The organism is Dermacoccus sp. PE3 (assembly GCF_001021715.1).
In the GTDB taxonomy this organism is placed as follows: Bacteria; Actinomycetota; Actinomycetes; order Actinomycetales; family Dermatophilaceae; genus Dermacoccus; species Dermacoccus abyssi.
In genome coordinates, this window is record NZ_LDCM01000002.1 from 287,961 (window position 1) to 345,631 (window position 57,671).

Here is a 57,671-nt window from a genome sequence, read left to right on the forward strand (position 1 = left end):
TGCGCATCATCGACAAGATCGACCCCGAGCGTGAGCCGGGCCGTCTGACGTTCATCACGCGCATGGGTGCGGGCACGATCCGCGAGGTTCTGCCGCCCATCGTCGAGCGTCTCAAGGCCGAGGGCGCCACGCCGTTGTGGATCACCGACCCGATGCACGGCAACACGTTCGAATCCTCCAGCGGCTACAAGACGCGTCGTCTCGACGACGTCGTCGACGAGGTCCGTGGCTTCTTCGAGGTGCACGAAGCGGCCGGCACGGTGCCGGGCGGCCTGCACGTCGAGCTCACGGGCAACGACGTCACGGAGTGCCTCGGCGGCAGCGTCGAGGTGCGTGACGAAGACCTCGAGAGCCGTTACGAGTCGGCGTGCGACCCGCGCCTCAACCACCAGCAGAGCCTTGAGCTCGCCTACCTGGTGGCCGAGATGCTGGGTGCACGCAACGCCTGAGCAACGACCGCTTCACGCCGAACGGCGCTCGCCCCGACGAGGGGCGAGCGCCGTTCGGCGTTTGTCGAGGAGCCGCCTCAGAAGTTCAGCGTGACAGTGGAGCCCTTGGGCGCCTGCTTGCCGGAGCCGCCCTCGGGCGACTGGCTGGAGACGGTGCCGTCGAGGAGATCGTCGAGCCACGAGCCGCCGTCGACGTCGAATCCGGCGTCCTCGAGCGTGCGGCGGGCATCGGCTGCGCTCATGCCGACGACATTCGGGACGTCAACCATCTCGGGTCCCTTGGACACGGTGAGCGTGACGGTGCTTCCTGCCCGCGCGGTCGTGCCGCTGCTCGGGTCGGTGGAGACGACCTTGCCCGACTCGATGTCCGGGTCGTAGTCCTCCGTTGTCGTCACGGAGAAGCCGAGCGCCTCCAACTGACGCTTCGCATCGTCCTCGGACGATCCGGAGACATCGGGGACGTCGACCTCGGCCGGTCCGTCGCTCACGTTGAGGGTGATCGGGGTGTCGTGACGCACGCGGCTGCCACCTGCGGGGTTGGTGCCGACGACCTTGTCCTTCTCGATGTCGGAGTGTTGCTTCTCGACGCGAGCGACCTTGAACCCCTTGCTCTCCAAGGTCTTGCGCGCGTCGTCCTGCGTGGCGTTCGCGGTATCTGGGACGTCGACCATGCGGGGGCCGGTGCTGACCCAGAGCGTCACATCGCTCGTCGGACGGCGCGACGCTCCGCTTTCGGGTGTCGTGCGCACAGCCCGCCCCGTGGGCACAGTGTCGGACTCGGTGGTGCGGACCTTGACGTCGAAGCCTGCGTTCCGCAGGGTCGAAACGGCCTGACCTTGAGCTTGACCCTGAACCTTGGGGACGGTGCGCGGGCCGAGGGGGCCGACGGTGAACGCGATGGCCGCCACGACGGCGACGACGAGTGCGGCGACGGTGAGCACCCAGGGCCACCAACGGCGCGGGCGCTCGTTCTCGACGACGGTGGCGCGGCTCGGGAGGGCCGTCGTCGACTGGGGGCCGTATTGGCGGGTGACGAGCGGGGAGTCGGGAGCCTCGGCTGCAGAGGAGGCTCGGGCGACCGGCGCGGTCGTACCGTCGGCGGCCGCGGAGACGCGGGTGTGCTGGGTGTCGGCGTTCGTCGTCAGTGACGACGGCGGGGCCGGCGGCACCGGGACGTCGAGAACGTCGTCGGGGAGTTCGGCGCGAAGCCTGGTGACTTCGGTCTTGAACTCCTCGGCGTCGGCGGGACGCTCCTGAGGCTCCTTGGAACAGGCCCGGGCGAGGAGTGGGTCGAAGGCGGCAGTGAGCTCCGGCAGGATCTCGGAGGGCTTCACCATCGTGCCGTGCACGTGCTGGTAGGCCACCTGGACGGGAAGGTCGCCGTCGAAGGCGCGGTGACCCGTGAGCATCTCGAAGAGCACGAGTCCCGCGGAGTAGACGTCGGAACGGGTGCCGGAGGGGCTGAAGCTCGACGGCTCGACCTGTTCGGGCGACAGGTACGACGCCGTGCCGATGAGGACTTCGCTGTCCACGCTCACACCGCTTCCGGTGACCGCGCGGGCCAGGCCGAAGTCGGCGACCTTGACCCGGTCGGCAGCGTCGATGAGAACGTTCTCCGGCTTGATGTCGCGATGCACGAAGCCGGCCCGGTGGGCGGCGGCGAGCCCGTCGAGCAGCTGCTCGAAGAGCGTGAGCTGCTCACCCACGCTCCTGTCGCCGTCGCGAATGACGTCGCGCAACGTGCGACCGCGCACGAGTTCCATGGCGAGATAGACGACATCGGCGTCCTGCCCCTGGTCGTGCACTGCGACGACGTGGGGGTGGGCAAGTCGCGCCGCAGCGCGGGCTTCACGCTGGAAGCGCTCGACGAAGACGGGGTCACGCGCAAGGTCGGCCCGCAAGACCTTGAGGGCGACCTCCCGATCGAGGCGGAGGTCTCGAGCGACGTACACACTGCCCATGCCACCGTCCGCAAGATGCTCGAGGACGCGATAGCGCCCTTCGACGGTGCGGCCGATGAGGGGATCGGCGTGCGAGGTGGTCACGGTGGCGAGTCTAGGTGGCGGGGCAGGAAGAACGCTGAACGCTGCGGGTCATCAGGTGAGGACACGGAGCGTGCCTGGCGCCCGGGCTGCGTCAGCCGCCGAAGCGCTTCATGTGCGCCTTGACGCTGCTGACGTATTGGCGTGTGTCGGGGTAGAAGCCGTGTTTCCGGACAGCGCCGAGGCCCTGGTAGTAGGAGCCGATCACCTCGTCGCGGTTGTTGGCGTGCTGGGTGAGGAAGCGCAGAGTGACAACGCCTGCCGTGATGTTGTCCTGTGGGTCCATGAGGTTGAGCTTGCGGCCCGCGAGGTCGCCCGCCCAACGGCCGGTGGCCGGCATGACCTGCATCGTGCCGAGCGCGTCGCAGACGGAGACGGCGCTCTGGCGGTGCCCCGATTCCTGCCAGCCGATGGCGAGGGCGAGCGTCGGGTCGACCCCGTAGCGCTTGGCGGTGGCGACGATCATCGAACGGATCTGGGCCTGGTTCGGCAGGTTCGCCTGGGCGAGTTGCTGACGGTGACGATCACCCGAGGCGACAGCGGAGGCCGGGTAGCGCCGTGCCGCAGAGGTGCCGGCGTACTTGACGACGTGCGTCGGCTTGGGTGCGTAGCCACCGGCAGGGGCCTTCGAGGTGGGCTTGCGAGCAGGCTTCGTGGTGGGCTTCTTTGCCGGCTTCGCGGCGGAGGTGACACCGGCAACGGGGATCTTGACCTGAGACCCGACGTGGAGACGACGCGCGTCGAGCCCCGGATTCGCCTTGATGACGCTTGCCAGGCTCGCGTGATGACGCTGGGCCAGCGTGTAGAGCGAGTCGCCGGGGCGCACGGTGACGCTCTTCGTGTGACGAACGGCCTTCTTCGTGGGCTTCTTCGCCGGCGCCTTCGCCGGCTTTGCTGCGGGCTTCTTGACCGGCTTCGCGCTCGTGGCCTTCGACGGCTTCTTGACGGGCTGCTTCTTGACGGGCTTCGTCGCCTTCGGGGCCGAGGCGGGGACCGGCACCTTGAGGACGGTGCCCGGCACGAGACGACGGAACTCGATCTTCGGGTTCGCCTTGACGATGGCCGCGACGCTCGAGGAGTGGGTTCGCGCGATGGCGTTAACCGAGTCCCCGGGGCGGATCGTGACGTTCTTGACCTTGCGGGTCGGCTTCTTCTTCGCAGCAGGGCTGCTCTTCGCGGCTCCCTTGACGAACTGCGCGTGAGTTCGGCCCGGCTGAACGTGCGCAGGCGGCACCGCGTGCAGTGCGACGGGGACGTCGTAGGTAAGAGGCATGGCTCACACGCTAGGTGGTGACGTGGCTCGTCCTGCGAAGGCGCGCCCGAAGGGGTGAAGCTCGCCCCGGTGCGGTGCCGACATGCGGTAGTGCGTTCCCGTCTGGCAATCTTGGGGTCGTGGATGACGCAACGCACACGGAACTCGAAGCACTTGTCGGTGACTGGCTCACCGTGCCCGACCTCGCTGAGGAGCTGGGCATGTCGCTGCGCCAGGTGCGTCAGATGATCGCCGATCGCGAGATCATCGCCGCGCGCGTGGGGGAGCGCAATGTCGTTGCGGTGCCGGCGTCCTTCGTTCAGGACGGTGCGGTCGTCACGCCTCTCATGGGCACGGTGACGGTGCTCTCCGACGCGGGGTTCAGCGATGAGGAAGCGATTCGCTGGCTGTGCACGCCCGACGAGACGTTGCCGATCGACGGCGCCCCCATCGACATGCTGCGTGCGGGCCGCAAGGCCGAGGTGCGCAAGCGCGCCATGGAAGAGGCGTTCTGACGCTGCGCTGACGCGGGGCTGCTCAGCTGGAGCGAGCGGTGGTCGTCTCGATGAAGTCGTGCAGAGCGGTGAACGCTTCGGTCGGCATCGACTCGCGGAGCGACTCGAGCGCGGCGCGCGCTTCGTCGGCTCCCTGAGTGATGCGCTGCTCCACGGCGTCGACGGCGCCGGTGCTCATCGCGAGCGCGCGGAAGCGCTCGATCTCGTCGGTGTCGAGGTCGTCGTGGCCGAATCGGGTGTCGAAAAACGCGCGGTCGTCGGCGCAGAGGTCGTCGAGCAGGTGAGCGACGATGACGGTGCGCTTGCCTTCGCGCAGGTCGTCGCCGGCCGGCTTGCCCGTCTGTGCCGGGTCGCCGAAGACGCCGAGCAGATCGTCGCGTAGCTGGTATGCCTCGCCGAGGGCGAGACCGTAGCGCGAGAGGGCTTCGAGAGTGGCGTCGTCGCCGCCGGCGCAGGTGGCACCGATGAGCAGGGGGTGCTCCATCGTGTACTTCGCGCTCTTGTACCGGATGACGCGCAGAGCGCGGGTGATGCGCTCGTCGGTGGCGAGCCCTTCCCAGTTCTGCACGGCCTCGAGGACGTCGAGGAACTGCCCGCCCATGAGCTGGGTGCGCATGAGGTCGAAGACCCGGCGTCCGCGAAGAACCTCGTCGGCGGGTAGACCGCTCGTCGCGTACATCTCGTCGGCCCAGGTGAGGCACAGGTCGCCCGCGAGGATGGCGCCGGCCTCACCGAAGCGGTCGGCGTCGCCGGTGAGGCCGCGCTCGCGGTGGGCGCTCGCCATGGCCCGGTGTGCAGCCGGCATGCCGCGGCGGGTGTCGCTCGCGTCCATGACGTCGTCGTGCAGCAGCGCGGCGGCCTGGAAGAGCTCCATCGACGCGCTGGCGCGCACGAGGGCGTCACTGTCGGCGCCGCCGGCGGCGCGGTAGCCCCAGTAGAGGAACGACGCACGCACGCGCTTGCCGCCGGAGAGCAGGGAAGCGATGGCGTCGACCATGAGATCGGTTTCGTCGCCGAGGGGGGCGAGAACCTCGCGCTGGTGGGCGACTTCGGCGTCGACGGTGCGCTGGATGCGTTCGAGCAACTGCGATGCGTCCGCGGAGTTGGGCACGTCTCGATCCTTCCGGCAAGCGACTTCCACCGAGCCTACGCGGTCGCTCCGATTCCGCGGAATCTGGGGGTTGTCGCCGGGGCGTTCTAGTGTCACCATATCGAACATGAGTTCGAAAAAACGGGCTTGTGCTGTGCCGTTGTTCCGACGTTCGTTGCGTCGTCGCTCACCGTCACAGTCACAGCGAACCATCCGGCGGTGACGACGCGGTCGTCACCCGAGTGAAGTGAGGTGGCGAGATGCGCGGATACGCCGAGAGCGTCGAGGTGACCACAGTGGACACGGGAGAGGCGAGCGCGCCCGAGGCCTTCGTCTGGCGCGGGCGCCGGTATCGGGTCGCGGGGGTGCTCGAGAGCTGGCGTGAGGCAACGCCGTGGTGGCGCCTGCCGATGGGGGAGCAGGGCGTGTACGACGCCGAACGTCGGGTGTGGCGGGTCGAAGCGAGTGCGGGGGCGAGCCCGAGCCTCGGGGTGTTCGACCTGGCGCACGCGCGCTCCGGGTGGTCGCTCGAGCGGCTCAGTGACTGACGTGCAGGTTCGACGAAGTGTGCAGCGAGAGGGAGATGTCATGACGACGACGGCAATGGGTCCGGGTGCGCCCGCGGAAGCACTCACCGGTGATCTGTTCGACCTTCTGGGCCGTTCGCGCGCTGCCCTGATCGAGGCCTGCTCGGCCACGACGACGTCCGAGCGCTACGCGAGGGCCCAACTGGCTGCACTGCGGGCGGCTGCCGCCCTTCTGGCTCAGGTGGCGCCGCGTTCGCTCGGTTCACGCCCGCGCAGTGCGTGGGAGGCGCTGGCTCGCCAGCGCCCGGAGTTCGGGGAGTGGGCGAGCTTCTTCACTGAGTGCGGCAAGCGCAGCGCCGTCGCCCAGGGTGGCGGTGCCGGGGTGAGTGTGCGGGAGGCCGACGACCTCGTCCGGCAGGCCCAGCTCTTCCTCGACACCGTGCTCGTCCATGTCGGTCTGCCTGCCGCCGACGCTTCGGCGCTGCGGCTCACCCCCGTCGCGGTGGGGTGAGGTCGGTGCAGTTCACCCACCTGCACGTCGCGTCGTCCTTCTCGCTGCGCTACGGCACCACACCGCCGAAGCGTCTCGTCGAGCGCGCACACGAGTTGGGCTACGAGCGTCTGGCGCTCACCGACCGTGACGGTCTCTACGGCGTGGTGAAGTTCGTCGAGGCCTGCCGTGATCACGACATCGACCCCGTCGTCGGCGTCGACCTGGCGCTCGAGCCACCGACGCCGGCCAACTCGTCCCGCCCGCGGCGCACCCCGGCGAAGGGCGGGGCAGCCGTCGACGACCGGGGGCCTCGTGTCACCGTTCTCGCCCGCGGCGCCGCGAGCGGGCTCGACAAGGGCGTCGGATGGGGGCAGCTGTGCCGTCTCGTCACGGACGCTCACCTCGTCGGGGAGCGCAGTGCCGCGCGCACGTCGCGTGAACGGATCGCGCGGTTCGTCACTGTCGAGGAGGTGGGCAGGGGTAACAGCGCCCCGGCGCTCACCGTGCTGCTCGGCCCGGCCTCCGACGTCGGGCAGGCGCTGCTCGCCGAACGTCCTGCCGCGGCGGAGCAGCTGCTCAAGCAGTGGCGTGCTGCGCTGCCGCACGGGGCGCTCGCAGTCGAGGTGGCCTGTCACGACGGGGCGCCGGGCACGCCGGCCAGCAGGCGGCACGCGCTCGACCTGTGGGCGCTGGCGCGTGCGTGCGGTGTGCCCGCGGTACTCACCGGCTGGGTGAGGCACGCGGACGCCGACGAGGCCGTCACCGCCGATCTGCTCGACGCGGCGCGGCGCATGGTGGCGCTCGACCTGCGGCACCTCGACCGCACGAGCACGCGAGGGCATCTGCTCCCCGAGAGCGAGATGCTCGAGATCGCACGTGAACTCGCGCAGGCTGCGGGCGACGAGAGTGCGGCCCTCGAACTCGTCGGCGCGACGTCACGGTTGGCCGAGCTCTGCGTGCAGCATCCGTTCCACGACATCGGTATCGGTGCAGTTCATCTTCCGGAACCGGAGGTCCTCGACCTGGACGGCGTCGACCCCCAGCGCGCTCTGGCCGAGCGCTGCCGCGCCGCGCTGCCCGCTCGCTACGGCCACCTCTCGGCAACCGAGTACGCCGCCGTCGAAGAGCGACTCGACGACGAACTCGAGGTCGTGCGCCACCTCGGCTACCCGACCTACTTCCTCACGGTGGCCATCGTGTGCGATCTCATCCGTGACGCCGGTGTGCGCGTCGCTGCTCGCGGTTCGGGCGCGGGCAGCCTCATCAACTACCTGCTGGGCATCAGCGGGGTCGACCCGATCCGGCACCGCCTGCTCATGGAACGCTTCTGCACGCCGCTTCGCGCGTCGCTGCCCGACATCGACATCGACGTGGAATCGGCGCGGCGCACCGAGATGTACGAACGCATCATGGAGCGCTTCGGCGGCGAGCGGGTCACGTGTGTGTCGATGGCGGAGACCTACCGGGTGCGTCACGCCATCCGTGACGCCGGCGCTGCGCTCGGTATGCCGCCGGCCGACGTCGACGTCATCGCGAAGGCCTTTCCGCACATCGCCGCGCGCAATGCGCGCCAGGCCATCGAGGAGTTGCCGGAGTTGCGTGCGCGCGGCCTCGCCTCGAGCGAGTTGGAGCGACTGTTCGACCTCGTCGAGCGACTCGACGGTCTGCCGCGGCACGTCGCGCTGCACCCGTGCGGCGTCGTGTTGTCGAACGCGCAGCTCGCCCATCGCACGCCGATGGAGGCGAGCTGGCTCGGTTTCCCGATGAGCCAGTTCGACAAGGACGACGTCGAGACCCTCGGCCTGCTCAAGCTCGACGTGCTCGGCATCCGAATGCAGTCGGCGATGGCGCATGCCGTGGCCGAGATCGAGCGGGTCGAAGGCGTCGTCGTCGACCTCGACGACGAGACGTGTGTCCCGTTCGACGACGAGGCGACGTTCGATCTCATCCGCTCGACGCGCACGCTGGGGTGCTTCCAGATCGAGTCGCCCGGGCAGCGTGAACTCATCGGCAAGTTCGCTCCCGAGGCCTTCGAAGACCTCATCATCGACATCTCGCTGTTCCGCCCCGGCCCGGTCAAGAGCGACATGATCAACCCGTTCCTGCGGGTGCGTCAGGGTTGGGGTGAGCCGGAGTACCTCCACGAGAGCCTGCGGCCGGCGCTGGAGGAGACGGTCGGCGTCGTGGTCTTCCACGAGCAGGTGTTGCGCATCGTCGCCGAGACGACGGGGGTGACGCTCGCCCAAGCCGACGAGGTGCGTCGGGCGATGGGCTCGCCCACAGGGCAGGAGAAGATCGGGGAGTGGTGGCGTGCTGCCGCCAAGGCCCGCGGGTACACGCGCGGCGAGCGGGAACGCATCTGGGCGGTGCTCGCGGCTTTCGCGTCCTTCGGTTTCTGCAAGGCTCACGCGGCAGCGTTCGCGCTGCCCACCTACCAGTCGGCGTGGTTGAAGACCCATCACCTCGCGGCGTTCGTCGCGGGTGTGCTCACGCACGACCCGGGCATGTACCCCAAGCGGCTCATCCTCGCCGACGCTCGCACGTTCGGTGTGCCCGTGCTCGGTGTTGACATCAACGCCTCGCGGGGCGAGTACCGGGTGGAGCGGGTGAGCGGCAGCGCCGAGGAGGGCAGTCACAACGATGCTGGTGCTTCGGTCGGTCTCCCTGGTGGCCCGAGCTCCGACGAATCGGACCCGAGCGCAGGGGCTTCCGAAAAACTCGGTCTGCGCATCGGATTCGCCGACGTCAAAGGCATGAGCGAGAGGGAGATCGAAACTCTCGTCGCGGCGCAGCCCTACTCGAGCTTGAGCGACGTGTGGAACCGGGCCGGCCTGACGCGAACGAGCGTCGAACGTCTCGTTCTCGTCGGCGCCTTCGACAGCCTGTACGGCTTCGGTGCTCGCACAGGGCGAGGCGCTCTCACCCGACGCGACCTCCTGCTCGAACTGGAAGATCTCGAGCGCTGGCACCTGCGCGGTACATCGCGGGGGCGTCCGCGCGGGCAGAAGGTGCTCGTGACCAAGCCGTCGTCGAGCAACGTAGACGAGAGGAGTGCGTCGAGCCCAGGTGCCGGCGAAGCGCCAGGGGAGGCGGGGCTCTTCACGTTCGACCCGGTGGAAGCCGCCCGTGCGCAGGCGCAGGGGCGCCGCCCCGGGGCGAAGGATCCGGTGGGTGCTCAACTCGTCCTCGACCTCGTCGATGGAGCCGTCGACGGTGAGGGTTCGGGCCTGCCCGAGTTCACGCCGGCGGAGAAGGTGCGTGCCGAGCTCGACATCCTCGGTCTCGACGTCAGCGGTCACGTCATGGAGTTCTACGCGCCGATGCTGCGTCACCTGGGCCTCAGCGCTGCGTCCGATCTCGTGAACCTGCGGGGTGGGCAGGAGGTGTGGTGCGCGGGCATCAAGGTGGCCACGCAGACCCCGCCGGTGCGTTCGGGGCGCCGCGTCATCTTCCTCACGCTCGACGACGGCACCGGCCCCGCCGACGCCACGTTCTTCGAAGACGTCCAGGGCCCGTACGCCGACACCGTCTTCCACTCGTGGATGCTCCTCGTGCGCGGTGTCGTGCGGCGTACCGGCCCACACGGTGTCTCCATCCGGGCCACCGGCGCGTGGGATCTCACGGCGGTGTGGCAGGCGTGGAGCGAGGCGGGCGCTGACGGCGTGAGCAGCCTCGTCAGCGTCGCCCCACCGGAGGCAGAAGGTGTCGGCGGCGCTCGCGGACGTCGGATGCTCGTGCACTCCTCAGGGTTCAAACAGTCGCCGTACGCCGACATCAAACCGGCCGGCGAGACGGTCTCGGGAGGTCGCGCGCACCTTCCCGGTCAGGGTGAGGCTCCGCGGTCGCTGTGGCACGCGAGCCCCGGAAGTTCAGGAGGGTGGGGCAGATGATCCTGCACATCGACATGGACGCCTTCTACGCGTCGGCGTCCCTCATCGAGCGCCCCGATCTGCTCGGTCAGCCCGTCATCGTCGGCGGCGCCGGGCGGGGCGTGGTGCTCTCGGCCACCTACGAGGCCAGGCGCAGCGGGGTGAGTTCGGGTATGCCGATGGGGCGTGCGCGCAGGCTGTGCCCCGACGCCGTCGTCCTCGCGCCCGACTACGACCTCTACACGCAGATCTCGGGCTCGATCATGCACCTGTTCTCGCAGGTCACGCCGCTCGTGGAGCCGATCTCGCTCGACGAGGCGTTCCTCGACGTTGGCGGCGTCTGCAACGGGCCGGAGTCTGCGGCGGCGCTCGGGCACGAGTTGCGTGACGCCGTCGCCGACGAGCAGGGCATCACGTGTTCGGTCGGGGTGGCGCCGATGAAGTTCGTCGCGAAGTTGGCCTCGACGAGTGCGAAGCCGGACGGGCTGCGTCTCGTGCGTCAGGATGAGGTGCTCGACTTCCTCCACCCGCTGCCGGTGGAGGCGCTGTGGGGCGTGGGTGCCTCGACGCAGGAGAAGCTGCACACGTTGGGGTTGCGCACCGTCGGCGACATCGCGCACCTGCCGCAGCGAACGCTCGTGCGTTCCCTCGGGCAGGCGAGCGGCATGACGCTGCACCGCCTCGCGTGGGGTCACGACGAACGTCGGGTCGTGCCGCACGAGCCGGAGCGCAGCATCGGTTCGGACGAGACGTTCGGTGAGGATCTCGACGATCCTGTGCTCATCAAGCGGCACCTGCTCAAGCTGAGCGACCGCGTCGCGGCGCGTATGCGTTCGGCCGAGGTGGCCGGACGCACGGTGGTGCTCAAGGTGCGCTTCTCCGATTTCACGACGATCACGCGGTCGCGCACGTTGAGCGAGCACACCGACGTCAGCCGGGAGGTTTACGCCGTGGCCGCCCAGCTCTTCGACGCCCTCGGGCTGCAGCGGGCCCGCATCCGCCTCGTCGGGGTGCGGGTGCAGGGGCTCACCGACCGACGGCTGACCTCCCGGCAGGGAAAGCTGGGGGAGCGCGAGTTCGGTTGGCAGGAGGCCGATCGCGCCGTCGACCGCGCCAGCGCGCGGTTCGGCGCGGGCATCGTGAGACCGGCGAGTCTCGTGGGATGAGCGGTCGGTTCTTCGCCCCCTCGCGGGTGGCCACGCGTAACGTCCCGAAGTGCTACAAATGAACGAGACAATGCCAGCACACCATGCGTGGCGCACCATGCGCCGCGAGTGTCGAACCGGAGGCTCCCATGCCGTTGTCAGAACAGGAACGGCGCGCTCTCGAAGAGTTGGAGGCGCAGCTTTCCGCCGAGGACCCGAAGTTCGCGTCGACCATGGTTTCCGACCCGAACCGCGCACGACGTCGCCGTCGTGTCCTGCTCGGTGTGCTTGCCCTCGCGGCGGGTCTCGCGCTCGTCGTTCTCGCCGTCACCACCCGTCAGACCTGGCTGGGCGCCATCGGTTTCCTCGGCATGGTCTTCGGCGTCACCTACGCGGTGGGTACGGATGCCGACCAGCGTCCTGACCTGCACGTCGTCGGTTCCTCGTCGGCGCAGCGCGCCGGCGGCTCGGGCGGTGCCGGACGCAGCTTCCCGAGCGTCCAGGGTGGATTCCCGGGCTCGGCCAAGTCCAAGGCGAAGCCCGCTCGCGGCGCGAGCAACAGCGGCTTCATGCAGCGTCTCGAAGAGCGCTGGGATCGTCGCCGCCGCGAGAACCAGGGCTGGTAGGGACGCCTCGTCACAGGCCAGTCACAGAGCCATCGGAATGGCCACGCAGGCCCATCCGACGGCAATGATCAGCGCCGCGAGCAGTTCGATTCCCACCGACATGAGGGCAGCCTTGACGGCCACCTTCGTCGAGCGCCACGCCTCGTCCGTGCGGCGCTGACGGGCCATCTCGGCCACGAAAACGCCGAGCACGAAGCCGACGAGCAGGCCGATCACCGGAATGATGAAGAAGCCGATGACGCCGAAGATCACTCCGACGAGGCTGCTGCGCTTCGGGATGCCGGCCCGGCCGAGGTGGCGGCCCGGCACGACGTACTGGACGACGTAGCCGATCGCAGCGAGGACGCACGCGATGCCGAACACCGTCCACGCGGTGGGGCCGGAGTTGCCGAGCGCCCAGATGAGCACCCCGCCCAGCACGAGCAGAAGGCCGGGCAGCGCGGGCACGATGAGACCGGCGATGCCGACCGCCATGACGAGTGCGGCGATGATCGTCGTCGTCAGTTCCATGGGGCCATCATCCCTCAGCTGGGCCACGAGCCGGACCAGGAAGAGAGCCCGCCGCGTGCAGGCACGCGAACGGCCCCGGCACCCTTGGCGGGTGACCGGGGCCGTTCGGCGTCAGCGGGAGTGTGCTGCTCAGACCTCTTCGCTCAGGCGGGGCGTCTCGTCGATGACCTCGACGGCGACCTCCTTGAGCTTGTCGAGGTGCTCGCGGCCGTGGTGGCCGCAGAAGCGCAGTTCGAGTCCACCCGACATGACCGCCTTGATGAAGGCCTGGGCTCCGCAGCGATCGCAGCGGTCAGCGGCCGTCATCGTGTGTTCCATCGTCGTGGTCATATCGATCCTCTCGTCGGGATGCCCTCAAAGGGCACCAGCGGCGTCCTACGAACGATGCCCGAAACATCGTTTCTCGGAATCGACAACAGTCTGTCACGGGCGGACATTCCCGAGAAGCCCAATTCCGACTCCTGAGCCACATCGTTGTGATTCGGTCGACGCCGCAGGTGCGCAGTGAGTGAGCGTCGGATCACCGCGTGGCGGCCCGGAAACCCGCGGATTTTCGGGTACGGTGACGGGTGCGCCGTCTGCGGCGTCCCCCGCGAACTTCAAGGAGATTCCCAGGTGTCGCAAGGAGAGAACCAGACCTACACCGCTCGTCACCTCCAGGTGCTCGAGGGGCTCGAGGCCGTACGCAAGCGCCCGGGCATGTACATCGGTTCCACCGACGGGCGCGGTCTCATGCACTGCCTGTGGGAGATCATCGACAACTCGGTCGACGAGGCGCTCGGCGGCTACTGCGACCGCATCGAGGTCATCCTCATGCCCGACGGCTCCGTCGAGGTGCGCGACAACGGCCGCGGTATCCCCGTGGACGTCGAGCCGCGCACGGGCCTTTCGGGTGTCGAGGTCGTCTTCACGAAGCTGCACGCGGGCGGCAAGTTCGGCGGCGGTTCGTACACCGCGTCGGGTGGTCTGCACGGTGTCGGCGCGTCGGTCGTCAACGCGCTGAGCGCCCGTCTCGACGTCGAGGTCGACCGTGCGAGCAAGACGTTCGGCATGAGTTTCCGCCGCGGCGAGCCCGGCGTCTTCGACGACGCCGACGGCAAGAGCCCGCTCAACCCGTTCAGCCCGTTCGAGTCGGGCAGCGAGCTCAAGGTCGTCGGCAAGGCCAAGCGCGGCGTCACCGGTTCGCGCGTGCGCTACTGGGCCGACACGAGCATCTTCCTCAAGAGCGCCCAGTTCGACTACGAGCAGCTCATCGGGCGTGCGCGTCAGACGAGCTTCCTCGTGCCGGGCCTCACCCTCGTCATCCGTGACGAGCGCGGCCTGCCCGAGACGCCGGGCGCCGACGGACCCCACGAGGAGGTCTTCTTCCACGACGGCGGCATCAGCGAGTTCACCGACTACCTCGCCGCCGACGCGGCCGTCACCGACGTGTGGCGTCTGCAGGGCAGCGGTCACTTCACCGAGACGGTGCCCGTGCTCGACGAGAAGAGCGGGCACATGACGAGCCAGGACGTCGAGCGTGAGTGCGGCGTCGACATCGCGCTGCGCTGGGGCACGGGGTACGAGACGAAGGTGCGTTCCTTCGTCAACATCATCGCGACGCCGAAGGGCGGCACGCACAACACCGGCTTCGAGCAGGCCCTCATGAAGGTCTTCAAGAAGCAGCTCGAGGTCAACGCGCGCAAGCTCAAGGTCGGTAACGACAAGGTCGAGAAGGACGACGTTCTCGCCGGCCTCACGGCCGTCGTCACGGTGCGTCTGGCGGAGCCGCAGTTCGAGGGCCAGACGAAGGAGGTGCTCGGCACGAACGCCGTGCGTGCCATCGTCGCGAAGGTCGTCGAGAAGGAGCTCACGGCGCACCTGACGTCGACGAAGCGCGACGAGAAGGCGCAGTCGGCGCTCCTGCTGGAGAAGGTCGTCGCCGAGATGAAGTCGCGCATCAGCGCGCGTCAGCACAAGGAGACGCAGCGGCGCAAGACGGCGCTGGAGAGCTCGAGCCTGCCGGGCAAGCTCAAGGACTGCCGCTCCACCGACGGCGAGAAGTCGGAGCTGTTCATCGTCGAGGGTGACTCGGCGCTCGGCACCGGCATGGCCGCGCGCAACTCGGAGTACCAGGCGCTGCTGCCGATCCGCGGCAAGATCCTCAACGTCCAGAAGGCGTCGGTCGGCGACATGCTGAAGAACGCCGAGTGCGCCTCGATCATCCAGGTCATCGGTGGCGGCTCGGGGCGCAGTTTCGATCTCGACATGGTGCGCTACGGCAAGATCATCCTCATGACGGACGCCGACGTCGACGGCGCCCACATCCGCACGCTGCTGCTCACGCTGTTCTTCCGCTACATGCGCCCGCTCGTCGCGGCCGGTCGGGTGTACGCGGCCATGCCGCCGCTGCACCGTCTCGAGCTCAACGCGAGCGGCCGCGCCAAGGGCGAGGTCATCTACACCTACTCCGAGGCCGAGATGCGTTCGGTCGTCAGCGCGTGGGAGAAGAAGGGCCGCACGTTCAAGCAGCCGCAGCGTTACAAGGGTCTCGGTGAGATGGACGCCGACCAGCTCGCGGAGACGACGATGGATCCGCGTCACCGCACGCTGCGTCGCGTGACGCTCGCCGACGCCGAGGCGGCGGAGCAGGTGTTCGACCTGCTCATGGGCAGCGACGTGGCGCCCCGCAAGGACTTCATCATTTCGTCGGCTCACCAGCTCGACATGGAGCGCATCGACGCATGACCGCGAGCAGGCTCGCGCGTGCCCGCAGCGTTCTCGCGGACACGCGCCCGCTCAAGGTTCTCGCCTTCCGGCGGTTGTGGCTGGCCGACATCGTCACGGTCATCGGTGCGCAGCTGACGATCGTGTCGGTGCCCGCGCAGATCTACGCGCAGACGCGTGACTCGAGTTATGTCGGGCTGACGGGCCTGTTCGGTCTCGTGCCGCTCATCGTCTTCGGCCTGTACGGAGGCTCGCTCGCCGACGCGCACGACCGGCGTCGCATCCTGATGTTCACGACGACCGGGCTCATCGTGACGAGCGCGCTGTTCTGGGCGCAGGCCGCCGTCGGCGGCATCAACGTGTGGCTGCTGCTCAGCCTGTTCGCGGTGCAGCAGATCTTCTTCGCGCTCCACCAGCCGGCGCTGCAGAGTTCTCTGCCGAGGCTGTTGCCACCCGAGCTCCTGCCCGCGGCCAACTCACTCCTCATGACGGTGGCGATGGCGGGAGGCATCGCGGGGCCGCTCGTCGCGGGAACGCTCATTCCGGTGCTCGGGTTCTCGTGGATGTACGCCGCCGACACGCTGTGCCTGCTCGCGACGATGTGGGCCGTCATCAACCTGCCGGCGATGCGTCCGCTCGGCGAGGTGACGGTGGCCGGCTTCAAGTCCGTGGTCGACGGGCTGCGGTACCTCTCGCGCCATCCCGTGCTCATGGCGAGTTTCGTCGTCGACCTCGCAGCGATGATCTTCGGCATGCCGCGCGCGGAGTTCCCGCAGATCGCGCACGAGTCGTTCGGCGGGCCGAGCGAGGGCGGGTTCGCGTTCGCGTGGTTGTTCGCGGCCATTCCGGTCGGCGCCGTCCTCGGCGGCGTGTTCTCCGGGTGGGCGTCGCGCGTTCAACGTCACGGCGTGGCGGTGCTCGCCGCTGTCGCCGTGTGGGGCGGGGCGGTCGTCGTCTTCGGTGGAGCGGTGGTGTTCGCGAACGGACGGCTCGACATCCTGTTCTGGATCGCGTTCGGCGCCCTCGTCGTCGGTGGCGCGGCGGACATGGTCTCGGCGGCGTTCCGCACGTCGATGCTGCAAACGGCGGCCACCGACGCGGTGCGCGGTCGCCTGCAGGGCGTCTTCCTCGTCGTCGTCGCGGGTGGGCCGCGCATCGCCGATGTCGTCCACGGGGCGGGCGCCGAGGCGTTCGGGGCCGGTCGGGCAGCGTGGATCGGTGGTGTCCTCGTGCTCGTCTCCGTGGTGGCGATCGCCGTGCTCGTGCCATCGTTCCGTCGGTACAGGCTGTCGACTGAAGCCGCAAAGAGTTAGGCCAGAGGCTTAATCGCTGCTACTTTAGGCGTATGACTAAATCGAGCGGTGGGGCGATGATCGTCGTCACGGCAGACCAGATCCGCAGCAGTTCTCGGGGCGACCGTGTTCCGGCCATGCTCACAGCCCTCGAATCCCTGACGCTCGGCGGTAGGTCCCGTGCCTTCGCGCGCACGGCGGGTGACGAAGTCCAGGCACTCATCGCCGACCCGGCCGATGCCGTGAGCGCCGTGCGTCTCTTCGTCCGCGAGGGCGGGTGGCGGGTCGGTCTTGGCATCGGGGCCGTCGACACCCCGGTGCCGGACGACGTTCGCGCCGCGAACGGGCCCGCGTTCGTCGCGGCCCGGGCCGCCGTCAACGAATCACGGGGCGGCGCGCAGGATCTCGCCGTCGTGACGCGTGTCGGGGGAGCCGAGGCCAGCGCCGCTGCCGACGACGTACGCGCCGCCCTCGACCTGCTGGCCTTCGTCTGGCGACGCCGCACCGCGGCCGGGTGGGAGGTCGCCGACCTCGTCGCCGAGGGCCTGTCGCGTCAGGAGGTCGCGGCTCGCCTCGGCGTGACGGCGTCCGCCGTCAGCCAGCGAGTGAGCACCGCGGCCGTCGTCGAAGCCGACGCGGGAGAGGCGCTCGCGGTGCGCGCGCTGACGGCTGCTTTGGGCTGATCTCGCCCGGTTGTCGGTACCGGGCGTTAGCGTTCAGGTCATGAACGAACGGGCGGTGTTGGTGGTCGCGCTCTTCGGTGTGCTCGCTGTCGTGGCGGGCGGATTCGTCACGCAGCTGGTCTTCCGCTTCGTCGACGGCCGGCGCGATCACGAACAGCTACCGGCGCCTTCCGAGCCGAACGCCGAGACACCGAAACCTGGGTCGGGCAAGGCGACGGGTGGCGTCGAGCAGGCCGGGAGCATCCTGCGGGGCGGCGCATGGATCGGGGCGCTCGAACGGTTGGCGATCTTCGCGGGTCTGGTCGCGAACTGGCCGGAGGCCATCGCCATCGTCCTGGCCGTGAAGGGTCTCGGGCGCTACCCGGAGCTGCGCAGCGGTGAGAAGTCGGCGGTGGCGGAACGCTTCATCATTGGCACGTTCGTCAGCGTGCTCTGGGCGTGCGGATGCGCCGGGTTGGCCGTGTGGTTGCGCGGCTGACGGATTCGCCACGCCTGTTTCGTTACCGGATTGCTCCGGCGGCAACTCTTCCTCGAATCGTGTGACGCCGTTACGTTGAAGTGATTCGGCTGTCCGCCGGACACCGTGCGGCCTGCCGCCAGGAAGAACGAGATCTCATGGCGACCCTCCGCTCATTTCGCGTTACTGCAACGGTGACGAACGCGCTCGTGGCCGCGCTGCTTTCGGGCTGCTCGATGGACGAGTGGGCGCGCGATCAGGACCACCCGGAGTACACGACGCCCAAGCCGGTCGTGCTCGGCGACGACGCTCAGGCGAAGCCGGCGGCCGGGGCGTCGGGGCTGCGGGAGAACGTGTTGGGCCACCCGCAGGGCTTCCGCACGATCGAGAAGGGCACAGCGTCGGAGGGGAAGAGCCTCGACTTCCCCGACGTGGCGGGTGGACCCATGGAAGTGGTGGTTGCGTGCACCGGCGGTGGGCTGGTGGCGACCGCGTCGTACTCGGAGGCGATCGAGGGCGCCATGATCGAGCAGACGTTCTCGCGCACGTACGAGTGTGACGGTGCCCCCGGAACCCTGGACACCCTCACGACGGCCGCGCCCGGGTTGAAGGTGACCCTGACCCCGGTGAAGGGCGCGACGGTGCAGTTCGCCGTCGGTGTGCGCAAGTCGGGGACGCCGTCTGCGTGACGTGTGCGCTGTCCTCGTCCGATGAATATGGGCGGGCCCGTCAGGCGGGAACGTTCTGCGGATTCGGCTGCGGCATGCCGCGGCCAGCAGCGCACAACGTAGCCAGTAGGGCGGTCAGTCCTTCTTCGCGGCGGCCTTCTTGGCGGCCTTGATCTCGCGCTTGGTCTCGCGGACCTTGAGCAACGAGTCGGGGTCGACGACGTCGGCGACGGAGCGGAAGGAACCCTCTTCGGCGTAGGGGCCGATGGCCTCGCGCCAGCCGTCGGGCTGGACGCCCAGCTGCTTGCCGAGCAGGGATGCGAAGATGCGCGCCTTCTGGTCGCCGTAACCGGGCAGGTTCTTGAGGCGCTTCAGGAGTTCGTTCGCGTCGTCGGTGGCCCAGATCTTCGTCGTGTCGCCGTCGTACTCGTCGCGGACGGCCGCGGCGAGCTTCTGGACACGCTCGGCCATCGACTTGCCGTAGCGGTGGATAGCCGGGGGAGTCGTGCACTGCGCGATGAACTCGTCGGGGTCGATCGCGGCGATTTCGGTTGGGTCCAGCGTGCCGAAGCGGTCGTAGATCTTGCCGGGGCCGGCGAAGGCAACCTCCATGGCGATCTGCTGGTCGAGGAGCATCCCGACGAGCATCCCGAACGGGTGCTCGGAAATGATCTCGTCGGCGTGCTCGTCTTGTGCAATGTGAAGCTCGGCCATGGCGTCAGCCTAGCCGCGGTGGCGTGAAACACTCATCGCGTCAACGTGACGAGGGGGAGGGCAACGACCATGCCAACGAACGGCTCCGACGGGCGTCCTGACAAGGGCTCACCCCGCCTCACCATCGCCCTCGACCCGCGGTCGGTGTGGCGGGCCACCTGGGTGGTGCTCGGTGCCTTGGCTGTCGTCGCGGCGCTCGGGTTCATCTCGAACTCCGCCGGCTCGGCTATCTTCACCATCCTCATGGCGTTCTTCCTCGCCGTCGCGATGGAGCCGGCCGTCCGTCGGCTGGCCAAGCACATGCCGCGTGCGCTGGCGACGGGCTTAGTCGTTCTGACGCTGGGCCTGGCGATCGCCGGCTTCTTCGCCGCGTTCGGCAGCCTGCTCGTGTCCGAGATCCAGGCGCTCGTGACGGCGGCGCCGGGCGTCGTCACCGACCTCGTGCGCTACGCGAACGAGCGGTTCGGCACCGACTACGACATCAACACGATGCTGTCGAAGATCTCCCTGACGCCGGAGCGGGTCGCGTCGTACGGGTCGCAGCTGGCGGGTGGCGTGCTCGGGCTCGTGACGAGCATCGTCTCGACGGCGTTCAACACCTTCGTGCTCGTGTTCTTCACCTGCTACATCTCGGCGGGCATGCCGCGCCTGCGCACGTGGATCGCGGGCCTGTTCCGCCCGTCGCAGCAGCGCGTGGTGCTGACGGTGTGGGAAGTCTTCGTCACGAAGGTCGGCGGCTACGTCGCGGCGCGGTGCATTCTCGCGACGATCTCGTCGACGGTGCACGGCACGTTCATGATGATCATCGGGATGCCGTACTGGCTGGCGCTCGGGCTGTGGACCGGCCTCATTGCGCAGTTCATCCCGAACATCGGCACGTACATCTCGATCGTGCTGCCCGTGCTCGTCGGTCTCACGAGCGACAAGCCGGTCAACGGCCTGGTCATCCTCGTCTTCGCGATCATCTACCAGCAGATCGAGAACATCACGATCGAGCCCAACATCAGCGCGAAGGCTGTCGACGTGCACCCGGCGGTGTCGTTCGCGTCGGCGCTGCTCGGTGCGCAGATGTTCGGCCTCGCCGGCGGCATTCTCGGTGTGCCGATGGCCGCGACGGCGATGGCGCTGCTGGACCTCTACAAGCGTCGCTACGAGATCAGCGACGAGACGCGCCGCGCTGCGGAGCGTGACGCTCGCCGCGAGGTGGAGGGCGAGGGGGACGACGAGCGTCCGCCCGGAGGGGATGAGGAGCCTCCCGAGACGTCAGCCGCAGATGACGCGGTCGCCCCTCATGGGGCGACCAAGGCAGACTGACGCGGGCTGGAAGGCAGCGTCGCAAGCCTCTTCGTGACTCTCACGTCCAGACTCGGGTCTGGCGGGCGCAAGGATGCGGGATAGCCCTCGCGTTACCGGCCGAACCGTCACGCGTGGTCGAGCGAGCCCTCGTAGTACTGCGACGGCTTGGGGTTCTTGATGCACGAATCGCGCAGCTCTGGGCCCTTGTGCGTGGTGACGAGCAGCGTCGTGCCGTCGGGCAGCTCGACGCTCTCGCCGCCGTCGGTCTTCGTCGCCTCACAGATCGCGACGGGCGGCGTCAGCGGAAGGTCGGGGTGCTGCTCGCGCCACCAGGTCTCAGCGACGCGTTGGGCGGGGGAGAGATCCACCCGTCCGCGGTGCTTGGCACGTGAGAAGAGTTCGGCGGGGAGAGCGTCAGTTGTCGCGACGTGGGCCAGAGCGGCGGCGTCGTCACCCGTGAGGCGGCCGAAGGTCTGCCCACTCGGCAGATGGATCGCCGTCGGCGCGAAGCGGTGACCGCCGATGTGCGACACCTCCCACGTGCGGGTCGGCTCAGCCGCGTAGGCCGACTGGGCGACCGGTCGGCCGCGAACCGCGCAGCACGTGTCACGAACACCGTTGGTGCAGACGAGGAGCGCGGGTTCGTCGGAACGCTCGAACCCGAACTTGGCCCACCAGGATTCGTCGACAACGTCGCCTGAAAGGAACGCGGAAACCCCTGGGGCATTGAGTTTTCCGGTGACAAGCCACGGCTCGTTGTCGAACCCACCGCTCACGATGACGCGCTGCAGTGACGGTGTCTCGGCATGACGGCCGGGGGAGCGCACCACGTACAGAGTGGCGCCCTTCGGAGACTTGAGCCCGGCGTCGGCGACAGCGTCGCGCCCCCACGATCCGCCGACTTCCACGACGACGATGACGCGGGCGTCTTTCGCGCTGCCCCAGGCGGGTAGGGCGGAGTCGTCCCAGTCGGCAGAGCACAGCGATGGAGTCACGCCTTCAGCCTAGTCGGGCAGTGCAGAGCTACTCGCGCACGGTGAGGCAGGAGGACAGATGGCCTACTCATGACGAGTGAGAAGGTGGGCATCGACCCGGATCGGGACGCGCACCCCCGTCCGGCACCACGCCTCAGGATGTGACCGCTGGCCCGCCCTTTGAGCCGCGCCGGTCACAGACCGGGCCAACACTCACAGAGCGGGCCGAACGGGTCAGGCGTCGTCGCCGTCGAACAGGCTCAACGTGCGTTCGGCGCTCTCCTCGGCTGCGCTGACGGGCGTCTGCTCCGCCACCTCGCTCGCCGACGCGTCGGCCGGAACGTCGGTGTAGGGCGCCGTGGTGCCGATGGCCGCGATTTGCCCGGGAGCGGTGTCGCCGGAGCCGTCGCGTTTCCCGTCGGCCGGCGGAAGGGTGATCGCCTTGCCGGTCGCGTCGGCGGCACGTGCCGGCGCGGAGCCGACCCACGCGAACGTCAGGTGGTTCTCACCACGCAGGAAGCGGTGGGCGCGCACGCCGGCCGTCGCGCGGCCCTTGGCCGGGAACTCGGCGAACGGCGCGACCTTGAGCGAGGTGATCTCGCCGTCGGGCGAGCTCGGGTGGCCGGCGCCGGTGACGACGACGCCGTCGCGCGAGACGCTGCCGAAGTGGATGACGTGGGCGCCCTTGCCGAGCTTGATGCCGGCGACGCCGCCGCCGGTGCGGCCTTGCGGGCGCACACCGTCGGCGTTGAAGTGCAGCAGCTGCGCTTCGTTGGTGACGAAGACGAGTTCCTCGGTGCCGGTCTGCAGTTCGACGGCGCCGACGACGACGTCGTCACCCTTGAGCGTGATCACTTCCATGATCGGCTTGTTCGCGTAGTCCGGGTTGACGCGCTTGACGACGCCGGCGGCCGTGCCGAGGGCGAGGCCGGGGGAGTCGGTGCGCAGCGACGTCACGGTGAGCACCTTCTCGCCGGGGGCGAGGTCGACGAATGCGGCGAGCGGTGCGCCGCCGTCGAGCACGGGTGCTTCGTGGGTGTCGACGAGGTGCGGCAGTTCGAGCGCGGAGACGCGGAAGAGTCGTCCGGTGGAGGTGACGACGCCGAACTCACCGCGCGCGCTCGTGCGCGCGGCGGCGACGATGGCGTCGTGCTTACGGCGGTTGCCGTCGGTTCCGAGCGGGTCCGCGTTCGTCGTCCGTGCGACGAGGCCGGTGGAGGAAAGGAGCACCCAGCACGGGTCGTCGGCGATCTCGAGCGGGGTGGCGCTCTTGGCGGTCTTCGTCTCCCCGGAGGCCTCGAGCAGGACGGTGCGCCGCGGCGTGCCGTGCTCCTTGGCGATGGCGAGCAGTTCGTCGCAGACGACCTTGTGCAGGAGCTTGACGTCGGCGAGGATCGCGCGCAGCTTCTCGATCTCCTTGCGCAGCTCTTCGGCTTCCTTCTCCAGCTCGAGGCGGGAGAACTTCGTTAGGCGGCGCAGCTGCAGGTCGAGGATGTAGGTGGCCTGCGCCTCGGAGAGGTCGAACACCTTCATGAGGCGTTCGCGCGCGATGCCCGAGTCGTCGGACGAGCGGATGATCTGGATGACCTCGTCGATGTCGAGGATCGCGATGAGCAGACCGTCGACGAGGTGAAGGCGGTCTTCCTTCTTGCCGAGGCGGTAGGCGGTGCGGCGGCGCACGACGTCGACGCGGAAGTCGGTGTAGACGCGTAGGAGGTCCTTGAGGCCGAGGGTGCGCGGCTGGCCGTCGACGAGGGCTACGTTGTTGATGCCGAAGGATTCCTCCATCGGCGTGAGCTTGTAGAGCTGTTCGAGGACGGCGTCGGGGTTGAAACCGTTCTTGAGTTCGATGACCAGGCGCAGGCCGTGGTGGCGGTCCGAGAGGTCCTTGACGTCGGAGATGCCTTGCAGCTTCTTGCTGCTCACGAGGTCGCGCATGCGGTCGATGACCTTTTCGGGGCCGACCATGTAGGGCAGCTCGGTGACGACGATGCCCTTCTTGCGGGGCGTGACGTTCTCGATGCTGCAGGTGGCGCGGGTGCGGAAGGAGCCTCGGCCGGAAAGGTACGCGTCGCGCACGCCCTCGAGGCCGACGATGCGCCCGCCCATGGGCAGGTCGGGGCCGGGGACGAAGCGCATGAGGTCGTCGAGGCTGCAGTCGGGGTTCTTGATGAGGTGAACGGCGGCCTGGACGACTTCGCCGAGGTTGTGCGGCGGCATGTTCGTGGCCATGCCGACGGCAATGCCGCTGGCGCCGTTGACGAGCAGGTTGGGGAACGCGGCCGGCAGGACGGACGGCTGCTGCAGGGAGTCGTCGTAGTTGGGGACGAAGTCGACGGTGTTCTCGTCGAGGCTCTCGGTGAGCGTCAGCGCGGCCGGCGCGAGGCGGGCCTCGGTGTAACGGGAGGCGGCGGGGCCCTGGTCGAGGGAGCCGAAGTTGCCGTGGCCGTCGACGAGCGGCAGGCGCATCGTGAAGTCCTGCGCCATGCGCACGAGGGTGTCGTAGATGGCCGAGTCGCCGTGCGGGTGGTACTTACCCATGACCTCGCCGACGACGCGGGAGGACTTGACGTGGTTCTTCGTCGGCATGAGGCCTAGCTCATCCATGGAGAACAGGATGCGGCGCTGCACCGGCTTGAGGCCGTCGCGTGCGTCGGGCAGGGCGCGCGAGTAGATGACGGAGTAGGAGTACTCGAGGAACGCCGAGCGCATCTCCTCTTCGACATCGATGTCGATGATGTTCTCGACGAAGTCGTCGTCGAGAACCTCGGGCTTCTTCGAACGGGCCACCGATCATCCTTCACGTCGCGGACGCCCAGGGGAGGGCACAGTGCACCTGTCATCCTCTCGCATGGGCTGACGAGGGGGTGTTGCGACACGCCTGGACCCCAGCGCGGCCCCAACCCTGCGTAGCAGGGTTGGGGCCGCGCTGATAAAGCTCGAATTCAGGATCAAGAGTTGTGCACGGTGAACGACTTTCCATTACCTGAACACGTCCAGGCGATGTTCTGCTCCTGACTGGAGACCGCGGTGGGCGCGTAGCACTCCCATCCGTCGAACCTCTGATTGTTGCTGTTGCCGTTGTCGAGCGTCACAGGCTTGGCCCAATACGTGGCGCTCACGCGCTTGGCTTCCGCACAGGTCAGCCCGCTGAGTGTCGTCCGGAGGGATGCGGCAGGGTCGTGTGGAGACACCGCCCTGCACGTGGTGTCGGCGACTGACTCGGAACTGGTGGAACTGCTCGCCCGGTCGGCGTATGGCGAGGCTTTTTCCGGTATTCCGCAGGTGTCGCCGAGGATCGGATAGTCAGGCGAACTCAGCCGTTTCACGAGGCCCTGGGGAGCACCATCGGCCACAAGCTGCGACTTGCACATGGACATGCTGGACGATGTGACGAGGTGCCATTGCCCGCCGCTCCATCGCATGATCACGGCCGTGTCGCCCACCTGGTACGGGTTCTCCGAGAACCACCCGCCGCTGCAATCCATGGGCACGTTAGGGCCGAATTGGGCCACATTGCCCTGGCCGTCGGTCAGCCCTTGTCGCGCGAGAGCCTTGTTGATCGAGTTGGCTGTGCACGCGCCCGCTGGCATGGCCGACGATGAACTCGTGCTGCTGGATGTCGTGGACGATGTCGAGCTCGACGATGACGTTGTCGTTGTCGACGTGGAGGTTGACGACGTCGAACTCGTCGATGAGCTCGTGGCTTGGGTTGTTCCACTTGTCGTGGCGGCGTCGGTTGCGTCACCGCCCGAGCTACACGCAGAAACACTCAGCAGTGTTGCACCGGCTAGAGCAAGGTAAGTCTTTCTCATTAGGTCCCCCCTGGGCAGCGCGCCTCCGCTGGCACGATCTCAGGAGTCTATGTCGGATCCGCGGCAGTCGCTCGGGCTTGCGGTCGGCTGAGTCGGGTTGTCGCGTACGCGGGAGCGCGTGCCCTGCCCTGGCGATGATGACGCCCGAATTGCGGGTATCCGAGAATGTCGGCCGGAGTGACCTGGTCCCGACGAATCACGAGATCTCTCGGCAGGTGTCTGGTCTACTTCTCGCAGATGTGGTGACTGGTCCGGGCGCCACTCGGACAACTCAGATCGAGGATTCAACATGGGTGCACGCAAACAGGGAAAATTCATGCTCCCCGAGGAGTTTGACCGGAAGAAGTGCAAGCAGTGGACGGTGCATCGGGTCGCAGACGGTCGGGCGTTCCTGTGGGAGCACGCAACGGACGGAACAACTGTTGAGTGGACGTTTGACGGGCTGGTGTGGGCAAAGTCCCCGACGGCCTCGCACCGAGACGACGAGTTCCGGCTCTACAGCGATCGAGTTGTCGAGATCAAGCACCCGGGGGCGAGCGAGGTTCTGAGCCAGCTCGAGGTGGTCGACGATGGGGAGCCGGAAGACCACGACTGGACCTTCAAGGTCGCGAAGTTCGAAGACGACGATGACCTCGAGAACTACGAGCAGGACAGCGTGCGCTATGTGACCGTCAACAAGCGCCGGGTCTGCTTCATGAACTCGGAGGGCGAGCAGGCGGTATTCCTCGTGGAGTATGGCGACCCAGTTGCGCCGGGACTCGCATCGTGTCGTTGGGGGAGCGAAGAGGGGATGATGAGCGGAGCCGGCTCCACCTCGCTCTTCAGAATCGCACCGGACATGGGGCTGATCGTCTATGGCGGGGACGTTTCCGACGTAGCGTCCGTCGTCACCGGGGACGAGGTGAGCATGGTCCAGGCGTGGGTCGATGCGACGTGGGACGTGTATCCCGGGGCGGGAGTAGCGATCGCCATCGAGCTCGAGGACTTCGACCCCGAGGGCACCTTGGACCACGAGATGCGAGAGCGTTGGGCCGCTGCCTTCGAAGAAGTTAAGGGAGACTTCGGCGACACGTTCAGCGCATCGATTGCGCTCGGCGATGTCGAGCGCAACCAACTAAGGGCACAGCTGGCTCAGGACAGTACCTACGCACGCGTTCGAGAGGCCTTGCGGTGTCCTTCGAAGGATGACGGACGCGCACTGCTGGCAGGTCTGGAAGACGGAGATGTGGCTCCCTTCGCCTGACCGGGTGGTCAGCCTTCGTCCGGTTCGAGTCAGGGTGGTTAGGTCACGCAAACCCATCTACTGTGGCCCTAAGTCCGCCCTCTCCTAGATCGCGTTCTTCCTGAGTGTCCGTGTGCGCAAGCAACGCGTCGGCTGTCGAAAAGTGCGGGAGAGTGCGCCAAGCAGTGCGATCGCCGATGACGTAAAGTCGACGCTTCGCTCGACTCGCTGCCACGTTGAGCAGGTTCGGTTTCGCGGCAGCCCATTGTCTTGCGCCTGGCTTGCTTGCGTCACCTCCAAGGACGAAGAAGACGACTGCCGCCTCCTTTCCCTGGGCACGATGGACGGTGCCACTTACGAGTCCGGGATAGTCCTCTTCGAGTTTCTGAAGTTCAGACGCGACCGCACGAAAGGGAGAGATGGCGATGATGTCCTGGGGCGATAGACCTTCGACGGCGCAAACGCGGTCGATCTCGCGGCGCAGAACACCGACTTCCGCCCGCTGTAGGTGCGAGGCGGTGTCACTGGCGGGTACGTGGAGCCATCGAGTAGGCGGTAGCCCATCGACAGCTGAAGGCTTCCCACTGAAGCCGTGGATCATCATTCCCTCGTAGGCGATTGTGTTGGAGATCGTAAACATGGGGTCGTCGCACCGGCGATGGATTCTGAGAGGGGAAGCGACCCACAGTCGCTCCGGGCCCTGAGTGAGCTCCGTACCAAATCGGGTGACGCGGTCGGCTAGCTTCTGGAGCGACTGCTCCGTTACGAACCATGCCGGGCTAACGGGGTGCCTGGCGGCGATGTCGTGTTCTGCCCGGACGGGCACGCTGACGACTGGCTCCAATTGCATTGGATCACCGACAACAACCGCTCGCTGGGCTCTCCAAAGGGCGCCCACAGCAGCAGAGGGTGACGCCTGCCCCGCCTCGTCGATGATGAACCAGCCCAACGACTCAGGTCCAACGCCTTGGAACATTCTGCCGAGGGACGCGAATGTGCTCGATGCCACGGGCACCGCGAGGAAGAACAGTTGCCACGCCGCCAGGCGTGCCTGTTCATCCAGATCAGCGGGTGCATCCCCTGCGACGACAAACATGGCGGCCCGCAGATCCCGACGGACCCGCGCATTTGCCAGGAACGCCACGTGAAGCGACAGCGCAGAAAGAAAGAGCTCTGAGCGAGCTTCGTTGAGTTCTTCGGTCTGCCAGGGTGCGTGCTGTTCGCGCCGATAGTTGTCTTGGAGCCAATCGTCGTCGGGGTAGTGCCGCCCGAACGTTCTGCGGTCGTTCTCGACGTCCTTCGCAAGACGGTCGAGCTCTGACACGCGAGAATCCAGCCTTTCCCCGACCTGTGAACTTCGGTCTGCGAGGGAGCGTTGATTGCCCTGAGCTCGGTGCAGTTGGTCGCGTACAGAGCCAAGCGTCGCCTCTGCTTCACCGAGGGCATTCGAGAGGGGAGTCAAAGAGTCTCGCCAGCGGCTTCCGGCTTTTCCGAAGGTGCCGAGATTCTCCAGCCAGGAGGGCTTGAGGTGCAGTTGCCTTTCGTATGCTGCGGCGCGCTCCTCATGTGCCTGGCGCGCCGTGGCACATTGCTCGGCGGTCGCCGACTCGGCTCGTTGGGCTTCATGCAACGCAGCTTGAAGACGCTCCCCTTCGGATTGAAGGGCGACAATGTCTGCCTGGAGCTCGGCCACGCGGGCGATCCGGCTCTGGGCAGCAACAGCCAGCGACACAAGATCATCGACCTTTTTCTGTGCGGCTTGGAAATCGCGGCGAGCGTCCGACCACGAGGGGACATCAACTCCGTCTTCCCATGTCTTCAATAGGGCGTCCAGGCCGGGGAGGTCGTGATGTCTGTCACTGAACCACACGTTGGAACGGAAGTCGCCGCGGTACGACTTGCGACCGAGCTTCGCCGCGATCAGGCCCCAGCTTTCGACTGGCGGCGTCGAGTCACCACCCTGGGTCGAGTTCAAGCAACGCGTCGCCAAGTCCTTGAAGTAGTTCGCATCCGATCTCCACCGCTCAGCAATGCTTGATGCCTGCGGCAACTCCTCGGAGATGTTCTCGACGGCACCGTTGTTGCTGGAGGCGACGACCATTTCGAACCCGGTGAGGCTGGCGTCAAGCTGACGGACGGTCTGGCTGTACTGGTCCGTGTTGAACGTGAACTTCTTCCCCGTGAAAGCCTCATTCGGGTGAGGCAGTTCGGAAAGTGCAGAGCCCCGCTGAGTGACGTTCGCGGCAACGAGGTCCCTGAGCATCGTGGTCTTTCCAGTTCCGGGTGGCCCGTTGACGGGCACAACGCCCGGTTGTGAAGCCGCACCGAACAGTGCAAAGTTCACGGCGAACTGCTGGGAGCTTGCGAGCGGCTCTTCGACACGGGACGGCCACCGGCCCGAACGCAGGTACGCCGGATGCAGCCACTCGAGGAGAGCCTCGGGGTCGGCTACGACATCAACTCGGCTTGCCTTATCCAACTGCTCCGTCGGAGTCAGGAGGTGCCGCAAGGGAGCGCTCCACTCCGACTCGGACACAGTCTCGAGTTCTTCGAGGTAGAAGCTGTTGAGAAAGTCGAATGAGGGAAGATCGCCAGCATCCTTCTGCCGAACCAGTTGCGACTTGATCCGGATCTTGGGGACTCGAATCTGTTCCAAGTCACCGGTCCCGGTGGCCCGGACGGCCTGGTCCAACAGTCCCTGGAGGATTTCAGCGTCGACTGGGAGCGCCTCCGAAGCGTTCCTCTCGTCCTTCACGCTGCCGAGCAATGCATCGATACCCGCGACGAAGTCGGCCTGGGCACGCCGGAAGGCATCTGGGCTGAGATCAGGGGAGGACGAGTTCGCGATGCGGCCGAGTGCCCATGCGGCGGTAGAGCACACTGCCGAGTCAAGGATGAGCCGTCCGCTCTCATCAACGACGAGGGCGGCGCAGGCACTTTCGCCCAGGGGTCTCGGGTCGTAGGCGTCCGCGTCCGCCGGGAAGCATCGATGTAGGACCTCGTAGATGTCACTGATGGCGTAGACGCCGAGATACACGGTGTGTTGCCAGACGCGAGCCACGCCGCTGGAGGTCTCCTTCGGTTCGGGAAGGGTGAACCACGGCAGCGGGTCCTGAGGCTGGACGTCAGCCACTCGCGGCGTACCTGAAGGCGCCTTTCTAGGGACCGACTGGGGGCTGAACAGTTCGATCAGCCGCCAGTGATCGAGAACGTCATTTGGCGAGGCAGTCCGGGAGGCCATGAGTCGAACTTAGAGCGCGGAGCTATCCAATTGGGAGGAGCGATGCGGTGCAATCAACGACACAACGAAAGGGGTTCCTGTGCCCGCTGCGAGCCCTGTTGCTGTCCAGTTGAATTGCACTCCTCAGGGCCGCCGTTCACCCATACTGGTGGGACCAGTCCCGCCCCGAGCGGGGCGAGGGACGTTTCGGGAGTCGTTTCAAACGCGAACGACTGTCATGAAGGGGTGCTTCATAGTGTTCGATGCGCGGCAGTCGGTCGACCAAGGTCTCCAACATCTGGCCGATCGACTTGAGCCGCTTGTTGAGCGTCGGCTCGCTCCGCACCTCCACGGTTTGCCCTGGACGACGATCCTTCAAGAACTGGACCGGATGCGTGGGAAATCTGTGGGTACGTACGGTGCATCGGACTTGCAATCACAGTTGCGCGTCATCACTGAGAGATTGGGGGCGCTGGGGTTCCCGTTCGACGACCACACGCGTCGGGTGAGCGCTCTCGGCAGTGAGCTGCGCATTGTTCGCAACCAGTGGGCACACTTCGGTGAGTTCGCCACCATCGATGTGTGGCGGTCTCACGACTTCGTCGCGCGACTGTTGCAAGCTCTCGGCGACGAAGAGGGCGCCGAGACCGCCTCTGGGTATCGCGACGACGTCCTCAAGGTTCTGTTCGAGGAAGGGAACGTTGCAGCTCCCGAACTGAGGACTGACATCGTTGAGGGCGTCGGCTCTATCGGGGGCACTGTCGAGGCCGAATTTGTCGAGCCTGAGCCGGCCGTTCTCAGCCGAGACAGCGATGAGGGAACCCCCACAATCGGCTCGGAGCGTTCTGTCTTCCAGCCGTGGCTCGTCGTCGCAGTCGGTGATCCGTCCGTCTTGGATGCCATGCGAACGAAACGGGCCAAGGAGCAGGTGCGGGCCGTCGCCGTGGAGATCGCCAACTTCGAGGGACCCATCCACATTGATCGGCTTGCCACACTGACGGCGCAATCATTTGGCTTTCGGAAGCTCCACCCAGATCGTCGACGAAAGCTCACTTACCAGATTCGTCAGAGCGGGCTCACTGTTGATGATGACAAGTTCGTCTGGCCCACCAGTGCAGATCCGATGTCCTGGCGTGAGTTCAGGCCGAGCGACAGCAACGCCAACCGGGACTTCGAGCACATCAGTCCCGTTGAGGTGGCCAACGCGATTCGCATCGTCACTGAGCAGAACGTGGGCATGACGGACACTGAAGTGGACAGGATCGTCCTACGAACCTTCGGTCGTCGGAAGCGCACCAAGCGCCTTGCCGCGCACCTTGAGCGTGCCTACTCCCTCCTGTGAGTTGAACGATGGCGAGATACGAGTCGGACGGCACGAAAGCGAAATACCCGGCCCAGCGGCGAAATCACATTGCGGCTGCGCTGGCGGAGCTTGATGCGGAAGAATCCTTCGTTCGAAGTCAGCTGGAGGAGTTGCAGCAGCGACTGGCGGCGATTCAGGAGGAACGCGATCAGCTGACGACGAGGCGATTTCGTCGTGAACTGGGGCTCCTCGACGCGGCCGATAGTGATGACGGCGCAGGCGAGGCGGATCAAGAAGCCACGGTCGACTCCTTGTCTCTCTATGCGTGGCAACGTCACGCCTTGGAAGCGTGGGAAGCCGCAACTCACCGGGGCGTGGTGGAAGCCGTAACGGGTGCGGGGAAGACTCGAGTCGGTCTGGCCGCCATCGCCTTGGCTCGTGCGGAACAGCGGCGCGTTGTTGTCCTCGCGCCAACCAAAGTTCTGGTCGAGCAGTGGCAGCGCGTCCTACGCGACGCCTTTCCGAGTGCACGAATCTCGAAGGAGCGCGATCGACGTTCGTGGGACATTCTGGTGAGCACCGTCCAGGGTGTTGTTCGTCAGAACGGCTCCCTCCCGTTGCGGACAGGGGAAGAACCGCTACTCATCGCTGACGAATGCCACCGCTTTGGAGCAGACACATACTCGCGCGCGCTGACCGAGCAGTACAGCTGGCGACTTGGACTTTCGGCAACGGTCGAGCGTGGCGATTTCGGCGACTACACGCTGATGAAGTTCTTCGGGAGCGTCGTCTTCAAGCTGGGGTACGAGCAGGCCCTCAAGGAAGCCGTTATCGCGCCGTACTCCATCGCGTTCGCCGCCGTCGACCTCACGGAACGCGAACGTGATGTCTATGCGGAGGCGGACGATCGCGTCCGGTCGGCCCGCTATACCCTGATTTCACGCCACGGGCTAAACGATAAGGATCCTTTGGCATTCCTGAGTGCCGTTCAGCAGCTCGCACAGTCGTACGACAACGGACGGGGTGAAGCAAGGGCATACCTGGCCGCTTTCAATGATCGGCGCGCCGTGTTGGCGGACGCCGCGCAGAAGCAGCAACTCCTGGCGGCAGTGGCCGATATTATCCGAGACGGATGCGGAACGCTCATCTTCACGCAGACTACTGCCTCAGCGGAGAAGGCTGCCGACGTGTTGAAAGCGCAGGGCTGCGCTGCTGAGAGTATCCACGGCGGAACGACGGACCAAGAGCGTGAGGAACACTTGGTGGCACTCGGCCATGGACATCTCCCTGCTCTCGCTGCACCGCGAATCCTCGATGAGGGAATAGACGTTCCCGACGTAGACCTAGGCATCATGCTTGCGAGGAGCCGAAGCCGGCGCCAAGCCATTCAGCGCCTCGGACGCATCGTTCGGAAGAAGAGCGACGGTCGGGGTGCGCGCTTCATCGTCGTCTTTGCGCGGAACACCGCGGAGGACCCCGACAACCTCCAGGACAGCGAGAACGAGTTTGCGGAGATGCTTCCCTTCGCTCGCGAAACTCTGCGCATCAATCTGTCGTCCGAGGGCGTTGCGCCCCTGCGAGCCTTCTTGGGCGGTGGTGTGTCGGCGGTGGACGACACAGAAGAACTCGATTTACAGCTCCAAGCAGCTGAGTCCTCTGGCGATGGCGAGCTTGAAGTTCACGACCCCTCAGACGGGGTGGAACCTTCTGCTGCGCCTGCTCCGATTCGGCCGACACCAGGCGCGACGGACGACGAAGAGTTCATTTGGTCTCTCGCGGATGATACCGATGGTCCCGAACCGACCCTGCGTAGCGGCGGAGCGACGCATGATTCGATCAAAGATTACAAAAAAGGTATTGGCCGGTTCAGGCTGCTTTCAGCAGCAGATGAAGTCGAACTGGCGCAACGGATCGAAGCTGGCATATTTGCGCAATATTTGCTGGATCACGATCTGAATGGGCGGGTCGATCGAGAAGATTTGCAGAAAATTGTCGAGCTTGGTGCCGCAGCTCGTGAAGCGATGGTTAACTCAAACCTTCGGCTAGTTTTTAGCTTGGCCAAGCGATACTCTGGTCTTGGCCTAGAATTCCTCGACCTGGTTCAGGAGGGGAATCTAGGGTTGATCCACGCGGTCGAAAAATTTGACTATCGGCTAGGCAATAAATTTTCTACCTATGCAAGTAGATGGATTAGCCAGTCAATGAGCCGCGCCCTTGCTAATAAGGGGCGAACTATCCGACTTCCCGTTCATGTGTGGGAGGAGCTGGCTGCCCTCCGGAGCGCGCTTATTCAGGCTGATGTCACCTGGCGTGATGCGTGGCGCACACCTTCACTGATAGATGGAAATTGGTCGCGTGACGAGCTTCTCAAGGTGAGATTCTGGTTGTCCCCAGTTCCCTACATCGAGGACGAGCCGAGGGCTGCTGAACTTCCTGAGGAGCGCCCGACTATAGAAGGTCTTGAAGAAAGAATTGACCTGAGAATAGTCACGGAAACAGTCCTTTCTGCAGTCTTCGACGCCCACGGACACCGATCTGAAGACATCCTTCGCCGCCGCGCAGGAATGGTCACAGGTGACCCAGAAACGCTCGATGCCATCGGGCAGACGTTCGGCGTCACCCGTGAGCGCATTCGGCAACTAGAGCGGCAGGCGATCGTGACCGCACGCGAGGCGTTGGGGGTCGTGAGCGGGAGCTAGGCGCGGATCTCGTCAGTTCTTTTTCAACTTCCTGTAGAGGATCCGGCCTGTCACGTCGAGAAGGGTGCGCTCGACTGCGTCATCGGTGTTGAGCAGTTCGGCCACGCGTTCCTGTGTGTCGCGGGTGACACCGACAGCGAGTGCTGAGCGGGCCGGGGTCAAACGTGTGTCAGCCAGGTCAGGCGCTCATCAGGAGCCCCGCCCACTGGCGGGGTGACGGTGTAACCCAAGTCGGTGAGGATGTCTGCTGCCGTCTCCGGTGAGTCACGCACGGCTGCCTGAAGTTGACGTCGGCGCCAGCGCACTCGGGCTGCCTCCAAAAGCTTGGTGGCTTCTGGCTCGGTGTCGATGCAGAACTCGGCAATGAGGAGTTGTAGGACATCCTCAACGGCAGGGCGAAACCGAGGTCCGCCTACCGGGAAGTGGACCTGCGACAGGTGCGGCTCGCGGCCACCTATCCCAAGTGCCCCCTGAGCGCGTACCTTGGCCTTCCCCGTCTTCCCCCGGAGGAGACTGTAGAGAAACTCGTCCCGGTGAGCATGAATCTGAAGATGTGCGCTCGGGAACGCGTCGCTCATCATCGACTCGTAGTCGTATCGGAACAGGGGCTCGCTCCGGCTGCTGCAAGGGTGGACAGCGAGGGCCGACCTGATGACTTTGAGAAAGCTCTCTCGATGATCCCACGAGCACCAAAAATCGCATGTGAGGCGAAGGGCGGGTTGTGCGTCAATGGTGAGGATGATCTCCTCGCCGTCTCGCGGGTGCACCACGACGCGGGTCGAGTCGGGGCGCTTGGGGCCGCTCTCCGCAACGAATTCCGGGGTGCTGGACCCGAGAACACCCGCGAAGGTACCGGAGAGTTCATCTGCGAAGGCGCTGGCCGCCCGCTGCAGTTCCTCTAGTGCGTTCAAGCGTCGTCGCCCAGCAGGAAGGCGATCTGGTCGAGCCGCGCGAGAACTCGGGCCTCTTCGCTCGACAACTGCCAAGACGCAGCGAAAGCACGCAGTTCCGCCTCCGAGATCTTCAGGCAACCAACAAGCTCTCGGCGTTCGTCGAGCAACTCATTACTCGTGTGCGTAATCATCATGCTCATGGCAAACCCTCTCTCGTTCGCTCGAAAACAGTCTGACACGGAGGTCTGACAGAGGGTAGAACCCGGGTCTCTTGGGATCGCTGTCTTCTGCGGTGGCGGCCCGTGCTCACGCAGCCTCCTTCAACTCCCGATAGAGGATCCGGCCGATCACGTCGAGGAGGGTGCTCTCGACCGCGTCATCGGTATTGAGCAATTCGGCCATGCGCTCCTGCGCGTCGTGGGAGTCGCCGACAGCGAGTACGAGGGCGTCGCGCAGGGTTGTGCTCTCGAGGAACTGGTCCTCGGAGTTCGCCTGGGCCTGGTCACGCAGATCCTCGTCGGCTTCCATCTCGGCGAGGATGCCACCGGCCCATGCCTTGACCTGGTCGTCCTTGAATCCCTCACCGGCGAACCGCTCGTTGAGGCGTTCGACGAGTTCGTCGAGCAGCACCATCTTCGGGTCGCTCTGCTGGCCGGTGCCGGCCTCGCCGCCCGGCTTGAGCTTGACCTTCTCGCCCTTGGACAGGTCGAGCTTGTTGTCATCCTTTTTCGTCGTGGCGATGTTGCGAAGCGTCACGTCGGAGAAGTCAACCGTCACCGTCTCATCGTCGTCGCGTAGGTGCGGCGACAGGAGTCGGTAGAAGATGGAGCGCTTTTCGACGTCGGTGTCCTCGAAGTTGAGCACCTGGCTCAGGAAGTCGTACAGCTTCACGAACGAACGCAGGTCCTTACGGAACATGGCCAGGGCTTCGAGCTCGACCTTGTCCTTCGATGCGCGAGCGGCCTTTCGTCGCTCGACGTAGCGCTTCTTCACGGGCGTCAACCCTCCGGCGAGGGCCGCGTTGCCCTTACGTCGCACATAGGTCTCGACGACCTTCTCAACCTCGTCCTCGTCATAGAGACCGAAGGCGTCGAGCTTGCGCTGCAGCCGGTGGATGGCGTCCGGGTCCGTCGTCTCGACGATCTCGGCCTCTTCGTAGTACGGCTTGAACGCGGCGAGGATGTCGTCGGCCGAGTTAACGAAGTCGAGCACCATCGTGCGTTTGCCTCTCTTCGCTCGGTTCAAACGGGAGAGCGTCTGCACGGCCGTGACACCGGAGAGCTTGCGGTCGACGTACATCGCGCACAGCAGCGGCTGGTCGAAGCCGGTCTGGAACTTGTTCGCCACGATCATGACGCGGTACTCGTCGCCCATGAAGGCCGTGCGTAGGTGGCGCGTGCCTTCGGGGTTCATCGTGCTTTCGCTGTGCTTGGCGTTTCCCTTGACGAGTTCACGCGCGTTCTGAGGCGTCTCGGGGTCGTCGACCTCACCGGAGAACGCGACCAGCGACGTGTAGGCCTCAATCTGGTGACTCTGGAGGTAGCGATCCATGGCGTGCTTGTACCGCACCGCCGCCTTACGTGAATCGGTGACGACCATCGCCTTCGCCTGCCCGTCAAGCAGGTCCTTCACGTTGGCCTCGAAATGCTCGATGATGATCTGCACCTTCTGGGCGATGTTCGTGGGGTGGAGCTTCACCCAGTGCATCAACCCCTTGGTCGCCACCGTCTCGTCGACGAGCATCCCGTCCGCGTCGACAGCGGAATCGGGTGTGGCCTTGCCCGATTTCGTGGCCAGCTGGAACGCCGTGTCATACGTCGTGAACGACTCGAGCACGTCGAGGATGAAGCCCTCTTCGATGGCCTGCGCCATCGTGTAGAGGTGGAACGGGCGCGGCTTGTCCGTGGCCGGGTCAGGGCGCCCGAAGAGTTCCAGGGTGCGGGCCTTGGGCGTCGCGGTGAACGCGACGAACGAGACGTTGTCGGTATCTCCGCGCGCAGCCATTTTCGCTTCGAGGAGATCGTTGACGCTCACCTCGCCGCCGTCCTCCATGTCGGCGATCTCCTGGGGGGACAGCACCTCCTTGAGCTTCGCCGCGGTCTGGCCGGTCTGCGAGGAGTGCGCCTCATCAGCGATGACGGCGAAACGTCGACCCTTGAGCGAGTTCTCGGAAGCGATCTTGTCGAGGACGAACGGGAACGTCTGGATCGTCACGACGATGATGAGCTTGCCCGACGCGAGCGTCTTGGTGAGGTACGACGACTTCGATGTCGAATCCCCGTCCGTGAGGGCTTTCGCGGCTTCGTTGCTGTTGATCGTGGCCACCATGCCGGAGGCCGGTTCGATCTGACGCACTGCTTCCTGCAGTTGATCGTCGAGCACGGTGCGGTCGGTGACGACGATGACGGTGTCGAACACCTTGTCGTCGTTCGCGTCGTGCAGCGTCGCGAGGCGATGTGCCGTCCACGCGATGGAGCGGGTCTTGCCCGAGCCGGCGGAGTGCTGGATGAGGTACTTCTGGCCAGGCCCGAGTGCTCGGGCGTCGGCGACGATCTTCGTCACGGCGTCGAGCTGGTGGTAGCGCGGGAAGATGAGCGCCTTGGAGACCTTCTGCTTGCCGGTCTTGGGGTCGACGCCCTTGTCGGTTTCGTAGTGAATGAACTTACCGAGGATGTCGAGCCACTGGTCGCGCTGCCACACGTCCCGCCACAGGTAGGTGGTGGGTGTGCTGCCGTCTTCGTCCGGTCCGTTTCCGGCGTGGCCGTTGTCGCCACGGTTGAAGGGGAGGAAGTGGGTGTTCTTGCCGTCGAGGCGGGTCGTCATCCACACCTCGTCGTTCGAGACAGCGAAGTGGACAAGGGCACGGATGCCGAACATGAGGAGGGGTTCACCGGGCGGCGGGCGATCGTTCATGTACTGCCGCTTGGCGTGGTCGATCGACTGGCTGAAGTCGGTCTTCAGTTCGACGGTGGCGACAGGAATGCCGTTGACGAAGAGCACGAGGTCAATGCGGTTCTCGTTCTTCGTTGAATAGCGCACTTCCCGCATGACGCGCAGGCGGTTTGCCGCGTATCGGGTGTTGACCTTCGCGTTGGCCGTCCGCTCCGGGCGCTTTTCCATCATGGTGAACGTCGCGGGCGTGTTCTTGAAGCCGGTGCGGAGCACCTGCAGGGCACCGCCTTGCGGGTCGGGCGCATTGAGATTGTCAGCCAGCGCACGCATGAGCTTGTTGCGCGCCTTCGCCCTCTCGGTTTCTGACATCGACGGCTTGATCTTCTTCGCCAGTTGCTCTGGCTGCGTCTCCTCGAGCCACGCAATGACGTCGTCGGGGAAGAGCGCGAGCTCACGGTCGTAGCCGGCGTCGTTCTGGCTGACGAGCCAGCCATTCGCTTCGAGGTGCGCGCAGATCTCGCCACCGAAGGTGAGTTCGTGGGTCTGACTCATGCTGCGTCCTTCGTGACGTCGATCTGGCCGGTGACGGCCGCAGTGATGAGCGCCGAGCGACGCTCCTTGGCGAGTTCGGTGTGGCGCTCCACCTTGGCGATGAGCGTGTCGATCTTGGCGGTCTCGCGGTCGAGGTAGTCAGCGATTTCGCGCTGCTCTTCCAGTGGGGGAAGCGGAAGTCTCAGCTTCCCGACCACACCCGCTGAAATGCCGGGTTGGGCCGCAGCGGTCGAATACTGGCCCAAGTTCATCACTCGAAGCATGGCGGCGAGCCAACGCCAGTCCAGCTTGCGATGAGCCGCCGCTACCAAAGCGTGCTCGCTTGCCCAGATACGACCCTGGACCAGGTGAACGTTGCCGCAAAGTGCTCCTTGACGCCCGATCAGGAGACGTTGGCCAGAGTGAGTCCACGCATCGGTGTATCCGCGCTTTCCGTTGCCGCCGTACACCGGAAACGGACCGTAGTCGTCGATCTCTTCCGCTGTGATTCCGGTCCCAGACGAAAGCGAAATGAGACTCGAGACCTTCACCGTCTTCCATGTCGTTGGAACCTGTGCCCCAACTAGCCACGCAATCCGAGAAGCAGTGGATGGAACTTCGCGCAGTCCACTCACTACCGCCTGCTCGACGACTCCATCACGTCGCTCACGCAGCGTCTCGATCATCTCGTTCTGCTTCGCGATGAGCGCGTCGATCTTGGCCGTCTCGCGGTCGAGGTAGTCGGCGATGGCGCGCTGTTCGGCGAGGGGCGGGAGTGGCAGCCGTAGCCGCGAGAAGGCCCACGGATCGAGATCCCATTGGTCGACTCGGATTCCACCGGACATGCGACCGTACGACTCGATGAAGGGGCGAGAGCGCAGCAAGTAGTGCAAGAACGGCTGGGAAAAGTCATCGCGCAGCGGGGAGAACACGAAGTAGGCCGGACTCACGATGCCTCGATGCGCGGATACGCCTAGCGAGCCCTGCCAGGCCTTCATCTTGTTGAGAACCAGATCACCGGGCCTCACCAAGGGATACCCGCTCAAGTCCTCGGGGATTCGATTCCAGTTGTCGTCGGTGAATCCCCGTGGCACCACTCCGAAGTCCCGGTAGACGGAGAGTAGGGGCTCAACCGAATGCCCCTTGAGTGCCGTACGTCTGTATAGCGTCCACACCGGTGCGGTTCGCCATCGGGCGGGGAAGCCGACCGGCTGCACAACCTGGCTCATCCCTCCACCTCCGACAGCAACGCGATGATCTCCTTGCCGAGCACCTCGAGTTCGGCGTCGATTTCGGCGAGCGGGCGTGGCGGGACGTACTTGTAAAACAGGCGCGTGAAGGGGATCTCGTACCCGACCTTCGTCTTGGTCGTGTCGACCCACGCGTCGGGGACATGCGGGAGCACCTCGCGCTCGAAGTACGCGTCGATCGTGTCGCGGAAGGGCACGAGTTCGGTGTCACGCAGGTCGGTGTTCGGCTCGACGTTGCCCTTGGTGTCGGTGCACACCTCGGCGTCATCGTCGTGCTCGCCGACAGCCCGCCAAATGGCCTTGATAACGGGTGCCCCGAACGTCTGGCCGGCGTCCTTGCAAGCCAGGCGAAGCGCCTTGGTGAACGCGTCGCGGTTCATCCAGGTCTGGCCGCGCAGCGACTCAAGGGCCGTGCGGATGACCTCGCGGTCTGCCTCGTCGAGCTTCGTGACGGCCTTCGTCGACATCGCCGCCTCGAGCGTGTCGTCGGTGACCTCGAACCGTAGGCGAAGGGGCTGCTCGACGGTGATCTCCCAATAGCCGAAGTCGGCGGGTTCCAGGATCTTGGACTGTTCGCTGTCGTCGAAAGCGTCGTAGATGCGCACGATCGCGGCGCGGTCGGCTTCGCTGATCTCGCGGTTCTTCGAGCCGAGGTTCTTGCGCAGCTTCGTCCAGCGGCTCGTCGCGTCGATGAGCTGAATCTTCCCGCGTCGTTCGGCGGGCTTGTGGTTGTCGAGAATCCACACGTACGTCGCGATGCCGGTGTTGTAGAACATGTTGGTCGGCAAGGCGACGATGGCGTCCACGAGGTCGGACTCGATGAGGTGGCGACGGATCTCCGACTCGCCCGACCCGGCACCGCCGGTGAACAGTGGCGAGCCGTTGAGGACGATGCCGGCTCGTCCACCCGAGTTCGCGTCGCTCGACTTCGCGCGACGCATCTTGCTTGCGAGGTGCTGGAGAAACAGCGTCTGTCCGTCGCTGATGCGGGGGAGGCCCGCGTCGAATCGTCCGCCACCCCTGGTGTGCTCTGCGCGCACAACCTGTTCGGACGCCTTCCAGTCGCCGCCGTAGGGCGGGTTGGAGAGGCAGTAGTCGAAGGTCTTGCCGGCGTGCTTGTCTTCGCGGAGTGTGTCGCCGAGCTGGATCGCCTCGACGGCCTGACCTTTACCGATCATGTCGGACTTGCAGATCGCGTACGACTCGTCGTTGAGCTCCTGCCCGGCAAGCGTCACCTTTGCCTTGGGGTTCATCGCGAGGATGGCTTCCTCCGCGACCGAGAGCATTCCACCGGTGCCAGCTGTGGGGTCGTAGATCGAGCGGACGGCCCCCGGCGTGGCGAGTAGGTCGTCGTCCGGGGCGAGGACGAGGTCGACGATGAGGCGGATCGCGTCGCGCGGGGTGAAGTGCTCACCGGCGGTCTCGTTGGAGGCGGTGGAGAACTTGAAGATGAGGTGCTCGAACACCTCGCCCATGTCGGCGTTCGAGACCTTGTTCGGGTGGAGGTCGATGTCGCTGAACGCCTCGACGATGAGGAACAACCGGTCCTTCTCGGCGAGCTTGTGAACCGTCTTGTCGAACGCGAAGCGGTCGAAGATGTCGGCAACGTTGCCGGAGAACGCTGAGGTGTAGTCGATGAGGTTCTCCGCCAGGTTCGCGGGATCGCCCAGCAGCGACTTGAGGGTGGAGGTGCTCGTGTTCCAGAAGTGGAGGCCGTGGTTGCGACGTAGCTTCGCCGCCATCATCGAGGGGTTCGGTGACGATGCGGCCAGTTCTCGGATGTCGTCGCGCTTCCCGTCGAGTACGCACTCCATGCGGCGGAGGATGAGGAACGGCAGGGTCGCGGTGCCGTACTGCGCCGGTTTGTAGACCCCACGGAGCTGATCCGCGATCGACCAGATGAAATTGCCCAAGCCCTGCGCTGACATACCTGCCTTTCGTGGTGCGAATCCTGCGTTGCTCACCCTAGTGGGGACGTTGCCGCTCGTTTGGGCGCAGCGACTAATCGGCTGTGGCGGCTCAGGGCAACGGGAGCCTTCCGCGAAGGCGCAGGGCGGAGCACAAGATTGGCTGGAGCCGTGGGTCAGTGGCAGGCGGTTCCTGCTTTCAGCAGGGCCCTGTGGGCTGCATCACTCACCACGTACCCTGGCCGAATGGAAACGCACGTTCGCACCCCGTGGCAGATCTTCCGGATCCCTCAACAGTTGGTCGTGCCGCCCTTCCAGCGCCCCTACGTGTGGGAGGAGACCGAGCAGTGGGCTCCATTTTGGCTGGACATTAGAAGGGTTGCTGAGTGGCCGCGCGAAGAGTCCCAGGAACCACCGAAGCACTTCCTCGGCGCGATCGTCCTGCAAGCTCAGGTGGTGCCGCAGGGCAGCCTGCCGCTCTCAAGTGTCATCGACGGTCAGCAGCGCCTCACCACGCTTCAGATCCTCATGGACGCTGCAGCCGGTGCACTGAGGAGCCTCGACCAGGTCGAGCTGAGCATGCGCTTGGAAGCACTCACCCACAACGCCGCTGACGCCGTTGATCCAGGCCAGGATCGTCTCAAGTTGTATCACCGCAACCGCGATCGCGAGGCCTTCGTCGAAGTCATGGATGCCGAGCCCCCGGTGGATCATGCGTCGCTCCAACATGCGGGCTCGCGATTGGCCGTCGCGCACGCCTACTTCAGCAAGGTCGTGAACGAGTGGCTCGGAGACATTGAGGAGCCCGACTTTGTGGCCCGCGCGGAGTCGCTGGTCGAAGTGCTCAGGGGGCAGTTGCAGTTCGTTGTCATCAACCTGACGGCGCAGGAGAACGCGCAGGAGATCTTCGAGACCCTGAACGCCCGCGGAACACCCCTGACTGCGGCAGACCTCATCAAGAACTACGTCTTCATGTGCCTCGAAGAGGAAGGGGCTAACACAGAGAGCGCCTATAAGGAGTACTGGCCCTTCGAGGCTCCCTTCTGGGAGGCCGAGGTGAGCGTCGGTCGTCAGAACGTTCAGCGGAGCTCGCTCTTCTTCGCTCAGTGGCTCACCGCGCAGACCGGCGAGGAAGTGGGGTCGAAGGGCACCTTTTCCAGCTTCAAGCGATTGTTTGAGGCGCCAGGCGCTCCGACGATGGGTGAGATGCTCCCTGCGATCGCAGGGCAGGCCGCGCAGTACAAGGAGTGGACGGACGCGGCCGCCAGCCCTGACCGGACATTGGCGCCGACCGAGATGAACGTCTACCGCATGCATGCCGCGGAGACCGAAGTGCTTAAGCCACTCCTGCTGTGGCTGTACCGGCCCGAGTCGAAGATGTCCCAGGAGTCCATCACCAAGAGTGTCGCGTCTGCGGAGAGTTGGATCGTCCGGCGCATGCTGAAGCGTCCCGGGTTTCGTGCCGCTCCTATGCGGGTGCCAACTCTCGGTTGAGGTTGGCGTAGTAGGCGGTCTCGTACTCGGCCGGGGTGGTCATGGCCAGAGACGAGTGGAGCCTTCGGTTGTTGTACCACTCGACCCATCCGGCGGTGGCGTACTCGACGTCGGCGATGGTCTTGTACGGGCTGTCGTGGAAGATCGTGGTGGTGATGCACTCGGTCTTGTACAGGCCGATGACGCACTCCATGAGTGCGTTGTCGTACGCGTCCGCGACGGTGCCGATCGATGCGGCGATGCCCTCGGCGGCCAGGTGCTCGGCGAAGCGCAGGCTGGTGTACTGCGACCCGGCATCGCTATGTGCGATCAGCTCGCCGGGTTGGACGGGGTGCCCGGCTCGGTCGCGTTCCCACAGCGCGATCCGCAGCGGTGTCAGGACCAGCGGTGTCGTCTTGCTCGTCGCGGCGTGCCAGGCCACGACCTTCTGGGAGTAGCAGTCCAGGACGAACGCGACGTACACGAAACCCGCCCACGTGCGTACGTAGGTGAAGTCCGCGACCCACTTCGTGTTCGGCGCTGCCGCGGTGAAGTCCCGGTTGAGCAGGTCACCAGCCCGATGCCCGTCCTTGGCCGGGATCGTGGTGCGTACCGGACGGCCGCGGCGTACCCCGTTCATCCCCGCGACGCCCATGAGCCGATCCACGCGACCGGCGCCGACCTGGTGACCTTGCCTACGTAGCCAGGCGGTCATCTTGCGACGCCCGTACAGCCCTTCCGGGGTACCGACGAGGTCGTGCAGGACGTTGAGCAGGACCGCGTCGGACGTGTCACGGGCCGATGCGCTGCGGTGGCGCCAGGCCCGGTAGGTGCGTGCGGCGATCTGGCAGCCCTCCTGGCGGAGCACCCTGCAGACCGACTCGACCGCGTGCCCCTCGGCGCGCATCTGATCGATGAAACCCATGATCATCGGTTGCGGGGGTCGAGCTCCCCCGCGAAGAAAATCGAGGCCCTGCGTAGGAGCTCGTTGTCCTCGCGCAACCGCTTGACCTCGCTGCGCAGACGACGCAGCTCGGCCAGGTCGTCGCTGGTCGGCCCGTCCTTCAGGCCGGCGTCGACGCGGTGTTGCGAGACCCAGCGGCGCAAGGTTTCACGGCCCACGTCGACCTTCGGTGACACCAACGCGACGGCCTTGGTGACGGACCCGGCTTCCTCGACGCGGTCCAGGACCATCCGCACCGCGCGGTCCTTCACCTCGGGATCGAACTTCTTCGGCATGAACAACATCCTCTCGAACTCGAAAGGAAGCGGCATCACACCCGGGACGCTTCATGCTGTGTCGCCTGCCAAGTTCGAATTTGTCACGTGTCGTTGCGGATTTCATCAAGTCCAATCGCAACGCTGACCCGGATGACGTGCCGGAACGGCTCGCCGGTTACTTGTCACGCCTCGACTCGCCGAGCACCTACTGGCCCGGCGATGCCGAGATTCGTGACAGCCTCGCGTCGGACGCGGTCTATCGAAGCTACCGTCGAGGACGCCTGAGGATGCTCCTGGAGGCGGTCGAAGACTCGCTTCGTGTCACAACGAATCAGCCACAGACGCCGCGGCGCGGGTACCCCATCGAACACGTGCTGCCACAGAAATGGGAGACGAGTTGGCCGGTTGACGGTGAAGAGGCCGCAGAGGAGCGAAGCGCGCACGTGCACCGCCTCGGGAACCTGACGCTGCTGACGCAAAGCCTCAACTCCAGGGTCTCCAACGGCAACTGGGAGACCAAGCGTGGAAAGTTGGCTGAGAACGACACGCTCCTCCTCAACAGTCGATTGCTCAAGGACTATCCGGAGTGGTCGGAGGCGACCATCGACGAGCGAACCCGCACGATGACCGAGACCCTGTTGAGCGTCTGGCCCGTTCCGGAGGGGCACACGGGCGAGCTGCGGGTTGAATCGATGGCATCGGTGTACGACATCGGCGTGGCGCACATGGTTCGGGCGGGATGGCTCGCCGAGGGGCAGGTCCTCCACGCGCGGGCCGGAGTTGAAGGCGAGGCCGTGGTTCGGGCTGACGGGTACCTCGTCGTGGGAGACCAGTCCTTCGAGACTCCTTCGGGGGCAGCCAAGCACCTGACCGGTAAGTCGACCAATGGGTGGCGATTCTGGCAGATGCCCGATGGCCGAGCGCTTCGCGACGTCCGGCTCGAATTTGTGGGCGACCAGAAAAGGGCAGGCTTCGACTGGTCCACGCTGCACCAGATCCTGGAGAACCTTCCGGCAGGTCGCTGGACCACCTACGGTGCCCTCGCCGAGACGGTCGGTACGTCCGCTCAACCGCTGGGTCAACACATGGCCAAGTGCCAGCAGTGCGCTAACCCGCATCGTGTCCTCAGTACCGGAGGAACTGTCGCAGGTGGGTTCGCCTGGGACGACCCGGAGGATGCCCGAGACCCGAAGCTCATGCTGCAGGAAGAAGGAGTGCAGTTCGACGGCGACCGCGCTGCAGCCTCGAGCCAGCTCGGCGCTGACCAGCTTCAAGAGCTGATCGCCGACTGAGACCGCCGCACGGACAAAGGAAAGACACCGTGAACGACAACGATTCTGCGCAGACGGACGGCGTAGCTGACGAGGAGAGCTCCGCCCTCATTGAGGTTGAGCCGGGTGTGGCTGTGCTCGTCAGCGACAGCGTGCCGGAGGGCCTCGACATTCTCCCCATCGAGTTCCTGGACCGCGAGCAGCAGAAGAGCTTTGTCCAAGGTGTCGCCGGACAAGCAGGCTGGTTGAATCTTGCTGCCCAGATCGCGGCCGGCCGGGTCGACACCAAAGGTCTGGTTCGCCTTGACCCCGAAACCCTGAAGGCGATGGAGAAGGGCGCCACCTACATGAAGAGCGGTGGGAAGAACCTCGGCGTCCTCATGAAGAACGGCAAGACTGCTCACATCGTGCGTTTCACCGACGCTGGGGGCGCCGCAAAGGCTGCAACAGTGGTCCCCGGCGTCGGCCAGGCTGCTGCACTGGTGGCCGTGCAGGCCCGCCTCGACAAGATCGAGGGAGCGGTCCAACAGAACATTGCACTTACTCAGAGCATCTACGACGAGCTCAAGCACCAGCAGTGGATAACCGCTCATGCCAACTACCGCACCATTGCCCATACGTTGGCCACGGCCCGTCACGTAGGTGCCGTCACGGACCGTGACTGGAGCGCGATCGTCGGCGTTCGCCGAGATCTCGAGCAACAGTTGGGAACGTCTCACGAGGCGCTCAAGCGTCACAAGGAAGCGCTCGGCAAGACGAAGACGCAACAGGAGCGGTTTGAACTGCTCACGGATAAGGGTGACGCGCTCGTCCAGGATGCCCAGGCGCTCATGCTGGCGACGTATTCGCTGAGGATGCTGGACCTCATGGGAGCGGCCAACGCTTCGTTACACGCGGCCGACGATCCGATCGAAGCCGGGCGATGCGAGAAACTACTGGCCGACTCGCGGGCGACCGTCGACCCCACGACCGAGACGGCCGAGCTCATGGAGGCCTTGCGTACCGAGATGAACGTGGCCGCAGCTGTGCGCTCTCGCCGGTTCGGCTTCGTAGGTGACCGGACGAAGGCGCACCCGGCGGCACTCAAGAGCGCTCGGGTGGCGGAACAGCTGAACCGGTTCGGCGAGATCATGGGGCTCGACCCCGTGCAGGCGCACGATGTTCCGCAACTGACTGCGGCACCCGAAGATGCGCCGGCAGCCATCCTGCAGGTGCTTCCCTGGCGCGTGGTGAACAACGGCGAGCGCTTGCTCGCGGTTGCAGAAGTGACAGACCTCGGGGAGCGGGGGATCGGGGAAATCGGACGCAAGCGCTGGCTCGCGATGACAGACGACTTCCTCTACGTGTTGGACCGCAAGGAAGTCGAGTCGTACGGAGCGGTCGATCGTCATCTGCGCCTCGACGACATTCGATTCGTCCGAGTCAGGGATGCGGACCCTCGACGCGCACCACGTGTGGACATCGTCACGAAAGACAGTGATTACTCATTTGAGTTCGGCGGATGGGCTCGAGACAGCGAAGGCCGTGAGAAGGCACTCGCCTTTGCGCGGTTGCTCCAGAGCCGGATGAACCTGCCGCAGAGCGAGGTGCCTGTCGTCAACAGTGAGGACTTGCTCGCGTTGCCCGCGAGGGCACAGCATTCGACGCCTGCTCCGCCGGCCGCCGAATGAGTGTAAGCGGGTCTGAGGCGAGCGGAACAAGCTCATGACGTGGGAGGGGCTTAAATTCACCACGTTCGATGTGTGCGACGAGGGATCGTGGGCACGCTTGGTCCGCTACACGGGCGCCAGGTCTGGGATTTACGTCCTCGTGGAAGCCGAGATGGTTCAGCATCTCGAGGCGCAGGGTTGGTCGCTCACGAATAAGCTGCTGGCCCGGCGACCGCTGGGGAGAGCGATCGAGACCGTCGTGGTCGAGGGCCACATCATCGCCTTGCCCTGGGACAGACCCGATATCCATGTGGAAGAGCCACCCGCTCGGTCACGACCAGGAGGACCAACTCACCGTGCTGCCTATGCAGAGGCCAGCAAGGCGGAGTGGTTTCCAACCGTCGTCAGCCTTCTCGCCACCGTTGTTGCGAACATCTTTCCGGCTCCGACGGAGACCGCTGGCACGCTCTGGACTCTGAGCCTCCTGCCAAGCACCGGACGCACGCGCACCGAACGCCGGCTCGGTTTGGAGATCCTGCGTGTCCACGAGTTCGTTCTACAAAGTGGGGAGCGTGACTACCTCGCCGTGCTGAACCTAGCGCTCCCCGAGAACGACGCCGAGTGGCAGTTCCTGACAGATCAGGTTGGCGCGGAGCGCCGGGTCGGTGTTTCCTATGCAGTATTCGTCAGTGGGCACGGTTCTCGCACTGGAGACGACGATGGCGGACATCGAGGCAGCAGTAGCTGTCGACGGCCCAATCCGTGATCTCGCCTACAGACTTGTGGTGGGCAGGATGCGGGCCGGCAACACCGCACTGAGCGGGCGAGCGCATCACCATCGGTTGACGCGGAAGGTGCTCGTGCGCGCCCGAGAGCAGGGAGCTGCAGAGGCAGCCCGAGGCAGCCCGGAACGCTGGGACCATGACGCTAGCGCGCCATGACGATGGTCCGAGGGTATGCGTAGACCGAACCGAAGAAGAGGCGGGGTTGGACTTGTCATGATTGAGGTGAGCACGTGCCTGTAGAGATGAAAATGTGGCGCATGGAATCCGAGGGTCTGCGTCCGCTCAGGGGCGGCGTCATGCCTTCCGAGCGTGAGTTCCACGATTACCTCAAGAGAGATCCCTCTTTGCTCGGGGAACCCCTTCTCGTGATCGGCAGCGAGGTAGTGACCGCATTCGGAGGGCGGCTCGATCTGCTTGCTGTCGACGCGGATGCGAACCTTCACGTCCTGGAGCTGAAGCGCGATCGAACGCCCCGCGAGGTCGTGGCCCAGATTCTCGACTATGGATCTTGGGTTTCGGAACTGTCGAGCGAGGACGTCCTGGACCTCGCTGGCCGACACTTAGGTCAACCCTTCGAGGCAGCCTTCGAGGGTGCCTTCGGTCAGGCGCCGCCGGACGAGTTTGGAAGTGAGCTTCGGCTCACGGTCGTGGCCTCGGCGCTGGACCCCAGTTCTGAGCGGATCGTCTCCTACCTGCGGACCTTTGGCATGCCCATCAATGCTGTGTTCTTCACTTATCTCGAAGACGACGACAGGCGCTACCTGGCGAGGTCGTGGCTCGTGACCTCGGAAGAGGGAGGGTCGGGTACTCGGGGGAGGAAGAAGCCACTGTGGAACGGGCGGGACTGGTACGTCTCTTTTGGCGGTGATCGCAACTGGGAAGACGCACGGCGCTATGGATTCTTGTCGGCGGGCGGTGGAAAGTTCTACAGCCGGACGATTCGGGCGCTGCCGGAGGAAGCCCGCGTTTGGGTGAACGTCCCCGGAACTGGGTACGTCGGCGTGGGCGTCACGACCGGGCCCGCCCAGCGCTTCGAAGACACGGTTCTCGCGACCGACGGACGAGACGTTCCGTTGCACGAACAGCCGTTGATGGGTTCGTACTGGCACGCAGGCTCAAACACTGACGATGATGCTGAGTGGGTGGTGCCTGTGGAGTGGCTCGATACGCGCTCGGTCACGGACGCTGTGTGGGAGAAGGGGATGTTCGCGAACCAGAACAGCGCGTGCAAACTCCGTCAGGAGTTCACCCTGCAACGGCTCAGCGAGCACTTCGACGTCGACCAGTAGCGACAGGGCGGGCAGTGATGAGCTTTCGTAAAGGCCGGGCCGCATGGGCTCAGGGTACGGCTGGGCGCTCGTCTTCTCTTCGTAGTTGGTGACGGTTGGGCCTTCCCGCCGCCCCGCCATCCACGGGCTGACGCATCGCTAGCGGTTGTCAGAGGCGAGGCCTATGCTCGCGCTCATAGTGATCTGCGTCTCACGAGCACGTCTGGTGGAGGCGCGCGCAACGCGGCGATGCCGGCGGATCCGTAGGGGCGATCCGGGCACACGCACGAGTCGACGGCCCGGTACGGCTGACCTGAGATCACACCGCAGTCAGCACGTCCCGAACCGCCCGACTTCATGAACGGACCACACGACTATGCGCATCCTGCTCATCGGCGCCGGCGGCGTCGGCTCGGCCGCCGCGAAACTCCTCGTCGAACGTGACTTCTTCGAGGCGCTCGTCGTCGCCGACTACTCGGCCGAGCGCGCCGAAGCGGGCGCCCGCGCTGCGTCCGAGCGTCGTAACGGCGCGGCCCGCGTCACCTCCGCTCAGATCGACGCCTCGAGCGCCGAGGGCGTCAAGGCGCTCTGCCGCGAGCACGCCATCACGCACATGTTCAACGCCGTCGACCCCGTCTTCGTCATGCCCATCTTCGACGGCGCCTTCGCCGCGGGCGCCGACTACCTCGACATGGCGATGTCCCTCTCGAAGCCGCACGAGAGCGAGCCGTACGCGAACGTCGGCGTCAAGCTCGGCGACGAGCAGTTCGCCAAGGCCGACGCGTGGGAGAAGGCCGGACGCCTCGCGCTCGTCGGAATCGGTGTCGAGCCCGGCCTCTCGGACGTCTTCGCCCGGTACGCCGCCGACCACCTCTTCTCCGAGATCGACGAACTCGGCACCCGCGATGGCGCCAACTTCGTCGTCACCGACGGCGACGGCAACGAGATCTTCGCGCCGTCCTTCTCCATGTGGACGACGATGGAGGAATGCCTCAACCCGCCCGTCGTCTGGGAGAAGGACCGCGGCTGGTTCACCACCCCGCCGTTCAGCGAGCCGAAAATCTTCGACTTTCCCGAGGGCATCGGCGAGGTGGAGTGCGTCAACGTCGAGCACGAGGAAGTGCTTCTCATGCCGCGCTGGGTCGACGCCAAGCGCGTCACCTTCAAGTACGGCCTCGGCAAGGAGTTCATCGGCATCCTCAAGGTGCTCCACACCCTCGGCCTCGACTCAACGGAACTCATCACCGTCAAGGGCCAGCAGATCTCGCCGCGCGACGTCGTCGCAGCAGCTCTGCCCGACCCGGCACCATCGAGCCGCGCATGAAGGGCAAGATCTGTGCCGGCCTGTGGGTCACCGGCACCGGCACGGACGGCGAGCCGCGCTCGACGTACCTCTACCACGTCGTCGACAACGAGCAGACGATGAAGGAGTACGACTCCCAGTGCGTCGTCTGGCAGACGGCGATCAACCCAGTCGTCGCTCTCGAACTCCTTGCCATCGGTGCGTGGTCCGGCGCCGGCGTCCTCGGCCCCGAGGCGTTCGACGCCGTAACGTTCCTCGACCTGCTCAAGGCGCCGAAGCCCGAGGGTTTCGGTTCCCCCTGGGGCATGCAGGAGCAGTGAGATGAGCGACGCAGGATCGGGCGCGACTGTTGTCACCGAGGGCAAGGGGCTTCGCGCGGGCGCCCTGGGTCTCACCGGCAGTGTCGTCGTCGGCGTGGCCTCGACGGCACCCGCGTACTCACTCGCCGCAACGCTCGGCTTCGTCGTCGCGGGTGGCGCGGGCTTCAAGGCGCCCGCCATCATGCTGCTGGCCTTCCTGCCGATGTACTTCATCGCGGTGGCCTACCGAGAGCTCAACGAGGCCGAACCCGACTGCGGCACCACCTTCACCTGGGTGACCCGCGCCTTCGGCCCCGTGGCCGGCTGGATGGGCGGCTGGGGCATCGTCATCGCGGACATCATCGTCATGGCGAACCTCGCCCAGATCACCGGCGCCTACTCGTTCACCCTCGCGAACGAACTCGGCCTGCACAACAGCCTCGACACGAGCACGTTCTGGTCCACCGCCGCCGGCCTGCTGTGGATCGGTGTCATGACGTGGATCTCGTTCCGCGGCATCGAAGTCTCCGCCCGCCTGCAGTACGCGCTGCTGACGATCGAGGTGCTCACGCTCATCATGGTCGTCGGGGTGGCGCTGTGGAAGGTCTACTCCGGCAGCACCCCGGCCGGCTCGGCGAAGCCGTCGTTGTCGTGGCTGTGGCCGAGTGGACTCTCGATGTCGGTGCTCTCCTCGACGGTGCTGCTCGCCGTGTTCATCTACTGGGGCTGGGACTCGGCCGTCTCGACGAACGAGGAAGCCGACGACCCCAGCCGCACGCCGGGCCGCGCCGCCGTCATCTCGACGCTGCTGCTCCTCGTCATCTACGTCTTCGTCTCCATCGCCACCGTCGCGTTCGCCGGAACAGGGGACACGGGCATCGGGCTCGGCAACGAATCCAACGCCGACGACGTGTTCACCGCCATCGGGCCGGCGCTCTTCGGCGACACATTCCTCGGCCACGCCGGGCTGGCGCTCCTGGCCATCTCGATTCTCACCTCGTCGGCCGCCTCGACGCAGACGACGATCCTCCCGACGGCGCGCACCGCCCTCTCGATGGGCGTGTTCCGCGCGCTGCCGGCCAAGTTCTCCACCGTCCACCCGCGTTACCAGACGCCGACGTGGTCGACGCTCGGGATGGGCATCGTCTCGGCAGGTTTCTACCTGCTCATGACGCTCATCAGCACGAACATCCTCGGTGCGCTCATCGGTGCGATCGGGTTGCAGATCGCCTTCTACTACGGCATCACCGGCTTCGCGTGCGTCTGGTTCTACCGGCACTCGCTGCGCACTTCGGCGCGCCACTTCGTCAACCGCGGCCTCATCCCGTGCCTCGGCGGGGCGTTCCTCTTCCTCATGTTCGCCTACGCCGTGAAGTCGTACGCCGAACCCGACTACCTGCTCGACGACAACGGCAAGAACGTGACCATTTGGGGCTTCGGCGCCGTGGCCGTGGTCGGTGTTGTCTCGCTCCTGTGTGGCTTCGCGCTCATGGCCCTGCAGTGGTCGCGGGACGCGACGTTCTTCCGGGGGCGGACGCTGCGCACCGGCTCGTTCGAAGACCTGCAGCGCTGGGTTGCCGAGGGCACCCAGTACGGCGTCATCGCTGGCGACGTGACCATCACGCAGGAAGGCGACCTCGTCACCGACGGCGGTCTCAGCGGTGTGTCGACAAGGCAGACCCATGCAACAGGTGAAGGTGAAACGCGATGAGCGACTCGACCGTCCGATACCTCGTCGCGTGGGGCGGCGACGCCCGCTCCAAGGACGCGCTCGCCCTCGGCGCGACGCTCGCTCGCACCTTCCGGGCCGAGCTCGCCGTCGTCTACGTCGTGCGCGAGGAGACGTTCGGCGCCCACACCTTCGGCGACGTCAGCTTCACCGAGGAGGTCGTCCGTCAGGCCAGTGAGGGCGTGCAGAAGCACCTCGACGCGCTGACGGACCTGGACAACGTCGTCCTCCACGTTCGCCGCAGCGGTTCCGTGGCCGAGGGCGTGCTCGACGCCGCGAAGGAGATCGACGCCGACCTCATCGTCATCGGCGCGGGCACTGGCACCCGGGCGCTGTCGACGAACACCATCGTCACCGCGCTCCTGCACGCCTCGCCGGTGCCGGTCGCGATGGCTCCGCGCGGCTACCGCAAGGAAGCTCCCGCCGTGCTGACCGAACTCGTCGCTGCGGTCGGGCCCCGCGCAGGCGCCGGCCGGATTCTCAAGGAAGCCATCCGCGGCGTCGAGCGCGTCAGCCTTCCGCTGCGCCTCGTCTCGTTGCTCGAGCTCGGTACGGACGTCGACGTCCCCGACGAACGCGTCGAAAGCGTGCGTGCGGCGCTCGAGCGTGCCGCCGAGGAGGTCGACGTGGACGAGGTGACGACTCAGGTCGGGCAGGGCAAGAACCTCAAGGAGGCCATCGCGAACACAGAGTGGAAGCCCGACAGCGCGCTCATCATCGGTTCGTCCCGCCTGGCGCAGGGCAAGCAGACCTTCATCGGTACAGTGGCGAGCCGGATGCTCGCCCACCTGCCCATCCCGATGATCGTCGCCCCGCGAGGCGAATGAGAACGAGGTCAGCCCCATGAAGGTCGTCTGTGCCCCCGACTCCTACAAGGAAGCGCTCTCGGCGGTGGACGCCGCCGCAGCGCTGGCTCGGGGAGTGCGCGGCGTCCTTCCGTCGGCGGACGTCGTCGAATTGCCGGTGGCCGACGGGGGAGAAGGCACGACCGAAACCCTCATGGCGGCGATGGGCGGTCAGCTGATCGCCGTGGACATCACAGACGCGCTCGGACGTCCTCGCACAGCTGAGCTCGGGTGGGTCGCTTCGGAACGCCTCGCCGTCGTTGACGTCGCGCAGGGGGCCGGGCTGCATCACATCGAGTTGGAACTGCGCGACCCGTACCGCTCCTGCAGCTCTGGTGTCGGGCACCTCGTCTCGGCCGCGCTCGATCTCGACCCGCGCCGGGTCGTCATCGGTCTCGGAGGATCGGCAACGAACGACGGTGGCGCGGGCATGATCTCCGCTCTCGGTGGGCGATTGCTCGACTCCAACCGCAGGCCGGTCACTCCGACGCCCGAGGGCATGAACAACGTGGCCTCGCTCGACCTGTCGGAGCTCGACCCGCGGCTTGCGGGTGTCGAGGTGATCCTGGCCAGTGACGTGACGAACCCGCTGCTCGGGCCCGACGGCGCCACCGCCGTCTTCGGGCCGCAGAAGGGCGTGACGCCCGCGCGGGTGCCCGTCATCGAGAAGGTGCTCGCAGGATGGGCCGACGTTCTCGAGACGGCGACGGGCCGTGAGGTCCGCGACCTGCCCGGGGCGGGCGCTGCCGGGGGACTCGGCGCTGCGTTCCTCGCTCTCACGGGTGCGACGCTCCGGCCGGGTCTTGATGTCGTCGCCGAGGCCGTGGGGCTTGAGGAGGCCGTGCGAGACGCTGACCTCGTGCTCACCGGCGAAGGCCGCATCGACGGGCAGACCCGCTTCGGCAAGACGCCCTGGGGCGTCGCCGAAATCGCCCGCCGTCACGGCGTGCCCGTCGTCATGCTCGGGGGAGAGGTCCGCCCGGAGGGGCGCGCCCTCATCGACGACACGATCGTCGCCGTCGAGCCGATCCACACCGGCTACACCGACCTCGATGAGGCGCTCGCCAACACCGGAGCCGACCTCGAGCGGGCCGCGGCGTCGTCCGTCGAGCGAGTTCGGTAGAGGAGAGGCGGCGTCGGTGACGGCGCGTGGCTCGATACCCTTTCCCCGTGACACCGCCGAGCGAGCAGGCCCCGCGCACCCCCGCGCGTGAACGCCGCGCGCCCCGCTGGTTGCGTGGTCTCGCACCGCAACGTTCGTGGATCGCCCAATTGGCAGCCTTCGGCGCCATCGGGCTCTGCCTCATCGGCGCGTGGACCATCGTTCGCGACCCCTTCGCACCCACCGGCGTCACCCAGGGGGAGACCGTCGCCGACGCGCAACAGGCTCAACCCCCGATGCCTGGCGGCGCCGCGGACGTCGAAGGCGAACAGACGATCTCGGCCGTCGATGAGAAGTTCGTTCTCTGGTCCGTCAGCAACGCAGGCGACGACACCCTCTTCGGCCTCGGGGAGGGCGACTGCGCCGGCACGCCGTGCCCCGCCCTCGTGCGCTCCACCGACGACGGCAAGACGTGGACGCAGATGCACACGTTCAGCTCCGCTGACACGTCCGCGGCGACCGGGGCCACGCAGCCGCGCGTCCAGCCCGCCGGTGCCCTGAGCGAAGTGCTCTTCACCTCGCCGACCACGGGCTACATTTACGGCGGCGACCTGTGGGTCACGCGCGACGGCGGCCGCACCTTCACCCACGTCGACCACCCCGGCAGCACCGTCCTCGACGTCGTCGTCCACGACAAACAAACCCTCGCGCTCACGGCGTCGGGCTGCATCCAGGGCACCTGCTCGGGGCGTCTGGAGATTTTTCGCCTCGGCGGCGGAGACACCCCGCGGTTGGCCCAGACGATCGCCGCCGCGACGCCCACGAGCCAGATCGACGCCGCGGACCTCGTCGTCGGTGGTGACAGCCTCATCGTCCTCGCCGGCAACGAACCCGGCAGCGGGGACGCCCCCGGTGCCTGGCGTCTGGCCGGCGACAGCCTCGCACCCCTCAACCCCGGATCGGCCTGCAGCGGAAAGCCGTTCAGCGCCATCGCGGGCAACGGCACCAACCGTCTTGTCGCCGTCTGCGATGAAGCCGTCTCCGCCAAGACGACGAGCTTCACCACCGTCACGAGCACCGACGACGGCGGCACCTGGCAACTCCTCGGCACCGGCAACCTGTCGCTGCCCACCCAGGGCGGCATCTCGCTGGCCACGTCCGACGGCGAACACATCGTCGCGGCTTCCGGCGGCCCGCGCACCGCCGCCGACGCCACAACGCGCACCTCCGACGACAACCCGCTGCGCGTCTCCTCCGACGGCGGCCGCAGCTGGAGCGAACCGAGCGGTGGCGACGACGCGCCCACCGGTGGCATGGATGATGTGCGCACCCTCGGCCAGGAGTTCCTCGCCCTCTCACGTACCGACGGCGAGCTGTGGCGATCGAGCAATCGAGGAGGCCGCTGGACTCACACGTCCGTCGCAGGCCACGGTGGTTGAATGAAGTCATGAGCGATGAGGTGGAGTCCGCGCCAGCCGATTACCCGCGCGAGTGGGAGGCCGACGTCGTCCTGCGTGACGGCTCCGTGGCCCACGTGCGCCCCATCGGCCCTGACGACGCGGAACGCCTTCACCGCTTTCACGCTGCCCAGAGCGAAGAGTCCATCTACCTGCGCTTCTTCGCCCCCATCAAGCGCCTGAGTGACCGTGACGTCACGCGCTTCACCCACGTCGACCACGTCGAGCGCGTTGCCCTCGTCGGTCTCGTCGGTGACGACATCATCGGCATCGGCCGCTACGACCGCCTCGGTGGGCCGGATGCTCCCTCGGCGGAGGTCGCGTTCAACATCGCCGACAGTTTCCAGGGCCGCGGCGTCGGCTCCGTCATGCTCGAACACCTCGCCGCCATCGGCGCCGAGAACGGCGTCGCCGAGTTCGTGGCCGACGTCCTGCCGCAGAACCGCAAGATGATCCAGGTCTTCACCGAGGCCGGCTACGACGTCAAGCGCAACTTCGACGACGGCGTCATCTCCGTGCGGTTCGAGATCGAACCGAACGAGAAGTCGCAGGCCGTGCGCCTCGCGCGCGAACAGCGCAGCGAATCGCAGTCGGTGCGCGCCCTGCTCAACCCGTCGTCCGTCGCCGTCATCGGCGTCTCGAGCAAGGGCCCGTCGGTCGGTGGGCGCGTGCTCGCCAACCTGCGTGAGGGTGGGTTCACCGGTCGCGTCGACGTCGTCCACCCCAGCGTCGAGGAGATCGACGGCTACCGCACCGTGCGCAGCCTCGGCGACATCGAGGGCCGCGTCGATCTTGCGATCATCGCCGTGCCTGCCGCGCAGGTGCTCGACGTCGTGCGCGAGTGCGGCCCGGCCGGCGTCAAGGCGCTGCTCGTCGTCTCCTCGGGGTTCGCCGAGACCGGCTCCGCCGAGGGCACCGAGCGTCAGGCCGAACTGCTCAGCCTCGCGCGCAGCCAGGGCATGCGCGTCGTCGGCCCGAGCAGCTTCGGCCTCATCAACACCCGCGCCGACACGCGCCTCAACGCCTCCATCGCCTACGAGATGCCGCCCGCCGGTCACCTCGGCCTCTTCGCCCAGAGCGGCGCGCTCGGCATCGCGGTTCTCGCCAGCGCCGGGCGTCGTGGCCTCGGTCTTTCGGACTTCGCGTCCGCGGGCAACCGCATCGACGTCTCCGGCAACGACCTCATGCAGTACTGGATCGACGACGACGAAACTCACGCCGTCGGCCTCTACCTCGAGTCGGTCGGTAACCCGCGCAAGTTCACGCGCATCGCCCGTCAGCTCGCGCTGCGCAAGCCCGTCATCGTCGTCAAGCCCGAGGTCTCGGCGTTCGGTGTGCCCCCGGGCCACCGCGTCCGCGAGACCCGCACGAGCCCGGCCGCGTTCCGCGAGATGCTGCGCCAGAGCGGCGTCATCCGCGTCGGCAACGTCCACCAGCTGTTCGACGTCGCCCAGCTCGTCATCAACCAGCCTCTGCCCAAGGGGCGCCGCGTCGCCGTTGTGACGAACTCCGACGCCCTCGGCGCGCTCTGCGGTGACGCCGCACTGAGCTGGAAGCTCGAGGTGACGCGGGGCCCTGTCGCCCTCGCGCCCGATGCTGATGTCGAGAGCTTCCGTGACGCCCTCGTCGCAGCCTTCGAGGACGACTCGGTCGACACCGTCATCGCCTCCTTCATCCCGCCGCTCATCTCCGGCGGCACCGAGGTGGCGCGCGCCGTCGCAGAGGTGAGCGCCTGCTACGACAAGCCGTGCATCACCACCTTCCTCGGCATCCACGGTGCATCCGAGGCCCTCACCGCCACGAGCCCTGACGGCGAGCGCGTCGTCACGCCGTCGTACCCCATGCCCGAGGACGGGATCCGCGCCCTGGCCGCCGTGACGAACTACGCCGGCTGGCTCCAGCGCGACCGCGGTGAGCCCCTCGCGCCGGAGGGCATCGACCGCAAGGGCGTGCGCGCCATGGTGCGCCGCGTCATGACCGAGCAGCCCGAGGGCCGCGACCTCACCGGTGACGAGGTCGCCGAGTTCCTCGGTCTCGCCGGCATCTCCGTGTGGCAGTCGATTCCGGTGCGCACCTCGAAGGAAGCCGTCGCTGCAGCCGAGAAGCTCGGCTTCCCCGTCGTCGTGAAGTCGATCGCTCCGGAGGTGCGCCACCAGGTGGCGAGTTCCCTGCGCGCCGACCTGCGCTCGCCGCTCGCCGTCGTCGAGGCCTTCGAAGCGCTCGAGGAAC

Annotated in this window: 43 protein-coding genes, 1 pseudogene and 1 other annotated feature (2 of these 45 cut by a window edge); of the genes and pseudogenes, 28 read left to right on the forward strand and 16 right to left on the reverse strand. The window is 66.3% G+C overall.

What is annotated here, in order from left to right; translation table 11 throughout:
* Nucleotides 1-449, forward strand: partial view of a class II 3-deoxy-7-phosphoheptulonate synthase gene (locus AA983_RS06775; protein ID WP_082128774.1) — the end only. The gene continues 925 nt to the left of window position 1, outside the view; 449 of the gene's 1,374 nt are visible here — the last part of the coding sequence; the start codon falls outside the window, past its left edge; its stop codon occupies nucleotides 447-449.
* A 77-nt stretch (nucleotides 450-526) separates the two neighbouring features.
* Here the strand turns inward: AA983_RS06775 and pknB are convergent, their stop codons facing one another.
* Nucleotides 527-2,494: a Stk1 family PASTA domain-containing Ser/Thr kinase gene (gene pknB, locus AA983_RS06780; protein WP_047311481.1), complete on the reverse strand. Its 1,968-nt coding sequence runs from the start codon at nucleotides 2,492-2,494 to the stop codon at nucleotides 527-529.
* A 91-nt stretch (nucleotides 2,495-2,585) separates the two neighbouring features.
* The gene (locus AA983_RS14775; RefSeq protein ID WP_052946956.1) at nucleotides 2,586-3,764 is read right to left on the reverse strand and encodes a LysM peptidoglycan-binding domain-containing protein; all 1,179 of its coding nucleotides are present in this window, start codon (nucleotides 3,762-3,764) and stop codon (nucleotides 2,586-2,588) included.
* 119 nt (nucleotides 3,765-3,883) lie between these two features.
* Between AA983_RS14775 and AA983_RS06790 the strand changes: the two genes are divergently transcribed.
* Nucleotides 3,884-4,258: an Rv2175c family DNA-binding protein gene (locus AA983_RS06790; RefSeq protein ID WP_047311482.1), complete on the forward strand. Its 375-nt coding sequence runs from the start codon at nucleotides 3,884-3,886 to the stop codon at nucleotides 4,256-4,258.
* Between the two features lie 22 nt (nucleotides 4,259-4,280).
* Here AA983_RS06790 and AA983_RS06795 read toward each other — a convergent pair whose 3' ends face one another.
* Nucleotides 4,281-5,369: a polyprenyl synthetase family protein gene (locus tag AA983_RS06795; RefSeq protein ID WP_047311483.1), complete on the reverse strand. Its 1,089-nt coding sequence runs from the start codon at nucleotides 5,367-5,369 to the stop codon at nucleotides 4,281-4,283.
* A gap of 239 nt (nucleotides 5,370-5,608) precedes the next feature.
* Between AA983_RS06795 and AA983_RS06800 the strand changes: the two genes are divergently transcribed.
* The 5 genes from AA983_RS06800 (at nucleotide 5,609) to AA983_RS06820 (ending at nucleotide 12,008) form a co-directional block, all read left to right on the forward strand.
* Nucleotides 5,609-5,896 (forward strand): DUF6504 family protein, encoded by a 288-nt coding sequence (locus tag AA983_RS06800; protein ID WP_052946957.1) that lies wholly within the window; start codon nucleotides 5,609-5,611, stop codon nucleotides 5,894-5,896.
* Between the two features lie 40 nt (nucleotides 5,897-5,936).
* Complete coding sequence (locus tag AA983_RS06805; RefSeq protein ID WP_052946958.1) at nucleotides 5,937-6,386, forward strand: SAV_6107 family HEPN domain-containing protein; 450 nt, start codon at nucleotides 5,937-5,939, stop codon at nucleotides 6,384-6,386.
* Between the two features lie 5 nt (nucleotides 6,387-6,391).
* Nucleotides 6,392-10,258 carry a DNA polymerase III subunit alpha gene (locus tag AA983_RS06810; protein ID WP_047311484.1) on the forward strand — a complete coding sequence of 1,289 codons (3,867 nt, stop codon included), beginning with the start codon at nucleotides 6,392-6,394 and terminating at the stop codon, nucleotides 10,256-10,258.
* Nucleotides 10,255-11,403, forward strand: a complete 1,149-nt coding sequence (dinB, locus tag AA983_RS06815; protein WP_052946959.1) for a DNA polymerase IV — start codon at nucleotides 10,255-10,257, stop codon at nucleotides 11,401-11,403. Before AA983_RS06810 ends, dinB begins: the two co-directional genes overlap by 4 nt.
* Nucleotides 11,404-11,531: 128 nt before the next feature.
* Nucleotides 11,532-12,008, forward strand: a complete 477-nt coding sequence (locus AA983_RS06820) for a DUF3040 domain-containing protein (RefSeq protein ID WP_047311486.1) — start codon at nucleotides 11,532-11,534, stop codon at nucleotides 12,006-12,008.
* 21 nt (nucleotides 12,009-12,029) lie between these two features.
* On the opposite strand, the gene AA983_RS06825 is transcribed toward AA983_RS06820, so the two are convergent.
* The gene (locus AA983_RS06825) at nucleotides 12,030-12,518 is read right to left on the reverse strand and encodes a DUF456 domain-containing protein (RefSeq protein WP_047311487.1); all 489 of its coding nucleotides are present in this window, start codon (nucleotides 12,516-12,518) and stop codon (nucleotides 12,030-12,032) included.
* Nucleotides 12,519-12,647: 129 nt separating this feature from the next.
* Complete coding sequence (locus AA983_RS06830; RefSeq protein WP_082128775.1) at nucleotides 12,648-12,848, reverse strand: hypothetical protein; 201 nt, start codon at nucleotides 12,846-12,848, stop codon at nucleotides 12,648-12,650.
* Between the two features lie 285 nt (nucleotides 12,849-13,133).
* On the opposite strand from AA983_RS06830, the gene AA983_RS06835 reads away from it, so the two are divergent.
* The 5 genes from AA983_RS06835 to AA983_RS06855 all read left to right on the forward strand — a co-directional run bounded on the left by AA983_RS06835 (nucleotide 13,134) and on the right by AA983_RS06855 (nucleotide 18,345).
* Nucleotides 13,134-15,245, forward strand: coding sequence for a type IIA DNA topoisomerase subunit B (locus AA983_RS06835; protein ID WP_047311489.1), 2,112 nt, complete (start codon nucleotides 13,134-13,136; stop codon nucleotides 15,243-15,245).
* Nucleotides 15,242-16,537 (forward strand): MFS transporter, encoded by a 1,296-nt coding sequence (locus tag AA983_RS06840; protein WP_047311490.1) that lies wholly within the window; start codon nucleotides 15,242-15,244, stop codon nucleotides 16,535-16,537. The genes AA983_RS06835 and AA983_RS06840 overlap by 4 nt, the downstream gene beginning before the upstream one ends.
* A gap of 32 nt (nucleotides 16,538-16,569) precedes the next feature.
* Entirely contained in the window at nucleotides 16,570-17,199 is a 630-nt protein-coding gene (locus tag AA983_RS06845) for a SatD family protein (protein WP_129663149.1), read from the forward strand.
* A 40-nt stretch (nucleotides 17,200-17,239) separates the two neighbouring features.
* Nucleotides 17,240-17,677, forward strand: coding sequence for a hypothetical protein (locus AA983_RS14780; RefSeq protein ID WP_225911213.1), 438 nt, complete (start codon nucleotides 17,240-17,242; stop codon nucleotides 17,675-17,677).
* A 137-nt stretch (nucleotides 17,678-17,814) separates the two neighbouring features.
* Nucleotides 17,815-18,345, forward strand: a complete 531-nt coding sequence (locus AA983_RS06855; protein ID WP_156170261.1) for a hypothetical protein — start codon at nucleotides 17,815-17,817, stop codon at nucleotides 18,343-18,345.
* 114 nt (nucleotides 18,346-18,459) lie between these two features.
* On the opposite strand, the gene AA983_RS06860 is transcribed toward AA983_RS06855, so the two are convergent.
* Entirely contained in the window at nucleotides 18,460-19,038 is a 579-nt protein-coding gene (locus AA983_RS06860; protein WP_047311493.1) for an HhH-GPD-type base excision DNA repair protein, read from the reverse strand.
* A 69-nt stretch (nucleotides 19,039-19,107) separates the two neighbouring features.
* Here AA983_RS06860 and AA983_RS06865 point away from each other — a divergent pair, with 69 nt between their 5' ends.
* Nucleotides 19,108-20,352 (forward strand): AI-2E family transporter, encoded by a 1,245-nt coding sequence (locus AA983_RS06865; protein ID WP_047311494.1) that lies wholly within the window; start codon nucleotides 19,108-19,110, stop codon nucleotides 20,350-20,352.
* Nucleotides 20,353-20,459: 107 nt separating this feature from the next.
* On the opposite strand, the gene AA983_RS14785 is transcribed toward AA983_RS06865, so the two are convergent.
* The 3 genes from AA983_RS14785 to AA983_RS15475 all read right to left on the reverse strand — a co-directional run bounded on the left by AA983_RS14785 (nucleotide 20,460) and on the right by AA983_RS15475 (nucleotide 24,901).
* Nucleotides 20,460-21,329, reverse strand: a complete 870-nt coding sequence (locus AA983_RS14785; RefSeq protein ID WP_052946960.1) for a sucrase ferredoxin — start codon at nucleotides 21,327-21,329, stop codon at nucleotides 20,460-20,462.
* Between the two features lie 213 nt (nucleotides 21,330-21,542).
* Nucleotides 21,543-24,098, reverse strand: a complete 2,556-nt coding sequence (locus AA983_RS06875) for a DNA topoisomerase (ATP-hydrolyzing) subunit A (protein ID WP_047311495.1) — start codon at nucleotides 24,096-24,098, stop codon at nucleotides 21,543-21,545.
* 161 nt (nucleotides 24,099-24,259) lie between these two features.
* Nucleotides 24,260-24,901: a hypothetical protein gene (locus tag AA983_RS15475; RefSeq protein ID WP_129663161.1), complete on the reverse strand. Its 642-nt coding sequence runs from the start codon at nucleotides 24,899-24,901 to the stop codon at nucleotides 24,260-24,262.
* On the opposite strand from AA983_RS15475, the gene AA983_RS15480 reads away from it, so the two are divergent.
* Together AA983_RS15480 and AA983_RS06890 are read left to right on the forward strand one after the other, a co-directional pair.
* The gene (locus AA983_RS15480; protein WP_156170264.1) at nucleotides 24,900-25,112 is read left to right on the forward strand and encodes a hypothetical protein; all 213 of its coding nucleotides are present in this window, start codon (nucleotides 24,900-24,902) and stop codon (nucleotides 25,110-25,112) included. The two genes, AA983_RS15475 and AA983_RS15480, sit on opposite strands and share 2 nt — an antisense overlap.
* Nucleotides 25,113-25,412: 300 nt before the next feature.
* Nucleotides 25,413-26,366 carry a hypothetical protein gene (locus AA983_RS06890; protein WP_156170267.1) on the forward strand — a complete coding sequence of 318 codons (954 nt, stop codon included), beginning with the start codon at nucleotides 25,413-25,415 and terminating at the stop codon, nucleotides 26,364-26,366.
* A gap of 43 nt (nucleotides 26,367-26,409) precedes the next feature.
* Here AA983_RS06890 and AA983_RS06895 read toward each other — a convergent pair whose 3' ends face one another.
* The gene (locus tag AA983_RS06895; RefSeq protein WP_052946961.1) at nucleotides 26,410-29,478 is read right to left on the reverse strand and encodes a DEAD/DEAH box helicase; all 3,069 of its coding nucleotides are present in this window, start codon (nucleotides 29,476-29,478) and stop codon (nucleotides 26,410-26,412) included.
* 343 nt (nucleotides 29,479-29,821) lie between these two features.
* On the opposite strand from AA983_RS06895, the gene AA983_RS06900 reads away from it, so the two are divergent.
* Both AA983_RS06900 and AA983_RS14790 read left to right on the forward strand, forming a co-directional pair.
* Nucleotides 29,822-30,907 (forward strand): Swt1 family HEPN domain-containing protein, encoded by a 1,086-nt coding sequence (locus AA983_RS06900; RefSeq protein WP_197078980.1) that lies wholly within the window; start codon nucleotides 29,822-29,824, stop codon nucleotides 30,905-30,907.
* Between the two features lie 8 nt (nucleotides 30,908-30,915).
* Nucleotides 30,916-33,567, forward strand: a complete 2,652-nt coding sequence (locus AA983_RS14790; protein ID WP_052946962.1) for a sigma-70 family RNA polymerase sigma factor — start codon at nucleotides 30,916-30,918, stop codon at nucleotides 33,565-33,567.
* A 158-nt stretch (nucleotides 33,568-33,725) separates the two neighbouring features.
* Here the strand turns inward: AA983_RS14790 and AA983_RS06915 are convergent, their stop codons facing one another.
* The 5 genes from AA983_RS06915 to AA983_RS06935 all read right to left on the reverse strand — a co-directional run bounded on the left by AA983_RS06915 (nucleotide 33,726) and on the right by AA983_RS06935 (nucleotide 41,061).
* On the reverse strand, nucleotides 33,726-34,478 hold the full coding sequence (locus AA983_RS06915) for a hypothetical protein (protein ID WP_052946963.1): 753 nt from the start codon (nucleotides 34,476-34,478) through the stop codon (nucleotides 33,726-33,728).
* Entirely contained in the window at nucleotides 34,475-34,660 is a 186-nt protein-coding gene (locus AA983_RS06920; RefSeq protein ID WP_047311499.1) for a hypothetical protein, read from the reverse strand. Before AA983_RS06920 ends, AA983_RS06915 begins: the two co-directional genes overlap by 4 nt.
* A 106-nt stretch (nucleotides 34,661-34,766) precedes the next feature.
* Nucleotides 34,767-37,904: a type I restriction endonuclease subunit R gene (locus AA983_RS06925; protein WP_047311500.1), complete on the reverse strand. Its 3,138-nt coding sequence runs from the start codon at nucleotides 37,902-37,904 to the stop codon at nucleotides 34,767-34,769.
* On the reverse strand, nucleotides 37,901-39,112 hold the full coding sequence (locus AA983_RS06930; RefSeq protein WP_082128776.1) for a restriction endonuclease subunit S: 1,212 nt from the start codon (nucleotides 39,110-39,112) through the stop codon (nucleotides 37,901-37,903). Before AA983_RS06930 ends, AA983_RS06925 begins: the two co-directional genes overlap by 4 nt.
* Nucleotides 39,109-41,061, reverse strand: coding sequence for a class I SAM-dependent DNA methyltransferase (locus tag AA983_RS06935; RefSeq protein WP_047311501.1), 1,953 nt, complete (start codon nucleotides 41,059-41,061; stop codon nucleotides 39,109-39,111). Before AA983_RS06935 ends, AA983_RS06930 begins: the two co-directional genes overlap by 4 nt.
* Nucleotides 41,062-41,211: 150 nt before the next feature.
* On the opposite strand from AA983_RS06935, the gene AA983_RS06940 reads away from it, so the two are divergent.
* The gene (locus tag AA983_RS06940) at nucleotides 41,212-42,534 is read left to right on the forward strand and encodes a DUF262 domain-containing protein (protein WP_156170272.1); all 1,323 of its coding nucleotides are present in this window, start codon (nucleotides 41,212-41,214) and stop codon (nucleotides 42,532-42,534) included.
* Here the strand turns inward: AA983_RS06940 and AA983_RS06945 are convergent.
* Nucleotides 42,509-43,752 (reverse strand): IS3 family transposase gene (locus AA983_RS06945; RefSeq protein ID WP_156170275.1). Its coding sequence is split into 2 segments (ribosomal slippage): nucleotides 42,509-43,479 and nucleotides 43,479-43,752, totalling 1,245 coding nucleotides; the frame shifts between segments, so codons are not numbered across the junction. The genes AA983_RS06940 and AA983_RS06945 overlap by 26 nt on opposite strands.
* Nucleotides 43,349-43,483 (reverse strand) — a sequence feature (AL1L pseudoknot). Its footprint overlaps the gene before it by 135 nt.
* 53 nt (nucleotides 43,753-43,805) lie before the next feature.
* On the opposite strand from AA983_RS06945, the gene AA983_RS06955 reads away from it, so the two are divergent.
* The 10 genes and pseudogenes from AA983_RS06955 to AA983_RS07000 all read left to right on the forward strand — a co-directional run.
* Nucleotides 43,806-45,026: a DUF1524 domain-containing protein gene (locus AA983_RS06955; RefSeq protein WP_082128777.1), complete on the forward strand. Its 1,221-nt coding sequence runs from the start codon at nucleotides 43,806-43,808 to the stop codon at nucleotides 45,024-45,026.
* Between the two features lie 29 nt (nucleotides 45,027-45,055).
* Complete coding sequence (locus AA983_RS06960) at nucleotides 45,056-46,675, forward strand: hypothetical protein (RefSeq protein WP_047311502.1); 1,620 nt, start codon at nucleotides 45,056-45,058, stop codon at nucleotides 46,673-46,675.
* A gap of 34 nt (nucleotides 46,676-46,709) precedes the next feature.
* A complete protein-coding gene (locus tag AA983_RS06965) occupies nucleotides 46,710-47,420 on the forward strand; it encodes a hypothetical protein (protein ID WP_047311503.1) in 711 nt (236 codons plus the stop codon).
* Between the two features lie 276 nt (nucleotides 47,421-47,696).
* Entirely contained in the window at nucleotides 47,697-48,728 is a 1,032-nt protein-coding gene (locus tag AA983_RS06970) for a hypothetical protein (protein WP_231579554.1), read from the forward strand.
* 355 nt (nucleotides 48,729-49,083) lie between these two features.
* Nucleotides 49,084-50,330, forward strand: a pseudogene (locus tag AA983_RS06975) (saccharopine dehydrogenase family protein).
* 1 nt (nucleotide 50,331) lies between these two features.
* On the forward strand, nucleotides 50,332-52,020 hold the full coding sequence (locus AA983_RS06980) for an APC family permease (RefSeq protein WP_082128778.1): 1,689 nt from the start codon (nucleotides 50,332-50,334) through the stop codon (nucleotides 52,018-52,020).
* On the forward strand, nucleotides 52,017-52,865 hold the full coding sequence (locus AA983_RS06985) for a universal stress protein (protein WP_047311505.1): 849 nt from the start codon (nucleotides 52,017-52,019) through the stop codon (nucleotides 52,863-52,865). Before AA983_RS06980 ends, AA983_RS06985 begins: the two co-directional genes overlap by 4 nt.
* Before the next feature lie 16 nt (nucleotides 52,866-52,881).
* Nucleotides 52,882-54,006, forward strand: a complete 1,125-nt coding sequence (locus tag AA983_RS06990; RefSeq protein WP_047311506.1) for a glycerate kinase — start codon at nucleotides 52,882-52,884, stop codon at nucleotides 54,004-54,006.
* Nucleotides 54,007-54,053: 47 nt separating this feature from the next.
* Nucleotides 54,054-55,424 (forward strand): hypothetical protein, encoded by a 1,371-nt coding sequence (locus AA983_RS06995; protein ID WP_047311507.1) that lies wholly within the window; start codon nucleotides 54,054-54,056, stop codon nucleotides 55,422-55,424.
* An 8-nt stretch (nucleotides 55,425-55,432) separates the two neighbouring features.
* Nucleotides 55,433-57,671 carry the 5' portion of a GNAT family N-acetyltransferase gene (locus AA983_RS07000; RefSeq protein ID WP_047311508.1) on the forward strand. The gene runs 437 nt beyond the window's last position, so only the first 2,239 of its 2,676 coding nucleotides appear in the window; the start codon lies at nucleotides 55,433-55,435; its stop codon lies beyond the right edge, outside the window.

Coding starts and splice junctions, on each gene's coding strand:
- AA983_RS14775 (WP_052946956.1), bottom strand. CDS start 3,764: ATGCCTCTTACCTACGACGTCCCCGTCGCACTGCACGCGGTGCCGCCT.
- AA983_RS06800 (WP_052946957.1), top strand. CDS start 5,609: ATGCGCGGATACGCCGAGAGCGTCGAGGTGACCACAGTGGACACGGGA.
- AA983_RS06805 (WP_052946958.1), top strand. CDS start 5,937: ATGACGACGACGGCAATGGGTCCGGGTGCGCCCGCGGAAGCACTCACC.
- dinB (WP_052946959.1), top strand. CDS start 10,255: ATGATCCTGCACATCGACATGGACGCCTTCTACGCGTCGGCGTCCCTC.
- AA983_RS06820 (WP_047311486.1), top strand. CDS start 11,532: ATGCCGTTGTCAGAACAGGAACGGCGCGCTCTCGAAGAGTTGGAGGCG.
- AA983_RS06825 (WP_047311487.1), bottom strand. CDS start 12,518: ATGGAACTGACGACGACGATCATCGCCGCACTCGTCATGGCGGTCGGC.
- AA983_RS06830 (WP_082128775.1), bottom strand. CDS start 12,848: ATGACCACGACGATGGAACACACGATGACGGCCGCTGACCGCTGCGAT.
- AA983_RS06840 (WP_047311490.1), top strand. CDS start 15,242: ATGACCGCGAGCAGGCTCGCGCGTGCCCGCAGCGTTCTCGCGGACACG.
- AA983_RS06845 (WP_129663149.1), top strand. CDS start 16,570: ATGACTAAATCGAGCGGTGGGGCGATGATCGTCGTCACGGCAGACCAG.
- AA983_RS14780 (WP_225911213.1), top strand. CDS start 17,240: ATGAACGAACGGGCGGTGTTGGTGGTCGCGCTCTTCGGTGTGCTCGCT.
- AA983_RS06855 (WP_156170261.1), top strand. CDS start 17,815: ATGGCGACCCTCCGCTCATTTCGCGTTACTGCAACGGTGACGAACGCG.
- AA983_RS06860 (WP_047311493.1), bottom strand. CDS start 19,038: ATGGCCGAGCTTCACATTGCACAAGACGAGCACGCCGACGAGATCATT.
- AA983_RS06865 (WP_047311494.1), top strand. CDS start 19,108: ATGCCAACGAACGGCTCCGACGGGCGTCCTGACAAGGGCTCACCCCGC.
- AA983_RS15480 (WP_156170264.1), top strand. CDS start 24,900: ATGGCCGACGATGAACTCGTGCTGCTGGATGTCGTGGACGATGTCGAG.
- AA983_RS15475 (WP_129663161.1), bottom strand. CDS start 24,901: ATGCCAGCGGGCGCGTGCACAGCCAACTCGATCAACAAGGCTCTCGCG.
- AA983_RS06890 (WP_156170267.1), top strand. CDS start 25,413: ATGGGTGCACGCAAACAGGGAAAATTCATGCTCCCCGAGGAGTTTGAC.
- AA983_RS14790 (WP_052946962.1), top strand. CDS start 30,916: ATGGCGAGATACGAGTCGGACGGCACGAAAGCGAAATACCCGGCCCAG.
- AA983_RS06920 (WP_047311499.1), bottom strand. CDS start 34,660: ATGAGCATGATGATTACGCACACGAGTAATGAGTTGCTCGACGAACGC.
- AA983_RS06925 (WP_047311500.1), bottom strand. CDS start 37,904: ATGAGTCAGACCCACGAACTCACCTTCGGTGGCGAGATCTGCGCGCAC.
- AA983_RS06930 (WP_082128776.1), bottom strand. CDS start 39,112: ATGAGCCAGGTTGTGCAGCCGGTCGGCTTCCCCGCCCGATGGCGAACC.
- AA983_RS06935 (WP_047311501.1), bottom strand. CDS start 41,061: ATGTCAGCGCAGGGCTTGGGCAATTTCATCTGGTCGATCGCGGATCAG.
- AA983_RS06955 (WP_082128777.1), top strand. CDS start 43,806: ATGCTGTGTCGCCTGCCAAGTTCGAATTTGTCACGTGTCGTTGCGGAT.
- AA983_RS06965 (WP_047311503.1), top strand. CDS start 46,710: ATGACGTGGGAGGGGCTTAAATTCACCACGTTCGATGTGTGCGACGAG.
- AA983_RS06970 (WP_231579554.1), top strand. CDS start 47,697: ATGGAATCCGAGGGTCTGCGTCCGCTCAGGGGCGGCGTCATGCCTTCC.
- AA983_RS06980 (WP_082128778.1), top strand. CDS start 50,332: ATGAGCGACGCAGGATCGGGCGCGACTGTTGTCACCGAGGGCAAGGGG.
- AA983_RS06985 (WP_047311505.1), top strand. CDS start 52,017: ATGAGCGACTCGACCGTCCGATACCTCGTCGCGTGGGGCGGCGACGCC.
- AA983_RS06990 (WP_047311506.1), top strand. CDS start 52,882: ATGAAGGTCGTCTGTGCCCCCGACTCCTACAAGGAAGCGCTCTCGGCG.